Below are 57,671 nucleotides of genomic sequence, written 5' to 3'. Positions count from 1 at the left end.
ATTGGTAACAATGCTACTGCAATGTAAAGAATATACTTTAAAGAAATTTTATCTAATAAAGTTGTTGATGCAATAATGCCTAAAATACTACTAACCGCTATGACCACCCCAGAAAATGATATAGTAGCGGCTGAATTTACGATAATAAAATCCTTGTTTTGAGAAATAGTAGATACGATTAATGGAGTGGTAATTGAGAATAGTCCATTAATACAAGAGATAACAATTAAGAATTCTGCTAAACTTGGGATACTTTTGATTTCTGTAACAGCTTCTCTGATAGCTGTTAGTAAATTTTGATTGGGATTTATTTCAGTGTAGTCAGAAGCTTTAATAATGGATTCTAGTTGTGATTTTATAAATAACATAAATAAAACACAGGCTAAAAATGTCAATGAATTAACAAATGCTAATGTTTGATAGCTAATCCAAGTTACTAGCGCTGCTCCACTGAGTTTGAATATGATATTTAGAGTTGAAGAAATACTTTGTGTTGAAGCAAAGACTTTTTCCCTATCACTTTCATCAATTAACTGCATTTCAATAGGAAGATACAAACTATTCTCTAACTGTCCAGCTAAGTCAGATAATATATTTAAAAAAGAGACAATAATGATAATCCAGAGTGCAGGCTTAAAAGAAACAACTATTCCGACTATAATATATAAGAAGAATCGAAAGACTTGTGTAAGGATAATAATATTGATTTTTCTAGCAGTTTTATCAGCAAAATGCCCCATAACTATTTTAAATAGAATAGGAATTGTTTCCGATAGGGTGACAATTGACAAAGCAATATTATTATCTGGTAGCAAGAGAATATAGTTCATTAGTGCCAAATAATAGAGAGTGTCTCCAAAGTCAGACAATAAATCATTGAAAAAAAGAGAATAGAAGATTCGTTTGGGAGTATTTATCATTTTTACCAACTCAAATTCCCCTCGATGCTTCGTGTCTTATACTCTTTTGAGGGTGGTTTAATTGTTGATTTATGATTATAATCTGATTGTAAATTTTTGTTTGGTAAAGTTGAAGAGCTATTAAATATCATAATTGCTAATACTAGTGAAGTCATGAATTTTTTCATTTGTTTTCTCCATTATTTATTTATTTTCAAAAAATATGATAAACTATTTTTAGTAAGATTTAAAAAAAGTTACTTAAATGTAATACAAGGTGATTGTAATGGGGAAATATGGAAAAGTTTTTAAAATTATTCGAGAATCGAAAAATATGTCTCTCAAAGAGGTAGCAGGTGATTTTGTTACTCCTGCCCAATTATCACGATTTGAAAATGGGAAAAGTAACCTATCAGTAGATATTTTTTTTTATTGTTTAGGAAGAATGGATATTCTACAGGGAGAGTTTTCAACTTTTTATAGTTCTTACTTTCAAGATGAAGATGTACGCCTTTCATTAGAGTTGCGCCATGCTTTAGAGAACCGTAATATTAGCTATCTTCAAAGGAAAATTCAAGAGTATGAGAAGAAAGTTTTAAAACATAACAGTAAGTCCGACCGTGTCTTAATTGCAGTTTTTCATTCAATGATTAACAAGTGTGATTCAAATATAACTATTCCAGATACTGAAAAACAGATTATAGCTGATTATTTAATGTCAATTAATGAGTGGTGTTTCTATGAGTTATGGATTCTAGGTACCTGCTCTCGGGCTTTAAGTACAAGAGCACTAGAATTATTAGGAACCGAGTTAGTTAGCAGGACACAATTTTATAATGGAATAGAAGAAAATCGTAGAAGAGTGTATCGTATACTTTTAAACTTAGCAAGTGAACTTTTGAATAGAGGAGAAGAAAGAGTAGCGGCTAGTTTCATAAGAAAATTGGATAATTTAAATATATTAGAACAGGATATATTTGAACGATTACAATTAAAATTTTTAAAATCACATTTTAATTATTTACAAGGTAATGCTAGAGGTTTAAAAGAAATGAAAGAATGCCAGAGAATAGCAGAATTTTTAGATTGCTATGATATTTCAAGACAAATAGAAGCGACCATATCAAAATTTACAGATATGTAATAAATTCAAAGGTTGTCAATATTTCCTGTAGGATAGTACATGTAAGTCTTACAACAACTACAACACAATTATCTATATATTGGAGGAAATTATAATGACTACATTTGTTAAAGATTTGAACCGCAAACCTGAACTGGTAAAAGCAGCTCGTGGTAAAACAGTCAACACATTTATTTGTTTTGGTAAATTCTAAAAACAAATTAAAATTAGGGGAATGCTTTTACGAGAAGTATTCCCTAATTTTTTATAAGAAGAAAAGAATGAGGTACATAAAATGAAAAAAATGGTTATTATAGGTTCGCTTGCACTTTTGGGTACTTTGGGACTAGTATTTGGTGGTGAAATAACAAAAAAAGTAGCAAGTACGAGTGAGAAAAATAAGTTTGTTATTTTTGGGAAAGTTGATTTTTCAGATGATGACGATGTCGAAGATGTAGTATCAAAAAATTCGAATAATCAAAAAGATGATGTTGATGATGAAGAAAACGGGCTTGAAAGATTTATCAAAACACATAAAACTCCCTTTTCAAAAACAATCCATAAATAGATGACACCGTCCTATACATATCGAAATATAGAACATTTACCTTCTATTATCTTTGGATTTAAAATTCATGTTTCAGCGACATTTCAAAATTATCACACTATTTTGGATATTGTATGCCCCTATTTGGATATGAATAACATTACCTATAAGTTCATTGATAAAAAAGAAGACGTTTATAGAGTTTTTTCTACAAGTGAATTAGCTGCAGAATCAGGTAAATTAATAACTATTTATCCTTCTCCCTCTATTCTTATAAAAACTCTGGAAGATTTATTTAGTTTATTGCCTCAAAAAGAGGAAGCTATCTATATTTTAAGTGATCGTCCTTACAAAGGTTCAAGCCTATTGTTCTATAGATTTGGTTTAATTCAAGATTCAGCCAATGTTTATCAAGATGGTGTTCCAACCATAACAACGCTAGAGGGGGAGGTATGGCAAGATTACCCTAAACCTTATTTTGATTTACCGCCTTGGATTGATGATATTCAAGAACCCTCAAAAGATGAATCAGAGAGTTACTTGGGGAGTACTTATGAAGTAACTTCAATTATTCATCAGGGTGGGGGAGGTAATATTTATCTAGGAGTTGATAAAAAATTCACATCACCAGTAATTTTAAAAGAGGCTCGACCACATATTCTTAGTTTTTATAATGTTGAAAAAAAGGAATTACGTGAAAAAGAATATGAGCTTTCTCTGGAATTAAAAGAAAAGGGTGTAAACCAAGTTATAACTCCTATTGAAGCAGTTGATGAGTGGATAAATTCGTACTATGTCTATCGCTATATTCAAGGGAGTTCTCTGACTGACTTCTGTAAGGATTATGGGATTAATTCTTATTCTCGAATTCATAAGAAAAAAAATTTGAGATTATTCAAAGAATTTCTCAACATTGTCAATTCATTAGTAAAGATACTTATTTATCTTCATTCGAATCAATTGATATTAAACGATATTCATCCAGATAATTTTATACGAGATGAGCATGGGAAACTACATTTTATTGATTTGGAGAATTCATATTTATATGGAGAAAAACCATTTGTAGGTATTGAAAGTAAAATTAGCTTAAAATCTTGGAATTTTCTAGATGGTAAGCAGGCAGATTTTCATAAATTAGGCAATATGCTTCTTTTCCTATTGGCACGTCTGACTGTTTCGGAGCAATCAACAGTAGAGACGGATCTACTAAATCGACTTTTGAATTCTTATGGAATTGACAGTAACTTATCAAAGTTTATTACTTATTTGTTATCTGGTGAGGTTACAAAAGATGGACTGGTAAAATGGCTAGAGTCACTGGATGCCACATCAATCGATATTGACGAGGTTCTACCTCCAAAAACAGACTTAAAAGATAGTTCTATTTCGTTTATAAAAAAAGTTGAGCGTTCATGTCTAGAATTTGATAAATATAAAAAATATTTGATTGATATGGCAGTAACTACTCCTGAAAGTGAAGATGCTATTATTAGGTTGATGAATTTAGAACGAAATCTTGGTCTTGAGGGACTATCAGGAGTGATTGTTTTAGTAGATAATCAAGGTTTAAAAAATATAGCTGAGGCAGGTATTAATATCCTGTTAAATCGTTTGGAAGAGACAGATGATGGGCTGTTGGTTCCAATAGAAGGAGGTTGTTATTCCCCATATATTTGTAACGGCTTATCTGGAGTTATACAGATGCTCTATTATACTGGAAGAGAAAAGCACCGACGACTGATTTTAAAATTGAGAAAAGCTCTCTATGTTGAATTTGCTCAGTATGAAGATTATAGAAAGGGAATGTTAGGAATAGCAGATACATTGCTATTGACAAGCGAATACCGTAATAGTAAAAAACTACATCAATGCATTGAATCATTGCTTTTGAATAGTTATCTCTACCATACTCAACGTCATTTGCCATTGATTGAATTACAAGAGGTATTATCTCATTATCATGATATTTACACTCTTTAAAAATAGATATAGTCAGAATGTAGACAAACCCTCAAAACGGCAGAGTAGCTTAAAATTAGATATCTAATTATTAACAATGCATACCCTTAGTAACGCTGATTTAGTAGCATTTCTAAGAGAATCAAAAAGGTTAGTTCGAGGAGAAAATATGATAGACTATAAAAATGATTTTTATAATACAATTAACCAAGATTGGTTGGCCAGTAAACAATTAATAGATACTCAAACTCACGTGGATAGTTTTTCAGAATTAACAGATAGGATTAGTGATTTTCTATATTGTGAAACAAATCATTGGGTAGAAAAAGGCAGGGTTCCAAAAGATTATGGATTAGAAAACTTTACGATATTTTATCGACAGGCTTCTGATTTTAAAAAGAGAGAATTATTAGGCGTAAGGCCGCTTATTCCCGTTTTAAATCGCTATAAGTCCATGGAGTCATTTGAAGAGTATATTTTGCAATTATCAGAGTTAGAACTACTTGGGCAACCTAATTTATTGCCATTTCATATCGCTCCAGATTTTTTGGATTCTCGTAAAAATATGATTTGGGCTGAAGCTCCAGGCTTAACTTTTCCAGATATGAGTTATTATGAATCTGATAGTGAACAAGGGAGATACTTATTAGATACTTGGCAAAATTGTCAAAGAGAATTATTGGAAGAGGTTGGTTTTTCTAGAGAAGAATCAGATGATATTTTGATAAAGGTTATTGAACTAGATAGACTGTTAGGGCAACATATATCACAGAAGGATGAGAGTTTAACTGAGGAATATATCGTTTACGACTTCAATGATTTTTGTCAATTAGCTCCTGGACTACCATTAAATCGTTTTTTTAAAGATGTAATAGCTGATATACCAAATAAAATAATAGTTTCAGAAGAAAAATTTTGGAAGGAATGTGCCCGAATTTTTTATTCTAAAGAAATGTGGAAACATATTAAAGCGAAACTTATCTACGGTGTTGTAACTATGTATGCTTCCTGTTTAACAAATAAAGTAGATCTATTATCATCCAAGTTTCGATGTATGTTAATGGGGATTGATAACAGTGAGGATAAAAAGCAAAGTGCTTATGAATTGACACAATTTGCTTTGGGTAATAGTTTAAGTTACTGGTATTCTGAACAAATTTTATCTCAAAAAGACAAAAAAAATATTGAAAAACTGGTAGATATGATTATTCAGGAATACAAGAATCAAATTGCAAAATGTTTAGAATTAACCTTAACTACTAGGAAAAAGATAATTAATAAATTAGAGAATATAGTTGTACAAATTGGAGGACCCAAAACACGTCCAGAAAGAATAGATAATTTATTACTTGAAGATACACTAGTGGACAATGTAAATACTATTCTAGCTAATTCAGCTCGTTCAAGTTGGAATAAATGGATGGATGAAGCTAAAAGATATAATTGGGATATTAATTCATTTACTGTAGATGCCTATTATCATGCTCAAATGAATAAGATTATATTGCCTGCAGGAATATTGCAAAAACCATTTTATTCTAAGGAATATTCATGTGTTAAAAATTTATCTAGATTAGGTTTTTTAGTTGCTCATGAAATTTCACATGCTTTTGATATAGATGGAATTCGATTTGATGAGTATGGGAGATACGAAAATTTGCTGTCTCATGATGATGAAGCATATTTTCAATCTATCTCAAAAAAAATAGAAGCTAAGTATGACGGTCAGCAACTAGATGAATGTGTTGTAAATGGGACATTGACACTTTCTGAGAATATAGCTGATATAGCAGGATTCAACTGTTTGGAAGAAATCATTTCAAAATACTACCCTCTCAGATTAGAAGAATTTTATAGGGAGTTTGCCAAGTTATGGCGGATTATCTATCGGCATGAGTACCTAGAGATGATGACTTTGACAGATTCTCATACTCCTAATAAGTTACGAGTTAATAATTTATTATCCAATTCTAAAAAATTTACTAAGTTATATCATATTTCTAAAGGAGATGGTATGTGGGTTGGATCAGAAAATCAAATTGTCATCTGGTAAGAGAGTTTAATATATACGACAATTAGGTACTCTCTTAGAGTAAGTTCAACAAGAAAAAGGGGGAGGGACCCCTTTTTCTTGTTACTGTCTTTGGGGTTAGGTAAAAATTGTTCCGAAAGAGCGTATTTTGCGAGTTTCGGTGAGCAAATATCGGGCGTAGTTCGCCTACAGTCTAAGATTGCGATACCGTGCTATCATAAAGCATTTCAAACTATATAAAAAATCAGATTTTGATGGGTTTTCACTTAATTTTTTAAAACCATGATAGATAAATCAATGTTATTTACTTTACATTATGAATCTCAAAAAGCACTTTACATGTCTAAAATAGTGAAATTGATTATCTATCTTCTCACATCAACGCCCTCACAGGTTCTAACCAAATCTGATAACCCCCCTCAATCCTAGAGTACAGATATTCTCTTGACCGAGGTGGAGTCTCTTCTAGGAGTTCCTGATAAGAGCTTAAGGCAGTAATATCTGAAATCTTGAAATCGAAGTCGGTTTCATATATAATGGATGTAATATCATTCCCCAAACAAAAAACGGAAAACCTTTGTTCCCCTTTAAAAATATTTCTTGTAATTTGACTTTGAAGTAGTCTAATAGCATTGTAAAGATTGTCGATATGGTTATCTAAATTGATCATTATTTTCTCCTTATTAATGTTATAGGCACAAAAAAGTTCACCTTATTCAAGTGAAATTGTTTGAAATTAGTTGAATGATTAATAAAATGAAATCAAAAGAACAGCTGGAAATAAAGGTTATTCGTACAAGTTATAAATAGAATTTGTGAAACCTGGTCTCAAAAAAGCTCGTAAGGCTAGCCAGTTCTCAAAACGTTAAGAACCAGCTACAATACAGCAGAACAATACTTCATGGATTACCATGGAGTATTTTCTTTTCTGAAAGAACTGGTGACGCAATTGACGTAGTCGTTGCGGCTTTAGTCGCTTACGAATACGGCTGCAAAGGAGATGCAGTCTTCGTGCCTCAAAACGTTAATCATTACGATTATATCAACATTTTAAGCACTCGCAGGTTTGCTCTACGGGTGCTTTTTTGAGTACGACGGGCATGTCGTACATCTGAGGTGAAAGTCCTTCGTGGGCACCCGCTACCGGTGAACCCAATAGCGACTCCCAAGCCTGACTATCGTGAGATAGCGGGGAGAGGAAGGGATAGCGAAATCGTGGCTCTACGAACAGAAACGTGATATAAAGGCGTATATAGAGGATGAGGGGGCCAAAAACTCTAAAGTCCAAAAAGGTAGTCGTAACCTATAGGCGTAAATCACGAGAGTAAACGAGGAAAGATGTACGACTTATCCCGTGAGGTCTCATGAGCGTCAAAAAGATGTAGTAACAACGACTCATGAGAAGTCAGCCGAGGTCATAGTAGTGATGAAGTTTCTGGAATGGAAACGCAGCGAAGGACCGAACGATTAACCGAAGTATACCTACTTCACTTGTGTCTGTAAAGAACGGTCTGATAGAACGGAATGCGGTCACGTATTGACTAGAGGAAAGTTCGCTAATATAAGATGTCTCACAGGCACCGAAATAAGAAAGGAATACGCACATGTCACAGTTACTAGATAATATCCTATCTCGTTCAAACATGTTGGAAGCCTACAATCAAGTTAAGACCAATAAGGGCTCAGCTGGAATTGACGGCGTAACAATTGACGAAATAGATGACTATCTCCACCAACACTGGCGTTCAACGAAAGAACTCATAAAGCAGAGGAAGTATAAGCCTCAGCCAGTCTTACGAGTTGACATTCCCAAACCTAACGGAGGAGTCCGTCAGCTTGGTATCCCCACAGTTATGGATAGGATGATACAACAAGCTATTGTCCAAGTCATCAGTCCTATTTGTGAACCTCATTTCTCTGAGACGAGCTATGGCTTCCGACCAAATCGCTCATGTGAAAAAGCCATTGTCAAACTATTAGAATACCTTAATGCTGGCTACGAGTGGATAGTAGACATAGACCTTGAGAAGTTCTTTGACACCGTTCCTCAAGATAGACTGATGTCACTTGTCCATAACATTATCCAAGATGGCGATACAGAATCACTGATTCGTAAGTACCTTCATTCAGGGGTCGTCATCAACGGACACCGTCAGAAAACACTAGTCGGAACACCGCAGGGAGGCAACTTGTCACCGCTCTTATCCCATATCATGCTTAATGAGTTGGACAAAGAACTTGAAAAACGAGGGCTTCGCTTCGTCCGCTACGCAGATGATTGTGTCATCACAGTTGGAAGTGAAGCAGCTGCCAAACGTGTGATGCACTCTATTAGTCGCTTTATTGAAAAACGATTAGGTTTAAAAGTCAACATGACCAAGACAAAGATTGTGAGACCGAGCAAACTGAAGTATCTAGGGTTTGGGTTGTGGAAATCAGCTGATGGATGGAAAAGTCGTCCGCACCAAGATAGTGTGCAGAGTTTCAAGAGGAAACTCAAGAAGCTAACTACACGCAAATGGAGCAGAGACTTGGACAGTCGTATTGAGAAACTCAACTGGCTGATTCGAGGTTGGATAAACTACTTTTCTATGACGAACATGAAATCAGTCATGGCAAGCATTGATGAACGACTGAGAACTCGAATAAGAGTTATTATCTGGAAACAATGGAAAAAGAAATCTAAGCGACTATGGGGACTTCTCAAACTAGGAGTTCCGAAGTGGATAGCTGATAAGATATCTGGTTGGGGTGACCATTACCAATTAGTGGCTCAGAGGTCTGTACTGAAACGAGCCATATCAAAACCAGTCCTAACTAAACGTGGACTGGTCTCGTGCTTAGATTATTATTTAGAACGACAGGCGTTAACAGTTAGTTGAACCGCCGTGTGCCGAACGGCACGCACGGTGGTGTGAGAGGGACTAGAAATTAGTCCCTACTCGATGTTCTTCTGAAAAATTAGTTGTCTGACAATGTCAGTCACCGTGTTTGGTACGGGGATTTTAGAATTGACCTAAAAACATGATTCTAGGTTTTTGCGAGCTCAGATAGTGTATACACACTATCGCAAAAAATAAAACATCAAGAAAGGGCGAACCGACAATTTTCCTAATGTTTTATATATCTGGGAGACTCCCCAACCCCCTTGAGAAATAGTTCGAGATAGTGTTAGAAAATGGTATAATAGAAATAAAATATACTTCTGATAATTTTTTATTATGTGCAATTGAATGTGAAAGGTTCAATATGGTAGATTTATTAAAGCCTAAACATAAAATGTCTGAAGAAGACATCAAGGCAAACTTTATCACGCCAGCCATTCTGTCAAAAGGCTGGAAAAATGGGGAACATATTGCTTACGAGGAATATTTCACAGATGGTCGAATAGAAGTTCGTGGGGATAAAGCCCGTCGAAAAGAGGGTAAAAAGTCAGACTACGCCCTTTATTACCAATTTGGACAGCGTATTGCTATTATTGAAGCGAAGGATAACAAACATAGTGTTCGAGCTGGCTTACAGCAGGCAATCGAATATGGAGAAATCTTGGATGTGCCTTTTGTTTATGCGTCAAATGGGGACGGCTTTATCGAACACGACCGCATCACGAGACAAGAGCGTGAAATCGCTTTGGATGACTTTCCAACTCGTGAGGAGCTGTTTGAACGGTTAAAGGCTGAGAAGGGATTGACATCGGAAATTGTAGAGGCTATTACGATTCCTTACTATACCGATGCTTTTTCGTCGAAAACGCCTCGCTATTACCAGCAAATTGCTATTAATCGTACGGTTGAGGCGGTTGCTCGTGGGCAAAAGCGGGTCATGTTTGTCATGGCGACAGGAACTGGGAAGACCTTTATGGCCTTTCAGATTATCCATCGCTTGCGAAAGGCAGGGCTGGCTAAGCGAGTATTGTTTTTAGCTGACCGAAATATCTTGGTTGACCAGACCATGGCTGAAGATTTTAAGCCCTTTGAAAAGGTCATGACCAAAATCACGGAAAAGCTGCTCAATGCCCCAGAAAAACTCAATTCCTTTGAGATTTATCTAGGACTTTACCAGCAATTAACAGGTGAAGCCGGAGAGGAAACTCATTACCAAAAGTTTGATAAGGATTTCTTTGACTTGATTGTCATTGATGAGGCCCACCGTGGTTCAGCTAAAGAAGATAGCAACTGGCGAAAGGTGATTGACTATTTCTCATCGGCGACACAAATAGGCATGACGGCAACGCCAAAGGAGACTAAAGAGATTTCCAATATGGATTATTTTGGCGAACCTGTTTACACTTATAGCTTAAAGCAAGGGATTGAGGACGGTTTTTTGGCTCCCTATCGGGTCATGCGAGTAAATCTTGATATCGATGTGGATGGCTATCGTCCAGAAAATGGTCAAGTTGATACTAAAGGTCAACTCATTGAAGATAGATACTACGGTCGCAAGGATTTTGACAAGACCATTGTAATTGATGACCGGACGCAGATGGTGGCAAAGTTTGTTTCAGATTACATGAAGCAAAACAATGCACGCTTCGATAAAACTATCGTTTTCTGTGTTGATATTGACCATGCTGAACGAATGCGAGCAGCCTTTGTTAAGGAAAATCCCGACCTAGTACAAGAAGATTATCGCTATGTGATGCAGGTGACTGGAGATAACGCAGAAGGTAAGGCTCAGCTGGATAACTTTATGGATGTCAATTCTAAATTTCCAGCTGTTGTGACTACTTCAAAACTCTTGACGACTGGGGTCAACGCCAAGACCTGTCGCTTGATTGTGCTGGACTCCAATATCCAGTCTATGACGGAGTTTAAGCAAATCATCGGTCGAGGGACACGGCTGTATCCCGACAAGGGCAAGGAGTTTTTCACCATCATTGACTTTAGAAACGTAACTAATCTCTTTGCTGACCCAGATTTTGATGGCGATCCTGTCAAGGTATTGGTCGTCGGTGGTCAGACAGACCTGAAAAGTCCGCCTAAATTTACAACTGAGGTGAATGAACCCACGGAAAAATACCGTGTGACGGATAAAAAGGTGACGATTTTGAACTCAACGGTTCAAGTCTTGGATGAAAATGGCAAATTAGTCACGGAGAGTCTGACTGATTACACTCGGAAAAATGTTTTGGGGGCTTATGCGACCTTGACCGACTTTATCACGGCATGGCAGGCGGCGGACAAGAAAAAGGTTATCTTGGAAGAACTTTATCAAAAAGGCGTTTACTTTGATGCTATTAGAGAGGCGGAAGGAATTTCAGAACAGGAGATTGATGATTTTGATTTGCTCCTGAAACTGGCTTATGGGCAAAAGAGTCTGACCAAGACCGAGCGGATAAGCCAGGTCAAGCAAAGTGGTTATCTCTATAAGTACAGCGAGGAGGCGCGTGCCGTGCTGGAGATTTTGCTGGACAAGTATATGGATAAGGGCATTGGGGAACTGGAAAGTCTTGAAACCCTGAAGTTGCCAGAGTTTCAGGTCTTTGGTGGTACCTTTAAGATTATCAACACGCATTTTGGAGATAAGAAACGCTATTTAGAGGCGATAAAAGAATTGGAAGAAAGGCTTTTTACCGTAGCTTAAGGAAAGGAAATCATGTCAATTACAGCATTTGTCAAACGCATTCAAGACATTACACGAAATGACGCTGGGGTCAATGGCGATGCCCAGCGGATCGAGCAGATGTCTTGGTTACTCTTTTTGAAGATTTACGATAGCCGTGAGATGGTCTGGGAATTGGAAGAGGATGACTATGAGTCCATCATCCCAGAGGACCTCAAATGGCGAAACTGGGCTCACGCTGAAAAGGGTGAGCAGGTCTTGACAGGGGACGACCTGCTGGACTTTGTCAACAACCGGCTCTTTAAGGAATTAAAAGATCTTGAAGTCACGCTAAATATGCCTCTTCGCAAAAGCATCGTCAAGTCAGCCTTTGAAGATGCCAACAACTACATGAAAAACGGTATTCTTTTGCGACAGGTCATTAACGTCATTGACGAGGTGGACTTTAACAGCCCTGAAGACCGTCATTCCTTTAATGACATTTATGAAAAAATCCTCAAGGACATCCAAAGTGCGGGAAATTCTGGGGAGTTTTACACCCCTCGGGCGGCGACGGATTTTATCGCTGAGATGCTTGATCCAAAACTGGGGGAGTCGATGGCTGACCTTGCCTGTGGGACAGGTGGTTTCTTGACCTCGACCTTGAACCACCTCAGTAAACAGCGAAAGACCAGTGAAGATATTCAAAAATACAACAGGGCTGTCTTTGGGATTGAGAAAAAGGCCTTTCCACATCTCTTGGCGGTGACCAATCTCTTTCTTCATGAAATTGACGACCCTAAAATCATCCACGGCAATACCTTGGAGAAAAATGTCCGTGACTATACGGAGGACGAGAAGTTTGACATCATCATGATGAACCCACCTTTTGGTGGGTCGGAACTGGAGACCATTAAAAACAACTTTCCAGCAGAATTGCGGAGCTCGGAGACGGCAGACCTCTTTATGGCAGTTATCATGTATCGCTTGAAAGAAAAGGGTCGGGTTGGGGTGATTTTGCCTGATGGTTTTCTCTTTGGAGAGGGGGCTAAGACCCGCCTCAAGCAGAAACTGGTGGAGGAGTTTAACCTCCATACCATTATCCGCCTGCCGCATAGTGTCTTTGCGCCCTATACCTCCATCCATACCAATATCCTTTTCTTTGATAAGACCAAGAAGACGGAGGAAACTTGGTTTTACCGTTTGGACATGCCAGAGGGTTATAAAAACTTTTCTAAGACCAAGCCGATGAAAGCTGAGCATTTTGACCCTGTCCGTGACTGGTGGGCTAATCGTGAGGAGATTTTAGAGGGGAATTTTTACAAGGCGAAAGCTTTTTCACCAAGTGAGCTAGCGGATTTGAGCTACAACTTTGACCAGTGTGGTTTTCCAAAGGAGGAGGAAGAAATCCTAGAACCTTTGGAGCTTATCCAAAACTACCAGCAGGAACGAGCGGTCCTTAATCAGAAGATTGATGCGGTCTTGGCAGATATTTTAGAGCTTTTGGAGGATAAGGGATGACACCAGAGCAACTCAAATCCAGCATCCTCCAGCGAGCCATGGAGGGAAAACTAGTCCCACAAGACCCAGCAGACGAGCCAGCCAGCGAACTCCTCAAACGCATCAAGGCGGAAAAGGAAAAACTCATCGCAGAGGGAAAAATCAGGCGAGATAAAAAGGAAACTGAACTCTTTCGAGGTGAGGATGGGAAACCTTATGAGAAGTTGGCAGATGGGACGGTGCAGGAAGTTGATGTGCCTTATGATATTCCAGAGAGCTGGGAGTGGGTGAGGTTAAGAAATTTAGGACTACAAATAGGCGACTTTAAACCGAGTGAAGTTCAAGAAACAGGAATACCTGTCTATAAGGCTAATAATATTAAAAACGGGAAAACAGCACATAAATTGTTTGTACTTCTTCAAAAACACTCACGAACTAGGATTACAAAAATCCTCAACACAAATAATTTCTAACATTCTGTTGAATTTAGTAAGCAGCTCGTCGAGGCACATTAATATTGTTAATGATGACTTCACTACAAATCAAGGATGTAAGTCAGTTACACCAACATTAGTCAATTTAGATTTTCTGTATTGGTTACTACAATTTTAGAACTAAAGATATTATTCTACGTTCATCAGGGACAACATTCAAGAAATTTCTGCATCTGGCTTTGGAGAAACGCTCCTCCCTCTCCCACCCCTCGCTGAACAAAAGCGGATTGTTGTCCAAATCGAACGAGCTTTAGAAAAAGTTGAAGCATACGCTGACAGTTACACCAAACTCCAAGAGTTGGAGAAGGCTTTTCCAGATAAATTGAAAAAATCTATCCTCCAAAACGCGATGCAGGGGAAATTGGTTGCCCAAAATCCTGACGACGAACCTGTTGAAGTTTTGCTTGAGAAAATCAAAGCTGAAAAGCAAAAACTCTTTGAGAAGGCAAGCTCAAGAAGAAAGATTTACAGGACGTGGTGGTCACAAGAGGAGATGATAACTCTCCTTATGGGAAGAACGAAGAAAATAGTACTTTCAGTAGTTCGACTATACCAGATATTCCTAATACTTGCGTTACGTTAGATTTGGTAGCTTAGTTCTATTTAATATTGGAAAGACACCACCAAGGAGTGAACCGACTTTTTGGGAAATGATATTTCTTGGGTATCAATTTCAGATATGCCAAACAGTGGTCTAGTCGCAAAAACAAAGGAATATTTATCAGATATTGCTATAAAAAATAAAAATATAAAGATAGCTCCAGCAGGCACTTTGCTGATGAGTTTTAAGTTATCTATTGGTAAAGTTGCAATACTAGATATACCAGCTAGTCATAATGAGGCAATTATCTCAATATTTCCATATTGCGACGAGGAAAATATTATAAGAGATTATTTAATGCGATTTTTACCACTTATTTCTACAGCAGGCAATTCAAAGGATGCCATTAAAGGAAAAACGTTAAATAGCACCAGTATTTCTGAGTTATTGATACCTGTCTCAAATTTTAGAGAGATGAAAGATATTATCACTAAAGTTGATTTACTTTTTGAAAAAGTTGCTCAACTTTTGCACTAATACGCTCTTGTTCTTGTTTGGGAACGAGAGGGATTATAATATTTCCTAAATTTTTTAGGCTAACTCCTCCTATAATGCCTGATTTATTGTCTTGAAAAGCATTTTGGAATTGCGGGCTTTGTAGGAAATAATATAAAAAGGTGTTGTTTCCTGCATAAAACGACAGGTTGCAGAGTTTATTTCCAAAGCAGACAATCTGGTTTAATAAGCCAATTTTACGCCCAGCACTTCCACCTTCTAAACAAAGTAAGATAGAATGAGGCTGGCTTAACTTAAAGCCATCTAAATAAGCATCTGGGATTTTAATACCATTATCGTAGCTGATACTGCCATCGAGCGCAACATCTTTTGTTGCAATATAGTTCGTCCCAATACCCGTTGAAAAGTGTAATTGCTTTTGACTTGCATTGATACTGTTACCAGTGTAAAGATTAGCGACTTGACCTAATGTTGAGGCCCTCCAAGTTGTCATCTTCCCATAAGGAGAGCTTCTAGTACAAAAATAGCAGAAAGTCCATTTGACTTTCTGCTATTTTGCTACCAATTTACCACTTTATCAATAATAGCTTGTTGTTCGGTAGCTGTTTTTCTGAGATAGATGCGTGTTGTCTCAATGCTTTCGTGTCCCATCAAGTCCGCTAAAAGTGCGATGTCGTTGTACTTGGCGAGAAAGTTTTTCGCAAAGAGATGTCTGAAAGAATGAGGGTAAACCACTTTTGTATTGAGCTGATATTTGACGGCGTAGTTTTTCAACTGCTGGGCGATACCCCTAGCCGTAATGGGCTGACCAAATTTGTTTAGAAAAAGATAGCCGCTCCGACGATTTTCAGCTTCAAGCCATTTTTGACAACTGTTCCGTAATCTTTTGGGGATATACAGCCTTCGCATCTTCCCTCCTTTTGAGTAAATGTCAAAATATCCTACCTCTACATGTTCTATTTTCAGCTTTATCAGCTCGCTAACACGGGCACCAGTCGCCCCTAAGAACCAAACCACAAAATGCCATTTGAGATTGTCGTCCTTTTTCAAGCTCCGCTTCAGAAAGAGGTAGTCTGCATGGCTGATAACATCCTCTAAAAAGGGCTTTTGCTGGATTTTGATAAATTTCAGGGTCAAGTCCTTTTGACCAATAAAGATGAGGTATTTGTTAATGCCCTGAAGTCGCAGGTTGACCGTCTTGGGCTTGAAATTATCCAATAAATAACTCTTATACTCCAGTAAATCCTCCATACTCAGCTCATAATGGGCCAAGAAAAAGCGAACACCGTACAGGTAAGATCGTACGGTATTTTCAGCTAAACCAGCTTTTTTCAAATATAATTCAAAGTCTTTCACCTAAAACTCCTATCTGTTTGTGATAGAAATTCCACCGCACCAAACTATTATACTAAAGTTTCGATAACTGCAAAGACCTGGGAAATTTTCGCAACAATCCGCTTTTGCTCGGCAAGGGGTGGGAGGGGGAATAGAGTATTGATAATTTTTTCTTTAGAAATATTAGGCTGAGCACCACCCTCGGCACGAGATGTAAAATTCTTTCTTTCCGACATCAAAAAGTAGAACAAAAAGAGTTTCTCAACTTGAAATAGGGTATTGCAAGCACAACAAGCTTGATTGGTTGTAGCAGGAAAAGTGAGTATTCCTAATTTACCAATCGTAGCACCATACATTGCAATGAGTACAGAGCCTGCAGGGTTGAGTTTGACTGATGTTTTTTCAAGAGCTAAGTCGGAAATTTTATTTGGGATATGGGTTATATATCCGTCGGTCAAATCACCTGTCAATAACCAAGGAATAGATTGAGGTTCATAATATTTTAGATTAGATTTAGAGGGTGTCGCTCCTGAACCCCAGTTTCCAATATTACCCAATCTCACCCACTCCCAAGTTTCTGGTATCTCATACGGCACATCCTGATAGGGAGAGTTATCATCTCCTCCTGTGACCACCACATCCTGCAAATCTTTCTTCTTGAGCTTACCAGCCTCAAAGAGTTTTTGCTTTTCAGCTTTGATGTTCGCAAGCAAAACTTCAACAGGTTCGTCGTCAGGATTTTGGGCAACCAGTTTCCCCTGCATCGCGTTTTGGAGGATAGATTTTTTCAATTTATCTGGAAAAGCCTTCTCCAACTCTTGAAGTTTGGTGTAACTGTCAGCGTATGCTTCAACTTTTTCTAAAGCTCGTTCGATTTGGACAACAATCCGCTTTTGTTCAGCGAGGGGTGGGAGAGGGAGGAGCGTTTCTTCAAAGCAGATGCAGAAATTTAGTTGTGTTTGATCGTCCTGATGAACGTAGAAAATATCTTTAGTTCTAAATTGTAGTAACAATACAGAAAATCTAAATTGACTAATGTTGTGTAACTGACTTACATCTTGATTTGTAGTGAAGTCATCATTAACAATATTAATGTGCCCGATTGGAGCTCGACTAGAATAAACAATAGAATGTTTAGAAATTAGTTGTGCTGAGATTTTTGTAATCCTAGTTCGGTGAGTGTTTTTGAAGAAGTAGCAAACAATTTATGTTTTTGCTGTTTTCCCATATCAGCTAGTTATCCAAATAATATCACCACCATAATAACTAGGTTCAGTGGATTTTGGCGTTCCGCCTGATGTGATTGTTCCAAATTTCTTAACCTCACCCACTCCCAGCTCTCTGGTATCTCATAAGGTACATCAACTTCCTGCACCGTCCCATCTGCCAACTTCTCATAAGGTTTCTTAGCACAATAAATTTGAAGTCAGATAAAATCAGGGAGTATGTTATAATAAAGTTATAATACGCAGGAGCAACACATGAATCAAAAACTATCCCACTACCAATTCTCGCCAGAAAGCCAATACTTGGATAGAAAATCAGCACGCAAGAAGCCGCAGGAGTTGCTTAAGCACCTGATTGCTTTTGCCAATGCGGACGGAGGTCAGTTGGTTATTGGAATTGAGGACGAGAAACAGGGCAATATTATCACTGGTTTCAATGATGGCAGAGCCTATCCCATAGACGATTTCAAGAAGATTGACCGTGGGATGCGAGAGACACCTCTGGATTTGTCTTTTGAAGAAATCCCTGTGGTGAATCACAAGGGAGAAGATGACCTAATTTTAGTTATCTCAGTGGAATTGTCATCAAATCGAGTGATTGCTGCGCCTAATGATGAAGTTTACCTACGTCAGGGCGATGAAACGGTCAAACTAAGTTATGAACAACGCACTCAACTCAGTTACGACAAGGGTCAACGTTTCTTTGAAGATGAAGTTGTGCCTGATGCGACTTTGGAAGATATTGATGACAGCCTCGTTCAGGACTTCAAAAATCGATTTGATATTTCAGACCGTTCCACAGAGGAGGTTCTCAAAGCTCGGCGCTTTCTTGTAAATAGTAAGTTGACCAAGGCAGCAATTTTACTCTTTGGTAAATACCCGTCAGCCTTCTTCCCGCAATCTCGTGTTCGCTTCCAGAGGTTTGATGGCACGGATATGGGGACGGGCAGTAGCTTTAATGTCATCAAGGAAGTAACTTTTGACGACGCCCTGCCTACCTTGATTATCAAGGTTCGGGATTTTATTCGTACACAGCTTCGAGAATTTCAGTATTTGGATGACAACGGGCAATTCCAAATTTTACCTGAGTATCCTGAATTTGCTTGGTTTGAAGGTGTTATCAATGCGGTGACTCACCGTGATTACTCGGTTTATGGCGATCACATTCGTGTACTCATGTTTGATGATCGACTAGAAATTCATAGTCCAGGGAAATTGCCAAATATCGTCACTGTTGACAATATCAAGCATGAACGTTTTTCAAGAAATCCTCGCATTGCTAGAACTTTAACCGAGTTCGGTTGGGTTCGTGAAATGAATGAAGGAGTTAAGCGTATCTATTCTGAGATGGAATCAGCCTTTCTCCATGAACCTAAATACTCAGAACCTGGAAATAAGGTTGTCCTGACACTTGAAAATAATATTGTCAGCCGACATCTCCGTACACGAGATAGTCTAGAAAAGCAGTTTTCTGATTTTGGGAATTTGAATGCAGATGAACAAGCTATCGTTCACTACATGTATAATTCTGGCGATAAAATGACAACAGCAAAAGCTGTTGAACTGACAGGGAGAAGTCGTTCGTTTGTTGTTAAAATGCTGCATCATCTGCGTGTTTTAGGAATCATTACTTGGTTTGGTTCAAGTAAAAATGACCGCAATCAGTATTATCTTTTAGTTGATAAATGATTGTAGTCGGGTTACTATTAGTAATAAGAATACAGTAGAATACAGTAGAATACAGTAGAATACAGTAGAATACAGTAGAATACAGTAGAATACAGTAGAATACAGTAGAATACAGTAGAATACAGTAGAATACAGTAGAACGCAGTAGGATACAGAAAAAGGGCTCATTGTCAACTGTAGTGGGTGACTTATAACTTATAACTAAGCACGAGAGGAGACAAAGTTTGTCTTCTCTTTTACTATGTTCAAAGCGATAAGAATTCTTGTTTTAAAGTTTTCAAAGTTCCGAAAACCAAAGGCATTGCGCTTAATATCTTTGATCAGTTTGTTTGTCGCCTCAAGTTTGGCGTTCGAATAAGGCAGCTGGATGGCATTAGTGACATATGGTTTGTAGCGAACAAGGGTATGGAGAGCTGTCTTGAAAGCTTGATTGAGGTTGGGGTAATCCTCTGTTATCCGGCCAAAGAAATGGTCAGGGTTTTTCTCTTGCAGGTGAAAAAGCAGGAGCTGATAAAGGTCGTAATAGCCCTTTAATTCAGGTACCAGCTGGAAGATTTTGGTCAGGCATTCTTTTGGCGTGATTGTTTCCCTAAAAGTTCTTGAATAAAAGCGGTGCAGCGAGAGTTTTCGACTATCTTTCAAGACCAATTTCCAGTAGTACTTCAAGGCTCGGTATTCAAGGGATTTCTTGTCAAACAGCTTCATGAGTTGAATGCGGGTTTGGTTTAAAGCCCGATTCAGGTGCTGGACACTATGGAAACGGTCAAGGACAATCTCAGCCTTTGGGAATAGGATTTTGATGAGGGGAATGTAAGAACCAGACATATCAACAGTAACGATTTTAACGCTGTTTCTAGCCTTTTTAGAGTACCTAAAGAAATGATTGCGAAGGGTTGTTTGCGTCCGATTATCAAGGATGGTGATGATTTTCTTGGTTTCAAAATCCTGAGCGATGAAGGCGAGTCTCCCCTTTCGATAAGCAAATTCGCCAATGGAGAGCACCTCAGGCAGTTGCGAGAAGTCTTCCTTGAAGGAGAACTGCTTGAGTTTTCGATGGACGGTTGATGGAGAAACCGCTAGGTTTTGAGCGATGTGTGTCAGCGCTTGACGGTTGAGCAGACCTTGAGCGACCTTTTGCCTAAGAGGCTCAGAGATTTGGCAGTTCTTTCGCACCAAGTTAGTCTCAGAAACAGTAACCTTACGGCAGCTTTTGCATTGAAACCGACGCTTTTTAAGCCTGATCAGACTAGGAAAGCCATTGATGTCAAGAAATGGGATTTTCGCCGGCTTTTGGAAGTCGTATTTTATCTGTTTTCCACCACAAGTCGGACACTCTTTAGGCTCATAATCCAGCCTTGCATAGAGTTCAATGTGCGTCTTATGTTGAAAAACGTTGTCTAAAGCTATATTTTTGTCTTTAATTCCGATTAATTCTGTGGTATTCTTAAGGTGTTCCATATGATGCTTTCTAATGTGAGTTTAGTCGCTTTTCATTATAAGTCATATGGGACTTTTTGTCTGCATGAAAAAGGCTCATCATCTCCAGAGTGGATTTACCCACTACAGATATTATAGAGCCGGAATTTTCATGGCAGCTCACTCTTTTGAAAGTGAGCTGCTGTTATCTTTTAGGCTTTCCTAAGACTCATTTAAGAAATAATTTATAGTTACCTTATAGTTGCTTTAAGTCTGCTTGTTATACTGTAGTCAACAAAGAAAGAAAAGAGGATTTTCCTATGAATAGAGCTCAGACATCAAAAACCTTAACTCAGAAACTGACTAAACTTGGTGTTGCTTCTGCGCTTGTCGCTGGTGGAGCAATCGCTGTGCTAGATCATACGGCAACAGCTTCAGCTGAATCCCATGGCAGCTCAGTTTATGGCAAAGTCTCCCAAAATTTGAGTATTAAATACCCTTCGGGGCTTATAAATCCAGCTTTAAGAACAAGAAAAGTGGCAAGCTACGGCAGCTCCGTCTATGGCAAGGTTTCTGAAAACCTCAGTGTTAAATACCCATCAGGTGTAGAAAGCGCAGCACCAACAGCTTCGTCTACCGAGTCCTTTGGCAGCTCCGTCTATGGCAAATTAGCCCAAAACCTCAGTGTTAAATACCCATCAGGTGTAGAAAGTACAACGCCAGCAGCTTCGTCTACCGAGTCTTTTGGCAGCTCCGTCTATGGCAAATTAGCCCAAAACTTAAGCATTAAATACCCAGTATAATTTTTTTCTGCCAGATGAGAAACCTTTTTCCTCAACAAACTTGGAAGTCAACAACGTTAGTGTTATACTTGAAAAAGGTAACACTAACGTTTTTAGTTAAGGAGACAGCATGAATCACAAGATTTTATTGGTCGATGATGAGCCAGAAATCACAGACATCAACCAGCGCTACCTCGAACAGGCCGGCCACTCCGTAACCGTGGCAAGCGACGGGGCACAAGCACTTGCGTGTTTTGACAAGACCTCCTATGATTTGATTATCACTGATATTATGATGCCGCATATGGATGGCTATGATTTTATTAGCCAGGTTTTGTTGGAAAAGCCCGAGCAGCCCTTTTTGTTTATCACGGCAAGAATATCAGAACCCGATAAAATATATTCTTTGAGTCTGGGCGCGGACGATTTTATTTCCAAACCATTTAGCCCGCGAGAATTGGTTTTACGTGTCAAAAATATTCTCAATCGGATTTACGGTAAGAGTCAGCCAGCAGAGCACCTGGTGATTGGTGACTTGACGATGGATCAAAGCACCCGTGTAGTGACGATTGCCGACCACGAGCTGACCTTAACAAACAAGGCGTTTGATTTGCTGTGGCTCTTAGCCAACAATCGCAACCATGTTTTTTCAAAGACAGAGCTTTATGAGCGTGTTTGGGGTGAAGAATTCTTAGATGATACCAATACACTGAATGTCCACATTCATTCGTTGCGAAATGATTTAGCGCATTATTGCACAGATCGTACCCCAACAATTAAGACTGTCTGGGGGCTTGGCTATAAATTAGAGGAATAACATGAGATTACGAACCTACATTGTAATTGGCTATTTAGTGTCTGTCTTGATGACCATTGCGGGTTTGATCATTGGCTTGAACCGGATGTTGATTGAAAGTAAGGATATTTCCTATATTCTCTTAATCACGCTGGTGGCCTCTGTCGCGGGAGGTGTGGTGAATATGCTTTTGCTGAGTAACGTCTTTACTTCCTTAAAGAAATTAAAGCACAAGATGTATGCCATTTCCCAAAAGCGTTTCGACCAGGAGCAGCTTATCCACTCGCCCCAAGAATTTACAGCACTAGAAACTACTCTTAACCAAATGTCAGCTGAACTAGAAGCCAGTTTTGAATCCTTAAATGAGAGTGAACGGGAAAAATCAATGATGATTGCCCAGCTGTCACATGATATTAAGACACCACTGACCTCCATTCAAGCTACCGTTGAAGGAATTTTGGATGGCATTATTGACAAACAAGAAGAACGCCGCTACCTCAATACGATTTCGCGGCAAACCTACCGCCTTAATCAGTTAGTTGAAGAGCTACACTTGGTCAGCTTGAATGATGAAAAGCAGGTGAAAACAGACAGTGATGAGGTTATCTATTTTGAAAAGTTGCTGATTGATATTCTCTCGGAATTCCAATTCCAGTTGGAGCAAGAAAAGCGTCCGGTAGAGATCGAAGTGGATCCCGATGTTGTTAAAATCCATGGACAATATGATATACTGTCACGCATTTTGCTCAATTTAATCAGCAATGCCATCAAATACTCTAAACCTCACACACCATTGATTATCAAGGCCTATCAGACCAAAAACCAGCTGCGCATTGATGTGATTGATAAGGGCCAAGGCATCCGAGAAGAAGATCTCGAACATATTTTTAAACGCCTCTACCGTGTTGAGTCTTCCCGTAATATGCAGACTGGTGGCCATGGTTTAGGCCTGTCTATTGCTCGGCAATTAGCCCATCAAATTAATGGAGACATCATTGTTCAGAGTACATTTGGTGAAGGCAGTTGTTTTTCCTTGGTCATTCCGGCTTAAGAGCTATCCCTCTTATAGCTTAAAGTAGATGATAGAAAGCTAAATACCTCTGTACCTTTGGGTAGGAGGTGTTTTTTTGTGCTTAAATGGTAAATCGCTGCGCAAAGCACAAGTGAACTGTGTAGAATTGTCCACAAAAAGCATAGGATTGTGCATTTTTAAACCGCTTACATTTGCTAAAATGAAGCTATGAGCTCACTGATACTAAAACTATTCCAATCAAAAGACGTCAAAGGAGAACACTAATGAAACGTAAACTCTTGGTAGCCAGCCATGGTCGATTAGCCAGTGGTATTCAAAGTTCCATTGAGATTTTAGCAGGCTGTGGCCAATCACTCACTGTGGTGGATGCCTATATTGATGAGCATGATCATCTTCAGCAAATTAAGGATTTTGTTGCAGACGTTGCTGACTCAGAGCAAGGTATTATCTTCTCAGATTTATTAGGAGGCAGTGTCAATCAACAAGCTGCTACAGCGGTTATGAGTAGCGGCAAAGATAATATTTTCTTGGTCACTAATGCTAATTTGGCAACGGTTCTGGCTACGATTTTCTGTAAGCCTAATGAACCTCTCTTAGAAAGTGATTTACAAACTGTTATTGAGGAATCGCGCGTGCAACTTGTTAATCTAAGTCAGCCGGCTGCACAAGAAGATGATTTTTTTGAATAAGGAATAAGGAGATACTAAGATGATAACGCAAATTCGAGTGGATGATCGCTTAATCCATGGGCAAGTCGCTGTTGTTTGGACTAAAGAACTCAATGCCCCTCTATTAGTAGTAGCTAATGATGAGGCCGCTAAAAATGAGATTACCCAAATGACGCTTAAAATGGCTGTGCCTAATGGCATGAAGCTCTTAATTCGTTCCGTTGAGGATGCTATCAAACTTTTTAATGATCCAAGAGCAACTGATAAACGCTTGTTTGTTATTGTTAATTCGGTGACAGATGCTTGCCAAATTGCCAAAAATGTCGAGCATTTAGAGGCTGTCAATGTGGCTAATGTAGGTCGATTTGATAAATCAGATCCAGCTAGCAAAGTGAAATTAGCACCTAGTCTGCTCTTAAATCCAGCAGAAATGGCAGCCGCTAAAGAATTAACAACCTTGCCAAATCTAGAGGTTTATAATCAAGTGTTGCCAACTAATAGCAAGCTTATGCTTGATCAATTAATGGACTAAGGAAAGGAAATGTCTATGTTAATGCCAGCAACAATGGCAGCCTTAGCTGTCCTAATCTGTTTTGGGGGAAACTATTTAACCGGCCAAAGTATGATGGAGCGACCACTTGTGGTTGGTCTAGTAACCGGACTCTTATTAGGAGATCTCAAGGTGGGAATCTTGATGGGGGCTTCATTAGAAGCACTCTTTTTAGGGAATGTTAATATCGGAGGCGTGATTGCAGCAGAGCCTGTAACAGCAACAGCTATGGCGACTACCTTTACCATCATTTCCCATATTGACCAAAAAGCAGCTATGACTTTAGCTGTGCCTATTGGGATGTTAGCAGCCTTTGTGGTGATGTTTTTAAAGAATGTCTTTATGAATATCTTTGCACCTTGGGTTGATCGAGCAGCTGCTGATAACAAACAAGGCCAACTGGTACTCTTGCATTATGGTACTTGGATTGTTTATTACCTGATTATTGCCTCTATTTCTTTCATTGGTATTCTGGTTGGAAGTGGACCTGTTAATGCTTTTGTTGAACATATTCCACAAAATCTAATGAATGGTTTGAGTGCCGCTGGAGGCCTTTTACCAGCTGTTGGTTTTGCTATGCTGATGAAGCTTTTGTGGACCAACAAATTGGCAGTCTTTTATCTGCTTGGTTTTGTCCTAACAGCTTACTTAAAACTGCCAGCTGTTGCGGTTGCAGTTCTAGGTTGTGTCATTTGTGTGATTAGCTCACAGCGTGATTTAGAATTAGATGCGATGAGGAACGGTCTAGTGAGTTCACAGAATCATTTTGATTCTACAGAATCAGAAGAGGAGGATTTCTTTGCATGAAATCTAAGGAAACATTAACAAAAGCTGAACGTAAGATGCTTCGATCTGTTTTTTGGCGCTCATGGACCATGAATGCCAGCCGGACAGGGGCAACCCAATATCATGCCGTTGGTGTGATCTATACTTTACTACCAGTCATCAATCAATTTTACAAAACCAAAGAAGAAAAAGCGGCAGCCTTAGTACGGCATACAACTTGGTTTAATGCGACCATGCACATTAATAACTTTATCATGGGGCTTGTTGCTTCCATGGAAAAGAAAAATAGTGAAGATCCAGAATTTGATGCCAGCGCCATCACCGCTGTGAAGGCTTCCTTAATGGGGCCGATCTCTGGAATTGGCGACTCCTTCTTTTGGGGTATTTTGCGGGTAATAGCAGCAGGGATTGGTATTTCCTTAGCTAGCACTGGTTCTGCTATGGGAGCTGTAGTCTTCTTGCTCCTATATAATGTTCCTGCCTTCTTAATTCACTACTATAGCTTGTATGGTGGTTACTCTGTTGGGGCTGAGTTTATCAAAAAGCTCTATGAATCAGGTGGTATCAAAATTGTTACCAAAACCTCTTCTATGCTTGGTTTGATGATGGTCGGTTCGATGACCGCTTCAAATGTGAAGTTTAAAACAATTTTGACGGTTGCAGCCAAAGGAGCTAAAGAAGTGGCTTCCATCCAGACTTATCTTGATCAGTTGTTTATTGGCATTGTGCCTTTAATGGTTACCTTGGCAGCCTTTTGGCTCTTAAAACGTAAAGTCAACATCAACTGGATTATGTTTGGCATCATGCTCCTTGGCATTTTGCTAGGTCTATTTGGTATTTGTTAGTCATAATAAAAAGATTGGTAAAACAGACGACTTGTCTATGTTTTGCTAATCTTTTTTGATATGGTGCAAGCTTAACGAGGCACTAGCCTTAAGCCGTTGCTTTTTGTTATAATAACCTTAGTAAAAAATGAAAGGAGATCAGGTGGAAGAACAGTTTAAACGTCATCTTCAAGAAGATATTTCGCGGCATTTTTCTAAGCAATCTTTGATTGTTTCTTTAATTTTGATCTTCTTTTTTATTATTTTTTCATTTGCTCCCCAAGAGATCGGGCTCTACCAAGACTTTCAAACGGTTAAAAGGAATTTTCAAACCAGCATTCGGCATCATTATGGCTTATTAAATCATGTCAGTCAATCCCTAGTTCCTAAATACCTAAGGGGGCAATTATCCTCATCAGAGCTGAACCAGCTTTATTATCAGTTACGGCAGAATGAACAAACTCAGGCTGAGCTTGTCGTGTATAATCAGCAGCAAAGTTTGGTTTTTGCCAGTAACCCGCATTTGGGAAATGTTTTTAACCAATCAGTGCATCTCAGAGAAATTTTGCAACACCTTCAGCTAGATGCCCAAAAAAGAGTTCTGAAGGTAACGATGGAAAATGATAACAGTCATTTCTTGCTGTTTATTAAACCTATTGTGATAGGCCACAGGGCCCAAGGCTATACTTTATTGGTTCTTAATGGGACCACATTTTTGACACCCGTACAAGTCTTAAACTCCAATGTGATTATTGCTGATAAATGGGACAATAGTTTGGTTTTTACTAGTCGCGAATTTGTCGAGTCAAGTCTTGATAAAGTCCGAAGTGCCGCCTTGCAACATCCGATAGTGTTTCGAAATCATCAAGCCTACACCGTTCGCTCACAAGCCTTAACAGATGAGCTGACCTTGTGGCTCTATCGTCCGCTCTTTCCTCTTAAGATGATTTTGCTCTTTTCACTCCTGTCTTCTTTGACGATCTTTATCATCTTGCGCAAAAAATCGGCTATCCTAGCTAATCAAATTGCTGTGGCCAATTCTCAGACGATTTCACAGATGGTGACGGATATGCAGGCTATTTCAAAACAGAAAAAAACCAGAATTCAACTCCACAGCCATGATGAGTTTCAGTATCTTGCTAACCAGATTAACCAAATGGTCAGTCGGCTACAGTCTTTACATAATCAAACTTTAGTTTTAGAAAAAGAGAAATTCCAGTTTGAGCGACGTATGCTTGAAGCACAGTTTAATCCTCATTTTCTCTATAATACTTTGGAAACCATTTTAATCACTAGCCAATGTGATCCCGTATTGACAGAAACCATCGTCTTGCAGTTGACAAAGATTCTTCGCTACAGCGTGGATCAGACTTCTCAGCTTGTCACCCTAGCAGATGACTTGGTCATCATCGAGTCCTTCTTAGCCATCAATGCGATTCGCTTTGCTGAGCTGCGTTATACAATTGATCTTGACCCCAATCTCAAACACATAAAAGTCCCAAAGCTTTTCTTATTGCCTTTGGTAGAAAATGCTATTAAATATGGCTTTAAACAACGCCATGATGTGGCTATTCGCATCACTTGCCAAGTTGATGGAGATCAGTTCCTATTTAAGGTTTCTGATAATGGCCAAGGCATTAGTCCAGCTAAGCAAGAAGTGATTTTAAACCAGCTCCATTCACAAGCCTCTCAACATGGCTTGAGTAACACCTATCGACGCCTAAAGCATTCTTATCAGCGTGTGACACTAGACTTTGAGCAAGCGGATCAGTATTTTTCGGTTATTTTTCATGTAAAGGAGTAGGTATGTATCGAATCGCTATCATCGAAGATGAACATCTTATTCGCCAATGGTTGCATCAAGCCCTTACAGCAAAATCAGAGACGTTTTTGCTTGTTGGGGAAGCAAAAGATGGCCGAGAAGGCAGTCAATTAATCCTTGACACGCAGCCAGATATTGTCTTAACAGACATTAACATGCCAATCATGTCTGCCTTTGATATGTTTGAAGCGACCAAAGAAGTCTCTTATGCCAAGATTATCCTGTCTGGCTTTGCCGATTTTCCAAACGCCCGAAATGCTCTACACTATGGGGTTTTGGAGTTTTTAGAAAAGCCACTCACAAAAGATACACTGTATCAATGCTTAGATCAGGTTCTGGCAAGGTTAGATTGTGATACAAGCCAAGCAGTCAAGATTCCCTATCTAACGTTGCCTCAGTTGTCTCAGGAAATGCCTCATTCTATTTATGAATTGGTGACCTTCATTCAGACGCATTATCATGAGAAGTTATCCATTTCACTTTTGGCTCAGCAATTGGGCTATAGTGATAGTTACCTGTACCAGTTGGCGAAAAAGCACCTGGATATGACGTTGAATGATTATATTAATCAATTTCGGGTGAATCAAGCTATGCGCCTCTTGGTTACGAAACCCAATATGCTTGTTTATCAAGTTGCAGAAGCTGTAGGTATTTTTGACTACCGTTATTTCGATCGCGTCTTTAAAAAATACCTTGGGCAAAATGCCACACAATTCCGTGAAGGTATCTGGCAGGTGCAAGCAAATGGAGGCCAATATGCAAAAACAAAAGATTAAAGGCCAAAGACGCCTTTTGCTGATCCTGATTGGCTTAGCTGGTTTAGGATTCTTGGGCTCTTACTTAATACCGCGGTATTGGACAATACAGCACTCCCATCCCAAGCAGCTAGTCATTATGACTCCAAACAGTCAATCTGTTTTGACGGGAACCGTTCTTGCTTTTGAGGAAAAATATGGTATTTCAGTAAAACTCATTCAAGGTGGAACAGGCGAATTAATGACAAAAGTGGTGAAGCACCGAGCACCGCAAGCAGATCTCTTTTTTGGAGGGAACTACACCCTTTTTAATCGTCATAGTCAGTATTTTACCCCCTATCGCTCTAAAGAATTGCCACAGGTGCTAGCAGATTATCGTCTGCCTAACCATTTTGCCACGCCTTATACTATTAATGGCAGTGTACTGATTGTTAACAATGAACTAGCCAAACACACCCCGATTACTAGTTACCAGGACCTGCTAAATCCGGATCTAAAAGGCAAGATTGCTTTTGGAAATCCAAACACCTCCTCAAGTGCCTTTTCTCAATTGACCAATATTTTGTTAGCTAAAGGTGGCTATAAAAATCCACAAGCCTGGCACTATCTCAGACAATTGCTGCGAAACATTGATCATGTGCAGTATCAGTCCTCAACAGAAGTCTATCAATCCGTAGCCGAAGGCAAGATGACAGTTGGTCTCACATACGAAGACCCCGCCCTTGCTTTACAAAAAAGCGGTGCCAATGTGTCAGTCGTCTATCCCAAAGAAGGTGTTGTTTTTGTGCCATCATCTGTTGCCATCATAAAAGGCAGCTCAGCTCAAACAGAGGCTAAACAGTTTATAGATTACATCCTCTCAAAAGAGGTCCAAGAAGCCTTTGCCCTCTCTGCGACGAACCGTTCCATAAGACAGGATCAGCAGACAAGTAGTGAATTGAAAAAACTAGATGCTATCCCCCTTCTAAAAGAAGACTATAGCTATATCACTAAATCCAAGTCAATCATCCTTAAGCGTTTTAATCAGGCTTGGCTGGAAAATAGCCGAGCTAAGAAATAGGCTTAAAAGGGCCTAGCCAATGCCTTTTTTGATCAGTTTGCCTTTGCAGTGCCGGGTAGCATTTGCTAACTCAGCAAGCAGAGCTGGTAACCTCAAAAATAAGACCTGCTCTGCTTTTAACCACCACCAACCAAGAATTTTTTCTCTAAAATCCTATTAGCAGTGAGTAAGTAGATGACCCAAGCCTTGAGTCTAGGGAAAAGAGAGTATAAAAAAACAAAACAGAAGATTATTTTCTGTTTTGTTTTTTTGTTAAGTGCTGCCGCCGCCCAAACAGAGCAGCTTAGCCAGAAATCGACTCTTGTTTTATTCAACCTTGTCTTTGCGGTAAATGAGCAGTCCCACAACCATTGCACCAATGATAAAGAGAGTTAACATCCCAGCAGGCTTAGCAATATCTCCTGTAAGTGACATTGCTTGACGAAGGCCAGCTACGGAATAGTACATTGGTAAGAAGTGTCCAATCTTCATGAAAATTGGAGGTACAATCTGCAATGGATAAGTCCCAGCACTTGATCCGAGTTGGAAGAGCAAGAAGAAGAGTGAGGCAAAAGAGCCAAAGCGGCGATCCCAGCCTAAGAGGGCGGTTACCACTGCCATCAAGGCCCAAGCTGTCAACAAAATGATGAGGAAGGTTGAAGCCTTGTGACTTGGCTCAAATCCCATCAAGAGGATGGTGACAAAAAGGATGATAGCAGCTAGAGTAGAAATCAACCCATTGATTAAAAGTTTTGATTTAGCCCAGGTAAAGCGATCTTGGTGTTTTTCTCCATTTAACATATCGTAGAAGATAATGTTAGCCGCCATAGCAGCAACCAAGAGGGCGATGGACATCATGTAAGGCGCCATACCAACGGCATTGACCTTAACATTATCTTTATCTTGGTGTGTGAGCTTGATTGGTGCAGCCAAATCTTTGGCATTGGCTTGTTTAAAGTCAATGGTTTTTAGACCGCGACCAGCAGAACCAAGTTTGTCAGCTAAGGTATCAGCCCCATCAGTGAGTGTCACGAGTCCATTGTTTAATTGTTGGCCACCGTCAGCTAGCTTGCTAGCCCCACCAGCTATTTGTCCAGCGCCATTAGCTAATTGATCAGCTCCGCTCATTAATTGGCCAGAGTTGCTGTCTAAGGTTGCTACACCAGTTGCGGCTTTTGTTACCCCCGCATTTAAATCAGCAGATTTACTATTAAGCAGATTAGCGCCATCAGCTAATTGGTTCACACCGTCAGTTAATTTGGCAGAATTACGATTAAGGCGTTCAGCCCCAGCGGCTACCATATTGGCGCCAGCATTTAAACGATCAGATTGACTGTTAAGCATGTTAGCGCCATTTGCTACCTTAGTAACGCCATTTGTATATTGGATAAGGCCAGTCGCTAATTTTTGACTGCCTTGGCTAGCTGTTTGCAATTGATCAACGCCAGCAGCTAACTTGTTACTTCCAGGGACCATTTGGCCTAAAGCCGTGTTGATTTGGTTAAAAGATTGAACGGTTGCTGGAATGGCTTGATCAGCTGCAGAGGCTAGTTGTTGCGTAGATGATTTTAGTTGTGTCAATTGGTTAGCCGCACTAGTCATCGCTTGGGCTGCCTTGGAGAGATCTTGAAGTGATCCTTGGATGGTTTGGACATCTCCTAAGATAGCTTGGGCTGCTGCGGCAGTATTTGGATTGCTGCTTGGAGCAGGCTCACTAGCGGCATTTTGAATAGCCGCGTTGATTTCAGCCTTTTGCTCAGGCGTCATAGTTTGATAAGCCGCGGTACCTTGAACGGCAGCTAAGGCCTTGGCGTTAGCATTAGTTGTACCTGTATTTGCTGATGCAGCTGCTAGCATTTTGGCCTGCGCAGCAATATCACTAAGGGCTGTGGTTAGGTTAGTTGTATCAACTTGGGGAATATCTGTTTGGCTTTGCGATAGGACAGTGTTTAACTTATCAACCCCTGCTTGAAGCTGACCTAGGCCAGTTTTTAGTGTTTGCAAGTCTTGGCTGTTTGTTTTTGCTTGTAAAGCATTCAAACCAGCGTTTAACTGTTTGGTTCCATCGATTAATTGTTGCATGCTAGCAGAACCACCAGCCAGTTGCTTAGCACCGGCCACTAATTGAGGAGTGTTACGATTTAATTGGTTAGCTCCTGCTGAGAGTTCAGCAACGCCACCTGTATACTTATTAAGTCCTGAGGCCAAACTTCCTAAACCATTATGTAATTGAGCGACCCCTCCAGTATATTGGATAACACCAGCTTGAATTGGCGCAATACCATTGGAGAGTTTGGCCACCCCAGCAGTATATTGGTTAACCCCGTTTGACAATTGTCCTAAGCCCCCATTTAATTGAGCGACCCCATTAGTGTATTGGCCAAGGCCATTAGCTAATTTGCCAGCGCCAGCTTGGAAGGTTTGACTAGAAGTGGCTAAAAGATTGAGATTACTTGAGAGTGCCTGACTACCATCGGCTGCTTTTTTAGCGCCATCGGCTAATTGTTGGCTACCATCTGCGGCTTTGCCAACTCCGCCTTGCAGGTTAGATAATTTATCAAATAATAATTGATTGTAGGTCTTGGTTACTGTTTTGGAAATTTTGGATTCCATTTTAATCATCATTGACTGGCTGAGCTTTGAAGCAATGAAGTTGTGACCCTTGGACGTTTCATAGTGAACCACGGCCTTTTGCGGATGATCAGTAAGAATAGTCACTGCCTTTTGCGAAAGGTCTTTTGGAAAAGTGACAATCATAAAGTACTTGCCATCATGAAGCCCTTTTTTGGCTGTTTTTTCTGATACAAAATGAAAGTCTAATTCCTTGCTCTTTTCAAGGGTGTCTACAATTTTGTCACCAGCATTGATGCTTTTATTTTGAAAGCTAGCTTCTTTGTCTTGATTGACAACAGCTACAGGGAATTGATCGAAGTGTCCATAGGGATTCCACATAGACGTAAGGAATACTAAGCTATATAACGCAGGTACCAAGGCGATACCTACGATGGTCACCCATAAATTTGGACGTTTTAATAATGTTTTTAATTCATTAAACATCTTGTCTCCTTTATACATTATGTCCATTTGTAATACATTGTTTATTATACGAATTTTTTGTGAAAACTCAAGTATTAATTACTAAAATTTGGACAAAGTGTTCAAAAATGTACAAATTAATTGACGGAAACGTTTCCAAAAACTTATCTTGACTGGTCCGGTGTTGGTTCTGTGAAAAGAAGATAGAACCGGCAATTCAAAGCCAACCTGTGCTTATTGCATACTTGGGCCGATTTAGGGGAATGGCATCCAAGGTTTTTTAATAGAAGGGATTTATAGAAGTGTTGATCTACGTGCGAGCAATCACTGCCTTGCTATTGCTGCTAGCTGGTAAGAGGGAGGCCGGTGCGCTCACCTGCAATCGTTTAAGACTTAGTCATGACATTCAATGGTGAGGGCGTCAAAAAATTTCCGCAAGGAGACTTTTCCGCCGGACAGTCTGTCTTTTTGAATGGCTTGAATTTCCTTATGGATGTTTTGATAACCAAATAAATGATTGGCATATTGGAGGGTGATAGCATTATCAAAATCATCGATACACAGATGAGCCATGTTAACCATTGCTTTTTTCACGGTCCGTCTGACGCGCTGCATCATGACCTTTTGCTCATGTGAGTCAATCCCCAGTTCTTGCTGTAAATTGAGGTGTTCAAAAGTTATATTTTTTTGGACCATAAGCTGGCAGATGCGCAGAATGTCTGCATAGCCAGATTCTGAAGAAATACTTAAATAGTTAAGGATTGCTTGAGCTTTGGTGAGATAAGGATTATCAGCTTTGACCGGTGTTTTATCGCTCGAGTTAAATGCCAGCAACTGTTGGATAGTCGACAGTTTGTGTTCCATTTCAACACTTTGTGCAACTTTCTTTAAGACGGTCTTTACTTCGACAAGGTTGATTGGCTTACTAATAAAAAACTCAATTCCTGCTCGGTAAGCATTTTGCCTAAGACCCTCATCTTTAACCTGTGAAATCATAATAAATTTAAGTTGCGGCCGCTGTTTGTGAATTTGTTTTACCAGAGAAACACCATCAAGGTTTGGCATCAATAAATCAATCAGGACAATGTCAACATCCCAAATCAGTAAGTCTTTAAAGGCTTCTACTGAAGAATTGCATGTCTTAGAGACAGTGTTGGCAAAGTCATCCTCAATAATATCTGCCAAAATCATAGTAATTGAAGGATCATCATCAATAATATAATAGTTCATTCTTTGACTCCTACTTCTAAACAGCTCTTATCAAAAGTTAAAGTAAAAATAGCACCCTTAGGATAATGGTCGCTTACCTGGATGGTTCCATTATACTGCTCTGCCATAATCATTTTAACATGGGAAAGACCAATCCCCCGGTAAATGTCGCCATTAGCATCAAATTTGGTTGAAAAACCAGGCTGAAAGATACAGTCTTTTAATTTTGCTGAAATGCCAGGCCCATTATCTTTGATTGTAATGGTTAACTGCTCGCTAGTTTCTGTTGTTGAGACTGCAATGGTTCCGTTTCGTTGCTTTCCGATGGCTTCTACAGCATTTAAGAGGACGTTAGAGATGACCGTTAAGAGGAAATAATAATTAGCAACCGTGACATCCAGTGGCCTACTTTCGATAATGATAATGTCTTGTTGATGCGCGTGGATGAGGCTACGCGCGTAGGATAAGACAATCTGAAAAATATCCTTTAAAGCCATAGTTGACTCATTTTTGACACTAAAATAGGTCCCAAGCCCCTTAATGACATTTTGATAGTCTTTTTTGATTTCATGCACATCACGTGCAATATCTAAGGATAAGTGTTGATAATGACTTGGCAAGTGGTGTTTTTCTAATTCTTTATCAAGAAGATAAGCATTTTTCATAATATTTTCAATTTCTTGGATATTCTTTTGCATAAAATAGACTTCACTTTTGACAGCGGCAGAAGACCAGACAAAATAGTAATAACGTTTTTCATGATTTTCTTTTTGCAATAACAAGGTCAGATAATGGTAAGTGTAGGCTAGCGCGCAGCTAATTAGTGCTCGAACAAGAGCCGTTAAAAAAAGTAAGCCAAAAAATTCCAGATGATAATGGGTAAATTTTAGCAGGAGGCTCATTTCAATCACATTGGATAAGTAGTCACAAATAATAATGGCAAAGAAAAAAGTTCCCTTATGACGAGAGGAACGATGCCAATAAATATAGTAGAAAGTGGTACCATAGCAGATATAAAAAATCATGTCGGTGAAGACAAATTCAATAATCCGCATCAATTCGGCATCTCCAACTAAAAATAAGAGTAGCCCACGAAAAATGGGTGAGGCAATCGCAATCCCAAGACAGATGTGAATAGGATTGACATCGTCATTAAAATAGAGAAAGACAGGCAGGATAAATAAGGATAATGTCAAAATAAAACCATCTGTAATAATGGAAATATTCACCTGTGCTGCCAGAGCGATAGTGATAGCAGCAATAAGGATTCTCTGACGTCGCTCCATGTGTTTTTCGGCTAAAATATCAAGCATATTACGCCTTTCTAAAAAATAGTGTGACTATTTTTGAGGTTTTATGAGTTTTTTTGAAAACGCTATCTATAATGTAAGTATAAATAAAAAGGAGGCGATAAGCAATGAAAAATTTACGTCACCGTAATTTTCTAACCTTATTGGATTTTACAAAGCAAGAAGTTGAGTTTTTATTGAATCTTTCTGAAGATTTAAAGAAAGCTAAATACGCTGGCATTGAGCAAAAACGCTTGAATGGTAAAAATATTGCCTTGATTTTCGAAAAAGATTCAACGCGCACACGCTGTGCCTTCGAAGTTGCTGCCTATGACCAAGGCGCTCGTGTAACTTATCTAGGGCCAACAGGCAGTCAAATGGGTAAAAAAGAAACTGCTAAAGATACAGCCCGTGTTCTAGGTGGCATGTATGACGGCATTGAGTACCGCGGTTTTTCTCAAGCGACTGTTGAAACCCTAGCTGAGTTTGCCGGTGTTCCTGTTTGGAATGGTTTAACCGATGCCGATCACCCAACTCAAGTATTAGCTGATTTTTTGACAGCAAAGGAATGTCTCCACAAACCTTATCAAGATATTCGTTTTACTTACGTAGGAGATGGTCGTAATAATGTAGCAAATGCTTTAATGATTGGTGCATCTATTGTTGGAATGACTTTCCACTTGGTTTGTCCTGATGCCTTAAGACCCGAAAAAGCTTTACTTGAAAAATGTCAATCGCTTGCCCAAGCTTCTGGCGCTACTATTGATATTACGAGTGATATTGAAAAGGGTGTGCGGGATTCAGACGTCCTTTACACAGATGTGTGGGTCTCAATGGGAGAACCCGATGACGTTTGGAAAGAAAGAATCAGCTTACTTGAACCGTATCGTGTCACCCAAAAGATGATCGAAATGACCAATAATCCAAATGTTATTTTTGAGCATTGTCTCCCTTCCTTCCATAATATTGATACTAAGATTGGTAAGGAAATTTTTGATAAATATGGTCTCAAGGAAATGGAAGTATCAGATGAAGTCTTTGAAGGACCTCATTCGGTTGTCTTTCAAGAAGCAGAAAATCGCATGCATACCATTAAAGCTGTAATGGTTGCTACCTTAGGGGATTAGGAGGTACCTATGGCCAAAATTGTCGTAGCATTAGGTGGTAATGCACTTGGAAAATCTCCCAAAGAGCAATTACAGCTGGTTAAAAACACAGCGCGATCATTGGTTTCGCTTATTAAAGAAGGTCACGAAGTCGTTATTAGTCATGGCAATGGTCCACAAGTGGGCGCCATTAACTTAGGAATGAACTATGCTGCTGAACATGGTCAGGGCGCAGCCTTTCCCTTCCCAGAATGCGGAGCCATGAGTCAAGGTTATATTGGCTATCATTTACAACAAAGTTTGCTAAATGAATTAAAACAGCAAGGCATTGACAAAGAGGTTGCAACGCTTGTCACCCAAATCGAAGTTGATAAAGATGATTCAGCATTTACAAATCTATCCAAACCAATCGGAGCATTTTATGATCAAGCGACAGCTAAAAAGTTAGCTCAAGCAACAGGCCATACCTTTGTGGAAGATGCTGGCCGTGGTTACCGTCGCGTAGTTGCCTCTCCAGAGCCCATTAATATTTTAGAATTAAAAAGCATTCAAGCACTTATTGAGTCAGGCTCTTTAGTGATTGCTGGCGGAGGCGGTGGTGTCCCAGTGATTAAGACATCAGCTGGTTATGAAGGTGTTGCTGCTGTTATTGATAAAGATAAATCAAGTGCCCTTCTAGCTGGGAAGCTTGATGCAGATCAACTTATTATTTTAACGGCCGTTGACCATGTCTATATCCATTATGGTAAACCTGATCAAAAAGCTCTTAAAAATGTTACTGTTAAAGAAATAATTGATGATGTCAACCGTGGTGAATTTGCAAAAGGGAGTATGTTACCAAAAGTTGTTGCCTGTATGAGTTTCTTAGATAGAAATCCTAAAGGGATGGCTCTTATTACTTCTTTAGAAGGATTAGAGCAGGCCCTGCAAGGAAACATTGGAACACGTATTACTAAATAAAAACAGCTAAGGTACAAAGAAAGCTAGGCAGTCGGTTTTCTTATGTACCTTTTTTTGCAAAAGGCCTCTTAAAATACATATAACAGGAGAAATACTCATGCAGGAAGTTGAAAATGTTAAAAGTGTAAACAAAAATACCAGACGATTCCGGATGCCAGGTGCTTTTACCATTTTGTTTATCTTAACGATTGTGTCTGTATTAGCAACTTGGTTTATTCCCGCAGGATCTTACTCAAAACTACAGTATGATCCAGCAAGTGCCAAATTGATTCAAACCAGTCCACAGGGAAAGACGACCCATTTACCAGCTACCCAAGCGCAGTTGGATAAGATTCATGTCAAAATCAAAATTGAAGAGTTTACGTCGGGGGCCATTAGTAAACCCGTTTCTGTCCCAAATACCTATCAAAGCTTGAAGCAAAACCCGGCAAAACTCAGTGATATTACGACCAGTATGGTAAATGGAACAATTGAGGCTGTTGACATCATGGTTTTTATCATGGTCCTAGGAGGAATGATTGGTGTTGTTAGACGAAGCGGTGCATTTGAAACGGGACTTTTAGCCTTAACTAAGAAAACCAAAGGACACGAATTTATGCTTATCTTCCTAGTCGCCCTTTTAATGGTTATTGGGGGTACCCTTTGTGGGATTGAAGAAGAAGCGGTTGCCTTTTACCCTATTTTGGTTCCTGTTTTTCTAGCTATGGGCTATGATTCGATTATCTGTGTGGGGGCAATTTTTCTTGCTAGCTCAGTAGGGACCTCCTTTTCAACGATTAATCCTTTTTCATCCGTAATAGCTTCAAATGCGGCTGGTATTAGCTTTACTGAAGGATTGGGATGGCGTACCTTTGGTTGTATCATGGGGGCAGTTTTTGTCATTAGTTATTTATATTGGTATGCTAAGAAGATTAAAAAAGATCCGACCTTTTCATATTCTTATGAGGACCGCGAGGAATTTAATGCACGGTGGGCAATTGCAACAGACAATTCTGCCGCAGTTTTTACCTTCAAACAAAAAATCATTTTAATCCTTTTTGTAGTGGCCTTTCCACTCATGGTCTGGGGAGTAATGGCCAAAGGCTGGTGGTTCCCAACCATGGCCTCATCATTTTTAGCCATCACAATTATTATTATGTTTCTGACAGCTACAGGCAAACAAGGCATAGGTGAGAAAGAAGTGGTGGATGAATTTGTTAATGGAGCAGCAAGCTTAGTTGGTGTTTCTCTCATCATTGGATTGGCGCGTGGGATTAACATTATTTTGAACCAAGGATATATTTCTGATACCATGCTCTTTGCAGCTTCAAAAATGGCCTCTCATGTCAGTGGTCCCGTTTTTATCATAGTTATGATGCTTATCTACTTCTTCCTTGGCTTTGTAGTGCCGTCTTCGTCTGGTTTGGCTGTTTTATCCATGCCGATCTTAGCTCCATTAGCAGATACTGTTGGCATTCCGCGTTCAGTAGTTGTGATGGCCTATCAATTTGGCCAATACGCCATGCTCTTTCTTGCGCCCACTGGACTAGTCATGGCGACTCTCCAAATGCTTGATATGAAATATTCCCACTGGTTAAAGTTTGTATGGCCAGTCGTGGCTTTCCTATTAATTTTTGGTGGGGCCTTGTTGGTGCTCCAAGTAGCTATCCTTTAGGCGTTCATTTGAATATTTCTACTATATAAAAGGCAAATCATTCTAAAACCACAGTCTTCTAGGAAATACCGCTATCGTTCGCGGGGAAGGGCTCACGCAGATGAAAGGATGTAAATGTTCCTTTAAAAGCTATGCCGTACTTAAAACCAGTCAGATAGTTCAAGTTAGCCAAATTTAAAGAATAGTGATGTGATAGGTAAAGGGGAAATGAGTGAGGCGGACCGTAAATTAGGCGATTTTTACTGTGCTTATCAAAGTAAAAATCGCTCATGCTCCGCCAATTAACCGTAGAGCTGCCGCAGAGAGAATAAAACAAAGGTGGATTCTCAAAATCAGTCCGCCTAGAAATTAATCTGAGAAAGTTGAAAAGCAGCGCAGAATTTTTGCTTACTACAGCAACTAACTCCAATATTGTTTGAGACTTAATCGGCCGCCAAAAACTTCTTAAGCCAATTGATTTCATAAGGTTTTTGCCGTATAATAGTGCTATGAACGGGCGATTCAAAACTGAAGTCCAGCTAAGACGAGTAGCGCGATTACGAAAAATTGTGGACAAACCCTGTCTACGAGGTTTTAGAGCTATGCTGTTTTGAATGGTTCCAAAACCAAAGCTTTCTTGAGAAGAATAATGTTCATTGTTTTAGAGCTATGCTGTTTTGAATGGTTCCAAAACTAATCAATTTGATAAAGTGGCTACTGAGCTGTTTTAGAGCTATGCTGTTTTGAATGGTTCCAAAACGGAACAACAAGAAAAAACGCTTATCAGCATGTTTTAGAGCTATGCTGTTTTGAATGGTTCCAAAACCATCACAGACGATTCTAGCCCGCCTTGGATGTTTTAGAGCTATGCTGTTTTGAATGGTTCCAAAACAATTTTACGTAAGAAACGGTGATATTATATGTTTTAGAGCTATGCTGTTTTGAATGGTTCCAAAACGGACATACGAGTGAAGCACATCGTGTGGCTGTTTTAGAGCTATGCTGTTTTGAATGGTTCCAAAACTGCAAACTTAGCAGAAGTAGCGGGCCAACTGTTTTAGAGCTATGCTGTTTTGAATGGTTCCAAAACCTTAAGCTTGATTATAGTATATCACCATTTGTTTTAGAGCTATGCTGTTTTGAATGGTTCCAAAACTACCAGCGAAATCGCGAGTATTAAAGCGAGGTTTTAGAGCTATGCTGTTTTGAATGGTTCCAAAACCTTAAGCTTGATTATAGTATATCACCATTTGTTTTAGAGCTATGCTGTTTTGAATGGTTCCAAAACGCTTCAACTAAAATTCCGTGAGTCATTTCGGTTTTAGAGCTATGCTGTTTTGAATGGTTCCAAAACAGCAGATTTAACGACAACTTGTCAACAAGCGTTTTAGAGCTATGCTGTTTTGAATGGTTCCAAAACGCGACTGTTGATTATCAGAACTTGCTATCGGTTTTAGAGCTATGCTGTTTTGAATGGTTCCAAAACACAATGCAATGATTACCGCTGAATTCAGGGGTTTTAGAGCTATGCTGTTTTGAATGGTTCCAAAACATACGGTTGGAAACATAATAGGCGCGGTGTGTTTTAGAGCTATGCTGTTTTGAATGGTTCCAAAACCTTGCTAATTCTCAATGGAACGGCTTGGTTGTTTTAGAGCTATGCTGTTTTGAATGGTTCCAAAACTAAAAAACACAGGCAAACTCGTTCAAGCTTTGTTTTAGAGCTATGCTGTTTTGAATGGTCTTGAACGAAGTGTTAGCTCCGCCTTTCCCCTTTTGATTGCTAAAACTAAAAATAAATTTGAAAATGTACCTTTGTCAATGATGTGAGACCAAAACAGGGATTGAAAGAAACTGAATATGCTATTCTCTAGAAGGAGCTAGCTGCTTCTAGTTTTTTTCTTGTTTCGATGGGTGAGAGCCAGTCAAGGGTCTGCATGGGTAGTCGATTGGACTTGTAGAGGTAGCGCTCCATTTGCTTAATGAGATCGTCGTAGGAGTAGAATTGGAGATGTTGGTAGAATCGCATGTTGTCATTGCGATGACTCCTTTCGACTTTTCCAATATGTCTTGGCGTCCTAGGTCTGATACACTTATGTTCACTGCCGATCTACTGACAGAGGATGTCCAGAGGATGACAGAGGATGTCCAGAGGATGAACCTTGTCGGTTTCCCTAAAATGAGTGAATTCAAAGCCGTTGTCAGTTTGAATGATTTCTGGTTGGTATCTAAAGTGTTTGATAGCCATTTTGACAAATTGGACAGTGGAGTGGGAGCTCTGCTCTTTGAAGGGGAAAATGAATCGCTCTCTGGAGGCCTCGTCTATCATCGTGTACTGGTAAAACTTATCAAGTAGAGTCCCAGTATAACAGCCTTTTGGAACGCACTTGACGTCCATCTGCCACTTGATTCCAAGTTGAGTTGGGGTGTTGTAGGGCTTAGGCTTGTAAGAGTTTTTCTTAGTTTTTTTCACTTTGAAGAAACCCAGTTTTCTCAAGATACGAAAGAGAGAACAGGGGTGTCTGTCGTACCCCTTATTGATTTTAAGTTTGTAGTAAATCTCGATGAGGGAGGCCTTGGGATTGCGACGGATGCAGTTTTTAATCCAGGTAAGCTCCTGCTCAGTATGACTGTTGGGATGCAATTTATGAGGTCGATGAGACTTGTCTTTGAGAGAGTCTTTGGTACCGTCAAACCGCTTATTCCAACGCATAAGAGATGCTTTAGAGACTTTGTAACGCCGACAGATGAAATCAACAGAAAGTACCCTTGCGATAGGTTTTTACGGCGTGATAACGTGTATTGAATCATTCCCGTAGTTAGTTATTCCATAGCCATCATAGCTTTTCAAACCCTCAAAAAAGAAAAATCGCCACGTTAAGTAGCGATTTTTCCCTTTTGTGAGCCTCAATGAAACGTCAAAGCGTTATAATAGTTTTAAGCAAAAATCTCTATTAACGAGGTCTCACTATGAAAATTATAACACAGCTTAACCTTTTTGAAGATCAGGAACTGGGTGATTTGGAAAAAATTTTGATGGTATTAGATGGTCTTCCAGAAACGGATTTCTTTGACCAGTTAGAAGCCAAACGAAAACATGGTCGAAAAGATTACACCATCCAGTCCTATTTCATTGCCTATATTGCTAAAATAGTTCTTCAATTGGAAACCGATCAACAGTTGATTCGTCAGCTTAATATGAATAGTCAACTACGTCAAATCTGTGGCTTTGAAACCCACGGGGTTAAATTGAAAAATGGGACGATAAAACTAGTCCATGCCCCCTCTAAATCTGCTTATTCCCGTTTCATCCAGGACTTGGAAGAGGTCTGCCCTGATATTGAGGACTGGGTATTATCTGGCATATCTGAACTATATGACCTTCTTCCTAATTTCGGTGTTAACTTGGCCTTAGATGGTAAATTCATAGATAGCTATGCTAGTCCTTATGGTAAATATAAGAAAAAGAAAGATAAGCGTGCCGATTTAGATGCCGATAGTGGAATCAAACAGTGCCCTCATAAAAATGGGATGGTAACTAAAGAAACCCATTATGGCTATCGTTGTCATCTTATCGTTGATACGACCTATGAATTACCTGTGGCTTGGAGAGTAACACCAGCCTCAAAAGGGGAACCAACGGTTGCGAAAGAGCTCATCAGGAACCTCAGTCCAATGACGCTTGAAAAAGGGAAGTACCTAATGGCAGACAAAGGCTACAGTGGCAGCCCTCTTCAAGCTCTTTTGGAGGAGGCTCATATCGTCACAATCATTGATAACCCACATAAGTGGAAAAAGAATGGCACTAGGCAATATTTGGATACCGATTTGATTTATAACCAATCAGGAGAAGTGTTTTGGGTAGATGATAGAGGCCAAGCGATTCAGCTCATGTACAAGGGCTATGATTCTTCTAGTGATAGTTTACGATATGGTTTTCACCCTAAGTATCAAGATAACTGTATTTTTCGTTTAAAACGATGTGTTGAACCGATTATCTTTAATCAAGTAGCGCGAGATAGTAAGAAGTTCAAGAGGCTATACAGGAAGCGAATAGCTGTGGAGCGAGTGAATGGACGATTAGACAGAGACTTTAGGTTTGAGACCCATACTATTCGAGGGTTAAAGAAGATGAGTTTAGCTGTTGCCATGAGCTTTTTAGTCATGCTCGGCTTTGCCTTAAGGAAAGCCAAGTCAGGGACAAGGACTCACCTTGCGAGCTGGGTAGTTTAACTGGTTCAAAAAAATCACCACATAAACAAGGGGTTATTTCGCCCTTTTTTGCATTTAATTGGAAGAAAGGGCATCAGTGAATATTGTTGAGCAATTGTTAAGACAAGGAAAGTCATTATTATCTCCCTTTGGACTATAACAAATTGGACAACAATATTAACTACGGGAATGATTCAATTTGAAAACCTCTTGACAAAGTGCCAGAAAGTGAGTATACTAAGAAAGTTGTCAGCTGATTAGCGCAAGTATCAATAAAAAGTAAAAAAAGTTATTGACAAAGCCTTAAGAAGCTGATAGAATAAAGAAGTTGCCTCGCAAGAGGGGAAAGACCTTTGAGAACTGAATAAGACGAACCAAAAAGTGAAGAGGGGTTTATAAGCAGTATAGACTCCGTCAAAGCAAAAATAAATCTGTCAGCGGACAGAAAAGAACGAGTAAGTTCAAACTAAATGAGAGTTTGATCCTGGCTCAGGACGAACGCTGGCGGCGTGCCTAATACATGCAAGTAGAACGCTTTGGACTGGTGCTTGCACTAGTTCAAGGAGTTGCGAACGGGTGAGTAACGCGTAGGTAACCTACCTGATAGCGGGGGATAACTATTGGAAACGATAGCTAATACCGCATAATAGAGTAAGACACATGTTTCACTCTTAAAAGGGGCAACAGCTCCACTATGAGATGGACCTGCGTTGTATTAGCTAGTTGGTGAGGTAAAGGCTCACCAAGGCGACGATACATAGCCGACCTGAGAGGGTGAACGGCCACACTGGGACTGAGACACGGCCCAGACTCCTACGGGAGGCAGCAGTAGGGAATCTTCGGCAATGGACGCAAGTCTGACCGAGCAACGCCGCGTGAGTGAAGAAGGTTTTCGGATCGTAAAGCTCTGTTGTTAGAGAAGAATGGTAATGGGAGTGGAAAATCCATTACGTGACGGTAACTAACCAGAAAGGGACGGCTAACTACGTGCCAGCAGCCGCGGTAATACGTAGGTCCCGAGCGTTGTCCGGATTTATTGGGCGTAAAGCGAGCGCAGGCGGTTTTTTAAGTCTGAAGTTAAAGGCAGTGGCTTAACCATTGTATGCTTTGGAAACTGGAGAACTTGAGTGCAGAAGGGGAGAGTGGAATTCCATGTGTAGCGGTGAAATGCGTAGATATATGGAGGAACACCGGTGGCGAAAGCGGCTCTCTGGTCTGTAACTGACGCTGAGGCTCGAAAGCGTGGGGAGCAAACAGGATTAGATACCCTGGTAGTCCACGCCGTAAACGATGAGTGCTAGGTGTTAGGCCCTTTCCGGGGCTTAGTGCCGGAGCTAACGCATTAAGCACTCCGCCTGGGGAGTACGACCGCAAGGTTGAAACTCAAAGGAATTGACGGGGGCCCGCACAAGCGGTGGAGCATGTGGTTTAATTCGAAGCAACGCGAAGAACCTTACCAGGTCTTGACATCCTTCTGACCGGCCTAGAGATAGGCTTTCCCTTTTGGGCAGAAGTGACAGGTGGTGCATGGTTGTCGTCAGCTCGTGTCGTGAGATGTTGGGTTAAGTCCCGCAACGAGCGCAACCCTTATTGTTAGTTGCCATCATTAAGTTGGGCACTCTAGCGAGACTGCCGGTAATAAACCGGAGGAAGGTGGGGATGACGTCAAATCATCATGCCCCTTATGACCTGGGCTACACACGTGCTACAATGGTTGGTACAACGAGTCGCAAGCCGGTGACGGCAAGCTAATCTCTGAAAGCCAATCTCAGTTCGGATTGTAGGCTGCAACTCGCCTACATGAAGTCGGAATCGCTAGTAATCGCGGATCAGCACGCCGCGGTGAATACGTTCCCGGGCCTTGTACACACCGCCCGTCACACCACGAGAGTTTGTAACACCCGAAGTCGGTGAGGTAACCGTTTAGGAGCCAGCCGCCTAAGGTGGGATAGATGATTGGGGTGAAGTCGTAACAAGGTAGCCGTATCGGAAGGTGCGGCTGGATCACCTCCTTTCTAAGGATAAGGAACTTTTTGGGATTTGTCTTATTTAGTTTTGAGAGGTCTTATAATAGAATAGACACACCACTAATAATGAAACCAGCCGTTTATTAGTCGGGGGCCTTAGCTCAGCTGGGAGAGCGCCTGCTTTGCACGCAGGAGGTCAGCGGTTCGATCCCGCTAGGCTCCATTATCTAGGATACAAAGAGATGTTCGGCTTGCCGAAATTTCTGTAGAAAAATAGGAAACAGACGCTGTGTGCTTGCACACAAGGAAGTTTATCTTTTTTCCTAAGAAATTAATCTCGTGTTCCACTAGATAAATGATATTTGAATACGAACCTAAACTTACTAGAAATAAGTCAAAACCATCTGGTGTCTGAAGACACCTCACTGGTTTGTTCCTTATTTTACGCAAGTTTTACGACAAGTCGTAACGGTTCTTAAAATCATAATAGTCCATTGAAAATTGAATATCTATATCAAATTCCACAATTATGAAAATGATTGTAGAAAAGTAACAAGAAAGAAACCGAAAAAAAGATAAACGCGAACCTATTAAAAAAATAAAGAAGGTCGAAAGACTGGAACTAAGGTTAAGTTAATAAGGGCGCACGGTGGATGCCTTGGCACTAGAAGCCGAAGAAGGACGTGACAAACGACGAAATGCTTTGGGGAGCTGTAAGTAAGCGCTGATCCAGAGATGTCCGAATGGGGGAACCCACTAACTAAAGGTTAGTATCCATAACTGTTAAGGTTATGAGAAGGAAGACGCAGTGAACTGAAACATCTAAGTAGCTGCAGGAAGAGAAAGCAAAAGCGATTGCCAAAGTAGCGGCGAGCGAAAGGGCAAGAGGGCAAACCAAGGAGTTTACTCCTTGGGGTTGTAGGACTGCGACGTGGGATCAGATACTATAGACGAATGACCTGGGAAGGTCAGCCAAAGGGAGTAACAGCCTCGTAGTTGAAATAGTAGATGACTCTAGCAGGATCCTGAGTACGGCGAGACACGCGAAATCTCGTTGGAATCTGGGAGGACCATCTCCCAACCCTAAATACTCTCTAGTGACCGATAGTGAACCAGTACCGTGAGGGAAAGGTGAAAAGCACCCCGGGAGGGGAGTGAAAGAGAACCTGAAACCGTGTGCCTACAAGAAGTTCGAGCCCGTTAATGGGTGAGAGCGTGCCTTTTGTAGAATGAACCGGCGAGTTACGTTTACGTGCGAGGTTAAGTTGAAGAGACGGAGCCGTAGGGAAACCGAGTCTTAATAGGGCGAAATAGTACGTAGATGTAGACCCGAAACCATGTGACCTACCCATGAGCAGGTTGAAGGTGCGGTAAAACGCACTGGAGGACCGAACCAGGGCACGTTGAAAAGTGCTTGGATGACTTGTGGGTAGCGGAGAAATTCCAAACGAACTTGGAGATAGCTGGTTCTCTCCGAAATAGCTTTAGGGCTAGCGTCGAAGTAAGTCTCTTGGAGGTAGAGCACTGTTTGGGTGAGGGGTCCATCCCGGATTACCAATCTCAGATAAACTCCGAATGCCAAGACGATATATTCGGCAGTCAGACTGCGAGTGCTAAGATCCGTAGTCGAAAGGGAAACAGCCCAGACCACCAGCTAAGGTCCCCAAATAATTGTTAAGTGGAAAAGGATGTGGGGTTGCACAGACAACTAGGATGTTAGCTTAGAAGCAGCTATTCATTCAAAGAGTGCGTAATAGCTCACTAGTCGAGTGACCCTGCGCCGAAAATGTACCGGGGCTAAAACAATTTACCGAAGCTGTGGATTACCTTTAGAGGTAATGGTAGGAGAGCGTTCTATGTGTGAAGAAGGTATACCGTGAGGAGTGCTGGAACGCATAGAAGTGAGAATGCCGGTATGAGTAGCGAAAGACAGGTGAGAATCCTGTCCACCGTAAGACTAAGGATTCCAGGGGAAGGCTCGTCCGCCCTGGGTTAGTCGGGACCTAAGGAGAGACCGAAAGGTGTATCCGATGGGCAACAGGTTGATATTCCTGTACTAGTATGTATAGTGAAGGAGGGACGCAGCAGGCTAACTAAAGCGTGCGAGTGGAAGAGCACGTCTAAGCAGTGAGGTGTGAGATGAGTTAAATGCTTATCTCTGTAACATTGAGCTGTGATGGGGAGCGAAATGTAAGTAGCGAAGTTAGTGATGTCACACTGCCAAGAAAAGCTTCTAGCGTTTAACTACATACTACCCGTACCGCAAACCGACACAGGTAGTCGAGGCGAGTAGCCTCAGGTGATCGAGAGAACTCTCGTTAAGGAACTCGGCAAAATGACCCCGTAACTTAGGGAGAAGGGGTGCTGATAGTGATATCAGCCGCAGTGAATAGGCCCAAGCAACTGTTTATCAAAAACACAGCTCTCTGCTAAATCGTAAGATGATGTATAGGGGGTGACGCCTGCCCGGTGCTGGAAGGTTAAGAGGAGGGTTTAGCGCAAGCGACGATCTGAATTGAAGCCCCAGTAAACGGCGGCCGTAACTATAACGGTCCTAAGGTAGCGAAATTCCTTGTCGGGTAAGTTCCGACCCGCACGAAAGGCGTAATGATTTGGGCACTGTCTCAACGAGAGACTCGGTGAAATTTTAGTACCTGTGAAGATGCAGGTTACCCGCGACAGGACGGAAAGACCCCATGGAGCTTTACTGCAGTTTGATATTGAGTATCTGTAGGACATGTACAGGATAGGTAGGAGCCATAGAGAACGGGACGCCAGTTTCGTTGGAGGCGTTGTTGGGATACTACCCTTGTGTTATGGCTACTCTAACCCGGATAGGTTAGCCCTATCGGAGACAGTGTCTGACGGGCAGTTTGACTGGGGCGGTCGCCTCCTAAAGAGTAACGGAGGCGCCCAAAGGTTCCCTCAGACTGGTTGGAAATCAGTCGCAGAGTGTAAAGGTATAAGGGAGCTTGACTGCGAGAGCAACACCTCGAGCAGGGACGAAAGTCGGGCTTAGTGATCCGGTGGTACCGCATGGAAGGGCCATCGCTCAACGGATAAAAGCTACCCTGGGGATAACAGGCTTATCTCCCCCAAGAGTTCACATCGACGGGGAGGTTTGGCACCTCGATGTCGGCTCGTCGCATCCTGGGGCTGTAGTCGGTCCCAAGGGTTGGGCTGTTCGCCCATTAAAGCGGCACGCGAGCTGGGTTCAGAACGTCGTGAGACAGTTCGGTCCCTATCCGTCGCGGGCGAAGGAAATTTGAGAGGATCTGCTCCTAGTACGAGAGGACCAGAGTGGACTTACCGCTGGTGTACCAGTTGTCTTGCCAAAGGCATCGCTGGGTAGCTATGTAGGGAAGGGATAAGCGCTGAAAGCATCTAAGTGCGAAGCCCGCCTCAAGATGAGATTTCCCATGATTTTATATCAGTAAGAGCCCTGAGAGAAGATCAGGTAGATAGGTTAGGAGTGGAAGTGTAGTGATACATGAAGCGGACTAAAACTAATAGCTCGAGGACTTATCCGAGGATAATAGAAAAGTTTATTGACATAGAGGTAGAGTTCTTGTTAAGATAGAGGTATTCAATTTTGAGTGGACGATTAGAAGACAGTTCACCCAAGCAGTTAAGTGACGATAGCCTAGGAGATACACCTGTTTCCATGCCGAACACAGCAGTTAAGCCCTAGAACGCCTGAAGTAGTTGGGGGTTGCCCCCTGTTAGATACGGTAGTTGCTTAGCCATGATCCGCCATAGCTCAGTTGGTAGTAGCGCATGACTGTTAATCATGATGTCGTAGGTTCGAGTCCTACTGGCGGAGTTGAGAGAAGAGAGATTAGGAGGGAACCTTATCTTTTCTTTTTATACTTGTTGGCAAAAGAGAAGACGAAAGCAGTCTTCTTTTTTGTTATAGTTAAAAGCGGCTCATTGTCAACTGTAGTGGGTGACTTATAACTTATAGCTAAGCACGAGAGGAGACGAAATTCGTCTTCTCTTTTACTATGTTCAAAGCGATAAGAATTCTTGTTTTAAAGTTTTCAAAGTTCCGAAAACCAAAGGCATTGCGCTTAATATCTTTGATCAGTTTGTTTGTCGCCTCAAGTTTGGCGTTCGAATGGCAGCTGGATGGCATTAGAGACATATGGTTTGTAGCGAACAAGGGTATGGAGAGCTGTCTTGAAAGTTTGATTGAGGTTGGAGGAAGCCTCTGTTATCAGGTCAAAGAAATGGTCAGGTTTTTCTCTTGCAGGTGGAAAAGCAGGAGCTGATAAAGGTCGTAGTAGCCCTTTAATTCAGGTACCAGCTGGAAGATTTTGGTTAGGCATTCTTTTGGCGTGATTGTTTCTCTAAAAGTTCTTGAATAAAAGCGGTGCAGCGAGAGTTTTCGACTATCTTTCAAGACCAATTTCCAGTAGTACTTCAAGGCTCGGTATTCAAGGGATTTCTTGTCAAACAGCTTCATGAGTTGAATGCGGGTTAGGTTTAAAGCCCGATTCAGGTGCTGGACACTATGGAAACGGTCAAGGACAATCTCAGCCTTTGGGAATAGGATTTTGATGAGGGGAATGTAAGAACCAGACATATCAACAGTAACGATTTTAACGCTGTTTCTAGCCTTTTTAGAGTACCTAAAGAAATGATTGCGAAGGGTTGTTTGCGTCCGATTATCAAGGATGGTGATGATTTTCTTGGTTTCAAAATCCTGAGCGATGAAGGCGAGTTTCCCCTTTCGATAAGCAAATTCGTCAATGGAGAGCACCTCAGGCAGTTGCGAGAAGTCTTCCTTGAAGGAGAACTGCTTGAGTTTTCGATGGACGGTTGATGGAGAAACCGCTAGGTTTTGAGCGATGTGTGTCAGCGCTTGACGGTTGAGCAGACCTTGAGCGACCTTTTGCCTAAGAGGCTCAGAGATTTGGCGGTTCTTTCGCACCAAATTGGTTTCAGAAACAGTAACCTTACGACAGCTTTTGCATTGAAACCGACGTTTTTTAAGCCTGATCAGACTAGGAAAGCCATTGATGTCAAGAAATGGGATTTTCGACGGCTTTTGGAAGTCGTATTTTATCTGTTTTCCACCACAAGTCGGACACTCTTTAGGCTCATAATCCAGCCTTGCATAGAGTTCAATGTGCGTCTTATGTTGAAAAACGTTGTCTAAAGTTATATTTTTATCTTTAATTCCGATTAATTCTGTGGTATTCTTAAGGTGTTCCATATGACACTTTCTAATGAGTTGATTTGTTGCTTTTCATTATAAGTCATATGGAACTTTTTATCTGCATGAAAAAGGCCCATAATCTCCAGAGTGGATTTACCCACTACAGATATTATAGAGCCAGAATTGAAAGAAGGTTTGCATTTTAAGCGAAAAAAGGTTACTATAGAGAGGAAGATAAGAGCACCCTTAGCTCAACTGGATAGAGTACCTGACTACGAATCAGGCGGTTAGAGGTTCGACTCCTCTAGGGTGCAAAAAAGAAGAGAACCCAAGCCTCAGGTTCTTAGATTGAAGACAGCGTCTGTTAGGACTGCTTGCTTCAATCTTTTTTATTTGATCGCAGAAGCGTAAGAGCGCCTATCCTGCTGTGCTTTGAAGATTTCTAAGAGATGTCACTTCTTTATCCTCTGTGTTTTAGAGGGATGGTCTGTAGTCTGCATTTCGAACATGACATCCTTGTCATGTTCTTTTTTAGTGGAAGCTTTTATACTTAAGAAAAAGTAAAAGGATAGGAAGGAGTCGGTAATAACAAGAATGGTAGAGAAGTTATTTGAAGAGGTTAAACCTATTATTCTTAAAAGTCGGCGGAAATATTACATTCAACTTTGGGATCAAGAAGATTGGTTACAGGAGGGTCGGATTATCTTATACCAACTCTTAGCTAGTCACCCGACATTATATGAGGATAGGGGGCGGTTATTAGTGTACTTTAAGACGAAGTTTAATAACTACGTCAAGGATGTGATTAGAGGGCAAGAGTCCCTGAAGCGCCGTTTTCATAAGCTGCCATATGAAGAAATCAGTGAGGTTGGGCATCGATTAGCGAGTGGTAGTCTAGACGTTGGGGAGTCGGTATGTATAAGGGAGCAGCTAAGAGTCCTGAGAGAGGAGCTTAGTGAAGAGGAGGGGGCATTATTAGATAAGTTAGTTAGTGGGGAGCGTTTTCCTGGGCGTTGTGCCTTATTGCGGAAATTAAAGCCTTATTTTATTGATTTTTTAGACTAGGTGGACCTGCTTAACTCTTACTGGCACGGGGAGCGGCACTAACTGAAAATTCATGAGAAACGAATTGCTGCATTTCCATTATAATTGACTATTTTTTGAGAATGTCATTACTATATTTCAAAACATATCAGGGAACAAACACTGTTTACAGATCTAGTTAAAGATGGCTGCGCAAGTCTTTTTTGATCAGGCAGGCATCCATTTGTGCTAGAACATTTTAGAATGTTTGGGAAATCAAAAGTCTTTAATACTGTTTTTCTTTACTGACTTGTCGTCAAATGCTACTATGATTTGCATTACTTTTACAGTTGAATATGGTATAATTAGCATAATAATGTTAATTTTGGAGATGTAATGAGCATAGATGATTATAGGCCGACCTTCACGGTTGAGGCAGTTTATGATTTAAGAGCAGATGATTTATTAAGAAAAGGAATTACAGCTGTTTTAGTTGATTTAGATAATACATTGATTGCTTGGGATAATCCAGATGGCACCCCAGAAGTGCGTGCATGGCTGGATGAAATGACTATTGCAGATATTTCAGTAGTGGTTGTATCTAATAATACGGAGGCAAGAGTGGCTCGAGCGGTTTCTAAATTTGGGGTTGATTTTGTCAGCCGTGCGATGAAACCTTTTTCTTTTGGCATTAATACAGCAATTGAGCGCTATGGTTTTAACCGTTCAGAAGTTATTCTGGTTGGTGATCAGTTAATGACCGATATTAGAGCCAGCCATCGGGCAGGAATTCAGTCCGTCTTGGTGAAACCACTTGTATCATCTGATGCTTGGAAAACCAAAATTAATCGTTTTAGAGAAAAGCGTGTTTTAAGGAAACTTGAAGCTAAATATGGAAAACTAATATATCAAAAAGGGATTTAATGGAAGAGCTGATTTGTATAGGTTGTGGGGCGCAAATCCAAACAACTGATAAAGAAAAAATAGGCTATACGCCGCAAAGTGCGGTTGAACAGGGTATAGAGTCAGGAAATTTATATTGTCAACGTTGTTTTCGTTTAAGAAACTATAATGATATTTCTGATGTTCATATTTCAGATGATGAATTTTTACAATTATTGCATGAAGTAGGAAATAGTGATGCTTTAGTAGTTAATGTTGTAGATATTTTTGATTTTAACGGGTCAGTGATTCCTGGACTAAATCGTTTTGTGTCAGGGAATGATGTTCTTTTAGTCGGTAATAAATGCGATATTTTGCCAAAATCTGTCAAGGAGCGAAAAATTGTGCACTGGCTAACCGAACGAGCACAGGAAGAGGGCTTGCGTCCAGTTGATGTTTTACTAACCAGTGCCCAACATAGCTATGCGATTAAAGAGCTTATTGAAAAGATTAATGCCTACCGAAAAGGCCGAGATGTCTATGTGGTTGGTGTGACCAATGTAGGAAAATCAACTTTAATCAATGCGATTATTCAAGAAATAACGGGGAACAAAAATATCCTTACGACCTCACGTTTTCCAGGTACAACACTTGATAAAATTGAGATTCCACTTGATGATGGTCATTTCATTTTTGATACACCAGGTATTATTCATCGTCATCAGATGGCGCATTATCTGCCGCCTAAAGATTTGAAGTATATTAGCCCGAAAAAAGAAATTAAACCCAAAACCTATCAATTAAATCCTGAGCAAACCTTATTTTTAGGTGGTTTAGCACGTTTTGATTTTATTAGCGGAACACGGCAAGGCTTTACAGCTTATTTTGATAATAATTTGCCTGTCCATCGCACAAAATTGGGTGGCGCTAGCGATTTTTACAAAAAGCATGTGGGACAGTTATTAGCTCCCCCTGAGAAGAAGGACCTTAAGGATTTTCCTAGTCTAGTCAAAAAAGAATTTAGCTTATCTGAGCGGACGGATATTGTCTTTTCAGGACTTGGTTGGATTCGGGTTAATGCTAGCGCTGACAATCGGGTAAGGGTAGCTGGCTGGGTGCCTGAAGGCGTAGCAGTCTTGGCTCGTAAAGCAATTATCTAAACATATAGTTACAATCAAGTGGTCCTAATAGAGGAGTGAGAAGGGAAAACGATGTTAACAAGTAAACAACGCGCTTTTTTGAAATCAGAAGCTCATGGGCTTAAGCCAATTATACAAATTGGTAAGAATGGCTTAAATAATCAGATTAAAACAAGTATTCGCCAGGCCTTGGATGCTAGAGAGTTAATCAAGGTGACCTTGTTACAAAACACGGACGAAGATATTCATGAGGTTGCAGAAATATTAGAGGATGAAATTGGTTGTGACACGGTGTTAAAAATTGGTCGAATCATGATTTTATACAAGGTATCAGCAAAAAAAGAAAATCGAAAGTTATCGGCAAAAGTAAAGGCAATATAAGTCTAACTAGCTTTGTAGATAATGAATTGTTAGTGTTGGAGAAACTATGGCTTTAGAACTGGTAACACCTTTCACCAAGGTGGAATTAGAAACTGAAAAAACAGATAATAATCGAAAACAGGTAGGCATTTTAGGTGGCAATTTCAATCCTGTTCATAATGCTCACCTGGTTGTGGCTGATCAAGTCAGACAACAATTAGGTTTGGATGAGGTTTTGTTAATGCCGGAATACCTGCCGCCGCATGTTGATAAAAAAGAAACAATTGAAGAAGAATATCGATTGCGCATGTTGGAGCTTGCCATTGCAGATGTACCTGGTTTAGGTATTGAGAAAAAGGAATTGGATCGTAAGGGGATAAGTTATACTTATGATACGTTTTCCCTTCTTATTAAAGAACATCCAGATGTTGATTATTATTTTATCATTGGTGGTGATATGGTGGAATATTTGCCCAAATGGTATCGGATTGATGAACTCATTGATATGGTTCAATTTGTGGGTGTACAACGTCCTAGATACAAGGCAGGAACTTCTTATCCGATTATTTGGGTGGATGTTCCATCTCTAGATATTTCATCAAGCATGATACGTGATTTTATTAAGAAAGGGCGAAAGCCTCATTATTTGTTACCATCAAAGGTTCTGGACTATATTGAAAAAGAAGGTTTATATCAATGACGTTTCAACCTTATTTAGAGATTTCTAGAGATAGATTATTAAAAAAAATTGCTTCGCAGATGAGTGAAGAACGATTTAATCATATCCTTAGAGTGGAAGAAGCAGCGCTTGAATTGGCTCAGCGTTATGGCTGTGATGAGACAAAAGCCAGCCTAGCTGCCTTATTACATGATTATGCTAAAGAATGCTCTGACCAAGAATTTTTGGATTTGATTGAAACACATCACCTTGATAAGGACCTACGCCATTGGAATAATAATATTTGGCATGGCAAGGTGGGGATTTATAAGATTATTAAGGACTTTAATCTCAGGGATCCTGAAATTTTGCGAGCTATTGAGATTCATACAGTCGGAGCTCCAGATATGACATTACTGGATAAAGTCTTGTACGTGGCTGATTATATTGAAAAAGGAAGAGACTTTCCAGTAGTGAGCCAAGCAAGGACAATTGCACAAACAGATTTGGACAAGGCTGTCGCTTTTGAAACGGCCCATACCATCATGTATCTTGCTTCCAAAGCTGCTGCGATTTATCCTCAAACGCTTGAAACCTATAATGCCTACTGTCACTATTTAAAGGAAAATGAATCATAAATGAAAAAAGAAGAATTACTTAAACTTGTTGTGCAAGCAGCAGATGAAAAACGGGCTGAAGACCTTGTTGCTTTAGACTTAGAACAGATAAGTAGCTTGACGGATTATTTTGTTATCATGAGTTCAAGCAACAGTCGTCAATTGGAAGCTATTGCCGATAATATCCGTGAAAAAGTTAAGGCTGCTGGATTAGATGCTAGCCATATTGAAGGTGATAGTAAGGCCGGTTGGGTTCTACTTGATTTAAATGACGTTGTGGTACATATCTTTTCGCAAGAACAGCGTTTGCATTACAATATTGAAAAATTATGGCATGAAGCACCGATTATTGCTTTAGAAGATTATTTGAAAGCCTAAGTGGATGAGGTTGAAATAGGGTAGTCAAGTCAACTCTGTCTCAGCCTTCTTTTCAACGTGCTAATGAAAGCAGTTAGGGCTTTTTGGTCGAGCTAAAATGATTACGTTTAATGAAAATACCTCTCATATCCTAGAAAGGATAGTGTTTCATTTGGTTTTAAGTCTGGTAATGCCTATGAAAGTAGCCAAATGAACACTTGAAAATGATGAAATGGCAACTTATGAAACCTTTGCATCGGTTTATGATGCTATTATGGATGACACCCTATACGGCAAGTGGACGGATTTTTCGCTCCGCCATTTTCCCAAGAATAAAAAAAAGCTACTTGAACTGGCTTGTGGGACGGGGATTCAATCAATTCACTTTGCTAAGGCAGGTTTTGAGGTAACAGGACTTGACTTAAGTGCGGAGATGTTGGCAATTGCTAAAAGGCGGGCTTTAGAGGCTCATGAAAATATTTCTTTTATTGAAGGAAATATGCTTGACTTGACTCAAGTAGGTCACTATGATCTAGTTACCTGCTACTCGGATTCCATTTGCTATATGCGAGATGAAGTTGAGGTGGGTGAAGTTTTTACTGAGGTCTTCAATGCTCTGAATGCTGGGGGAACTTTCATTTTTGATGTCCATTCCACTTATCAAATGGATACGATCTTTCCCGAATACTCCTATCATGAAAATGCAGAGGATTTTGCAATGGTGTGGGATAGCTACCCAGATGATGCTCCCCACTCTGTTGTCCATGAGCTGACCTTTTTTATGAAAGAGGCAGACGGGACGTTCTCGCGTCATGATGAGATCCATGAAGAGCGCACTTATGAGATATTGACCTATGATATTTTGCTTGAGCAAGCAGGTTTTGCGGATGTTAAGGTTTATGCAGATTTTGAAGATCATGCGCCAAGGGCAAGCTCAAGACGTTGGTTCTTTGTAGCAAAGAAGTAAGTGTCAATCGGGGCAAATAGCAATTGTAGTGAGTCCGTAAAAACCACATTTGAAAAGGTAACTTGCTGCCCTCTTATCAAAAGTTATAAGCCATCCACTACCCAAATTAGGTTACTATTGCTAGCTATCTTGAAAAAAGAAGTAGTTAGTGAAATCTATGACCTGGGAAACTTAGCGGAATCTTTTGTGAGTATGTTTTGATTTGTAGACAATACAGTCACGACTAAGCATTCGCAAATAATAAAGATACTTAGTGGTAGCTATAACAGAGGCTATTCTCCCCTTAAATGTCCCTCAATTTTGGTAATATGTGCAAGCCTTACTTAATAGTATACGAAAATTTGGAGATATAATGACCGTTACAGGAATTATTGCAGAATTTAATCCCTTTCATAATGGCCACAAATATTTATTAGATCAGGTTGATAGTCTCAAGATTGTGGCGATGTCGGGTAATTTTGTTCAACGAGGTGAGCCAGCTATAGTGGATAAGTGGACTAGGACCCAAATGGCTTTAGCCAGTGGTGCTGATTTAGTCGTTGAATTGCCTTTTCTAGTGGCAGTTCAATCTGCCGATTATTTTGCTGAAGGGGCAATGGCAATCTTACATCAACTGAGTGTAGAACAGTTGGCTTTTGGAACAGAAGAAATCATTGATTACAATCAGATTGGTGCTGATTACCTTAAACAAAAACATCACATGCAGCAGTTCCTTGATAAGCAGCCTGAACACCTCTCTTATCCTCAGAAGGCTCAGTCCATGTGGCAGCAATTTGCCGGGCTTCATTTCTCAGGTGCCACGCCTAATCATATTTTAGGCTTGGCCTATGCTAAGGCTGCTAGTGAATATGGCATCCGCTTACATCCGATTCAACGGCAGGGCGCTAGCTATCATTCCAAAGAAAAAGCAGTTGCTTATGCCTCGGCCACCAGCCTTCGTCTGCACCGAGATGATCATGCTTTTGTGGCAGAATTTATGCCCTCTGCTCAGCTCTTTCAAGAAAGTCCCCAGGTTACTTGGCAGGATTACTTTGCCCTTTTGAAATATCAAATAATGACACATCCAGACTTGACCCAGGTTTATCAAGTTAATCAAGAATTGGCCAACCGCCTTAGGCAACAGATTTCGCGAGTTGAAAGTGTCGAGGAGTTGGTAGAAGCCGTGGCGACCAAGCGCTACACGAAGGCACGCATTCGGCGACTCCTAGCTTATATTTTA

At 40.3% G+C, this 57,671-nt stretch carries 38 protein-coding genes, 3 tRNA genes, 3 rRNA genes, 5 pseudogenes and 1 CRISPR repeat array (2 of these 50 only partly in view); of the genes and pseudogenes, 38 read left to right on the top strand and 11 right to left on the bottom strand.

Annotated features, from left to right (window positions below; genetic code table 11):
• A protein-coding gene (locus K5J94_RS09385; protein WP_231700389.1) for an MFS transporter crosses the window boundary here: on the bottom strand, positions 1-920 show its 5' portion. It extends 322 nt beyond the left edge of the window; 920 of the gene's 1,242 nt are visible here — the first part of the coding sequence; the start codon lies at positions 918-920; its stop codon lies beyond the left edge, outside the window.
• 265 nt (positions 921-1,185) lie between these two features.
• On the opposite strand from K5J94_RS09385, the gene K5J94_RS09380 reads away from it, so the two are divergent.
• The 8 genes and pseudogenes from K5J94_RS09380 to K5J94_RS09705 all read left to right on the top strand — a co-directional run bounded on the left by K5J94_RS09380 (position 1,186) and on the right by K5J94_RS09705 (position 15,176).
• A complete protein-coding gene (locus K5J94_RS09380) occupies positions 1,186-2,043 on the top strand; it encodes an Rgg/GadR/MutR family transcriptional regulator (protein ID WP_221913029.1) in 858 nt (285 codons plus the stop codon).
• Between the two features lie 274 nt (positions 2,044-2,317).
• Positions 2,318-2,590, top strand: coding sequence for a hypothetical protein (locus K5J94_RS09375; RefSeq protein ID WP_221913028.1), 273 nt, complete (start codon positions 2,318-2,320; stop codon positions 2,588-2,590).
• The gene (locus tag K5J94_RS09370) at positions 2,591-4,552 is read left to right on the top strand and encodes a class III lanthionine synthetase LanKC N-terminal domain-containing protein (protein ID WP_456243079.1); all 1,962 of its coding nucleotides are present in this window, start codon (positions 2,591-2,593) and stop codon (positions 4,550-4,552) included.
• 148 nt (positions 4,553-4,700) lie between these two features.
• Entirely contained in the window at positions 4,701-6,584 is a 1,884-nt protein-coding gene (locus tag K5J94_RS09365) for a M13 family metallopeptidase (protein ID WP_221913024.1), read from the top strand.
• Between the two features lie 1,583 nt (positions 6,585-8,167).
• Positions 8,168-9,445 (top strand): group II intron reverse transcriptase/maturase, encoded by a 1,278-nt coding sequence (gene ltrA / locus K5J94_RS09360; RefSeq protein WP_221913022.1) that lies wholly within the window; start codon positions 8,168-8,170, stop codon positions 9,443-9,445.
• 367 nt (positions 9,446-9,812) lie between these two features.
• A complete protein-coding gene (gene hsdR / locus K5J94_RS09355) occupies positions 9,813-12,146 on the top strand; it encodes an EcoAI/FtnUII family type I restriction enzme subunit R (protein WP_221913020.1) in 2,334 nt (777 codons plus the stop codon).
• Between the two features lie 12 nt (positions 12,147-12,158).
• Positions 12,159-13,625: a class I SAM-dependent DNA methyltransferase gene (locus tag K5J94_RS09350; RefSeq protein WP_221913018.1), complete on the top strand. Its 1,467-nt coding sequence runs from the start codon at positions 12,159-12,161 to the stop codon at positions 13,623-13,625.
• A pseudogene (locus K5J94_RS09705) lies at positions 13,622-15,176 on the top strand (restriction endonuclease subunit S). Before K5J94_RS09350 ends, K5J94_RS09705 begins: the two are co-directional and overlap by 4 nt.
• Here K5J94_RS09705 and K5J94_RS09335 read toward each other — a convergent pair.
• The 4 genes and pseudogenes from K5J94_RS09335 to K5J94_RS09700 form a co-directional block, all read right to left on the bottom strand.
• Positions 15,130-15,648 (bottom strand): restriction endonuclease subunit S, encoded by a 519-nt coding sequence (locus tag K5J94_RS09335; RefSeq protein ID WP_159550497.1) that lies wholly within the window; start codon positions 15,646-15,648, stop codon positions 15,130-15,132. The pseudogene K5J94_RS09705 and the gene K5J94_RS09335 overlap by 47 nt on opposite strands.
• Before the next feature lie 65 nt (positions 15,649-15,713).
• Positions 15,714-16,511: a tyrosine-type DNA invertase PsrA gene (psrA, locus tag K5J94_RS09330; protein ID WP_159565243.1), complete on the bottom strand. Its 798-nt coding sequence runs from the start codon at positions 16,509-16,511 to the stop codon at positions 15,714-15,716.
• Between the two features lie 47 nt (positions 16,512-16,558).
• Positions 16,559-17,416, bottom strand: a pseudogene (locus tag K5J94_RS09325) (restriction endonuclease subunit S); the annotation flags it as partial.
• A gap of 3 nt (positions 17,417-17,419) precedes the next feature.
• A pseudogene (locus K5J94_RS09700) lies at positions 17,420-17,617 on the bottom strand (hypothetical protein); the annotation flags it as partial.
• A 354-nt stretch (positions 17,618-17,971) separates the two neighbouring features.
• On the opposite strand from K5J94_RS09700, the gene K5J94_RS09320 reads away from it, so the two are divergent.
• Complete coding sequence (locus K5J94_RS09320; protein ID WP_221913016.1) at positions 17,972-19,405, top strand: ATP-binding protein; 1,434 nt, start codon at positions 17,972-17,974, stop codon at positions 19,403-19,405.
• Between the two features lie 201 nt (positions 19,406-19,606).
• Here K5J94_RS09320 and K5J94_RS09315 read toward each other — a convergent pair whose 3' ends face one another.
• Complete coding sequence (locus K5J94_RS09315) at positions 19,607-20,863, bottom strand: ISL3 family transposase (protein ID WP_221913014.1); 1,257 nt, start codon at positions 20,861-20,863, stop codon at positions 19,607-19,609.
• A gap of 278 nt (positions 20,864-21,141) precedes the next feature.
• On the opposite strand from K5J94_RS09315, the gene K5J94_RS09310 reads away from it, so the two are divergent.
• The 10 genes from K5J94_RS09310 (at position 21,142) to K5J94_RS09265 (ending at position 29,897) form a co-directional block, all read left to right on the top strand.
• Positions 21,142-21,624: a hypothetical protein gene (locus K5J94_RS09310; protein ID WP_221913012.1), complete on the top strand. Its 483-nt coding sequence runs from the start codon at positions 21,142-21,144 to the stop codon at positions 21,622-21,624.
• Positions 21,625-21,733: 109 nt separating this feature from the next.
• Complete coding sequence (locus K5J94_RS09305) at positions 21,734-22,420, top strand: response regulator transcription factor (protein WP_159544789.1); 687 nt, start codon at positions 21,734-21,736, stop codon at positions 22,418-22,420.
• 1 nt (position 22,421) lies between these two features.
• A complete protein-coding gene (locus K5J94_RS09300) occupies positions 22,422-23,450 on the top strand; it encodes a sensor histidine kinase (RefSeq protein ID WP_159544787.1) in 1,029 nt (342 codons plus the stop codon).
• Between the two features lie 245 nt (positions 23,451-23,695).
• A complete protein-coding gene (locus K5J94_RS09295; protein ID WP_159564968.1) occupies positions 23,696-24,121 on the top strand; it encodes a PTS sugar transporter subunit IIA in 426 nt (141 codons plus the stop codon).
• A 19-nt stretch (positions 24,122-24,140) separates the two neighbouring features.
• Positions 24,141-24,632: a PTS system mannose/fructose/N-acetylgalactosamine-transporter subunit IIB gene (locus tag K5J94_RS09290; protein WP_159544783.1), complete on the top strand. Its 492-nt coding sequence runs from the start codon at positions 24,141-24,143 to the stop codon at positions 24,630-24,632.
• A 15-nt stretch (positions 24,633-24,647) separates the two neighbouring features.
• Complete coding sequence (locus K5J94_RS09285) at positions 24,648-25,457, top strand: PTS mannose/fructose/sorbose/N-acetylgalactosamine transporter subunit IIC (protein ID WP_159544817.1); 810 nt, start codon at positions 24,648-24,650, stop codon at positions 25,455-25,457.
• Positions 25,454-26,281 carry a PTS system mannose/fructose/sorbose family transporter subunit IID gene (locus K5J94_RS09280; RefSeq protein WP_159544781.1) on the top strand — a complete coding sequence of 276 codons (828 nt, stop codon included), beginning with the start codon at positions 25,454-25,456 and terminating at the stop codon, positions 26,279-26,281. Before K5J94_RS09285 ends, K5J94_RS09280 begins: the two co-directional genes overlap by 4 nt.
• 127 nt (positions 26,282-26,408) lie before the next feature.
• Positions 26,409-28,064 carry a sensor histidine kinase gene (locus K5J94_RS09275; RefSeq protein WP_221913010.1) on the top strand — a complete coding sequence of 552 codons (1,656 nt, stop codon included), beginning with the start codon at positions 26,409-26,411 and terminating at the stop codon, positions 28,062-28,064.
• A 2-nt stretch (positions 28,065-28,066) separates the two neighbouring features.
• Entirely contained in the window at positions 28,067-28,858 is a 792-nt protein-coding gene (locus tag K5J94_RS09270; protein ID WP_159549891.1) for a response regulator transcription factor, read from the top strand.
• A complete protein-coding gene (locus K5J94_RS09265) occupies positions 28,839-29,897 on the top strand; it encodes an extracellular solute-binding protein (protein ID WP_159564966.1) in 1,059 nt (352 codons plus the stop codon). The genes K5J94_RS09270 and K5J94_RS09265 overlap by 20 nt, the downstream gene beginning before the upstream one ends.
• 306 nt (positions 29,898-30,203) lie before the next feature.
• On the opposite strand, the gene K5J94_RS09260 is transcribed toward K5J94_RS09265, so the two are convergent.
• The 3 genes from K5J94_RS09260 to K5J94_RS09250 all read right to left on the bottom strand — a co-directional run bounded on the left by K5J94_RS09260 (position 30,204) and on the right by K5J94_RS09250 (position 35,434).
• Positions 30,204-32,933: a YhgE/Pip domain-containing protein gene (locus K5J94_RS09260; RefSeq protein WP_221913008.1), complete on the bottom strand. Its 2,730-nt coding sequence runs from the start codon at positions 32,931-32,933 to the stop codon at positions 30,204-30,206.
• A 372-nt stretch (positions 32,934-33,305) separates the two neighbouring features.
• Positions 33,306-34,142, bottom strand: coding sequence for a DNA-binding domain-containing protein (locus K5J94_RS09255; protein ID WP_159564962.1), 837 nt, complete (start codon positions 34,140-34,142; stop codon positions 33,306-33,308).
• Entirely contained in the window at positions 34,139-35,434 is a 1,296-nt protein-coding gene (locus K5J94_RS09250; RefSeq protein ID WP_221913007.1) for a sensor histidine kinase, read from the bottom strand. The genes K5J94_RS09255 and K5J94_RS09250 overlap by 4 nt, the downstream gene beginning before the upstream one ends.
• A 104-nt stretch (positions 35,435-35,538) precedes the next feature.
• Here K5J94_RS09250 and argF point away from each other — a divergent pair, with 104 nt between their 5' ends.
• From argF to K5J94_RS09235, 3 genes are all read left to right on the top strand, one after another.
• Complete coding sequence (argF, locus tag K5J94_RS09245; protein WP_159544767.1) at positions 35,539-36,537, top strand: ornithine carbamoyltransferase; 999 nt, start codon at positions 35,539-35,541, stop codon at positions 36,535-36,537.
• 9 nt (positions 36,538-36,546) lie between these two features.
• Positions 36,547-37,476: a carbamate kinase gene (arcC, locus tag K5J94_RS09240; protein WP_159544765.1), complete on the top strand. Its 930-nt coding sequence runs from the start codon at positions 36,547-36,549 to the stop codon at positions 37,474-37,476.
• A 97-nt stretch (positions 37,477-37,573) separates the two neighbouring features.
• Positions 37,574-39,130 carry a YfcC family protein gene (locus K5J94_RS09235; protein WP_221913005.1) on the top strand — a complete coding sequence of 519 codons (1,557 nt, stop codon included), beginning with the start codon at positions 37,574-37,576 and terminating at the stop codon, positions 39,128-39,130.
• Positions 39,131-39,700: 570 nt separating this feature from the next.
• Positions 39,701-40,860: direct repeats of the CRISPR family, unit length 36 nt; unit sequence GTTTTAGAGCTATGCTGTTTTGAATGGTTCCAAAAC.
• Between the two features lie 119 nt (positions 40,861-40,979).
• Here the strand turns inward: K5J94_RS09235 and K5J94_RS09230 are convergent.
• A pseudogene (locus tag K5J94_RS09230) lies at positions 40,980-41,910 on the bottom strand (DDE-type integrase/transposase/recombinase); the annotation flags it as partial.
• Between the two features lie 169 nt (positions 41,911-42,079).
• Between K5J94_RS09230 and K5J94_RS09225 the strand changes: the two are divergent.
• The 6 genes from K5J94_RS09225 (at position 42,080) to K5J94_RS09200 (ending at position 49,111) form a co-directional block, all read left to right on the top strand.
• Positions 42,080-43,342 (top strand): transposase, encoded by a 1,263-nt coding sequence (locus K5J94_RS09225; RefSeq protein WP_221912573.1) that lies wholly within the window; start codon positions 42,080-42,082, stop codon positions 43,340-43,342.
• A gap of 445 nt (positions 43,343-43,787) precedes the next feature.
• A 16S ribosomal RNA gene (locus K5J94_RS09220) occupies positions 43,788-45,336 on the top strand.
• Positions 45,337-45,438: 102 nt separating this feature from the next.
• A tRNA-Ala gene (locus K5J94_RS09215) sits at positions 45,439-45,511 on the top strand.
• Positions 45,512-45,914: 403 nt separating this feature from the next.
• Positions 45,915-48,818: ribosomal RNA gene (locus K5J94_RS09210) — 23S ribosomal RNA — on the top strand.
• A 98-nt stretch (positions 48,819-48,916) separates the two neighbouring features.
• Positions 48,917-49,032 (top strand): 5S ribosomal RNA (gene rrf, locus K5J94_RS09205).
• The 16S, 23S and 5S rRNA genes sit together here with 2 tRNA genes alongside, the layout of an rRNA operon.
• 5 nt (positions 49,033-49,037) lie before the next feature.
• Positions 49,038-49,111, top strand: a tRNA-Asn gene (locus K5J94_RS09200).
• 141 nt (positions 49,112-49,252) lie between these two features.
• Here the strand turns inward: K5J94_RS09200 and K5J94_RS09195 are convergent.
• Positions 49,253-50,506: pseudogene (locus K5J94_RS09195) on the bottom strand (ISL3 family transposase).
• A 183-nt stretch (positions 50,507-50,689) separates the two neighbouring features.
• On the opposite strand from K5J94_RS09195, the gene K5J94_RS09190 reads away from it, so the two are divergent.
• The 10 genes from K5J94_RS09190 to K5J94_RS09145 all read left to right on the top strand — a co-directional run.
• Positions 50,690-50,763: transfer RNA gene (locus K5J94_RS09190), tRNA-Arg, on the top strand.
• Positions 50,764-51,043: 280 nt separating this feature from the next.
• Complete coding sequence (locus K5J94_RS09185; RefSeq protein WP_167547773.1) at positions 51,044-51,514, top strand: sigma-70 family RNA polymerase sigma factor; 471 nt, start codon at positions 51,044-51,046, stop codon at positions 51,512-51,514.
• Positions 51,515-51,868: 354 nt separating this feature from the next.
• On the top strand, positions 51,869-52,396 hold the full coding sequence (locus K5J94_RS09180; RefSeq protein ID WP_159545664.1) for a YqeG family HAD IIIA-type phosphatase: 528 nt from the start codon (positions 51,869-51,871) through the stop codon (positions 52,394-52,396).
• Complete coding sequence (yqeH, locus tag K5J94_RS09175) at positions 52,396-53,514, top strand: ribosome biogenesis GTPase YqeH (protein WP_221913003.1); 1,119 nt, start codon at positions 52,396-52,398, stop codon at positions 53,512-53,514. The genes K5J94_RS09180 and yqeH overlap by 1 nt, the downstream gene beginning before the upstream one ends.
• Positions 53,515-53,565: 51 nt before the next feature.
• A complete protein-coding gene (yhbY, locus tag K5J94_RS09170) occupies positions 53,566-53,874 on the top strand; it encodes a ribosome assembly RNA-binding protein YhbY (RefSeq protein WP_221913002.1) in 309 nt (102 codons plus the stop codon).
• 46 nt (positions 53,875-53,920) lie between these two features.
• Positions 53,921-54,553 carry a nicotinate-nucleotide adenylyltransferase gene (locus tag K5J94_RS09165; protein ID WP_221913000.1) on the top strand — a complete coding sequence of 211 codons (633 nt, stop codon included), beginning with the start codon at positions 53,921-53,923 and terminating at the stop codon, positions 54,551-54,553.
• Entirely contained in the window at positions 54,550-55,149 is a 600-nt protein-coding gene (gene yqeK / locus K5J94_RS09160) for a bis(5'-nucleosyl)-tetraphosphatase (symmetrical) YqeK (RefSeq protein ID WP_221912997.1), read from the top strand. Before K5J94_RS09165 ends, yqeK begins: the two co-directional genes overlap by 4 nt.
• Positions 55,150-55,506: a ribosome silencing factor gene (gene rsfS / locus K5J94_RS09155; RefSeq protein ID WP_159550075.1), complete on the top strand. Its 357-nt coding sequence runs from the start codon at positions 55,150-55,152 to the stop codon at positions 55,504-55,506.
• Between the two features lie 211 nt (positions 55,507-55,717).
• Entirely contained in the window at positions 55,718-56,452 is a 735-nt protein-coding gene (locus tag K5J94_RS09150) for a class I SAM-dependent DNA methyltransferase (protein WP_159564799.1), read from the top strand.
• Between the two features lie 352 nt (positions 56,453-56,804).
• Positions 56,805-57,671, top strand: the 5' portion of a protein-coding gene (locus K5J94_RS09145; RefSeq protein ID WP_221912995.1) for a nucleotidyltransferase. 225 nt of this gene lie beyond the right edge of the window; only the first 867 of its 1,092 coding nucleotides appear in the window; its start codon is at positions 56,805-56,807; its stop codon lies off the right edge, out of view.

The organism is Streptococcus halichoeri (genome assembly GCF_019774635.1).
Taxonomy (GTDB): Bacteria; Bacillota; Bacilli; order Lactobacillales; family Streptococcaceae; genus Streptococcus; species Streptococcus halichoeri.
Note: the sequence above shows the minus strand (reverse complement) of the source record. Positions and strands in the feature narration are given on the sequence as shown.

Excerpts from the sequence above, each read along its gene's own strand:
- K5J94_RS09380 (WP_221913029.1), top strand. The coding sequence starts at position 1,186 with ATGGGGAAATATGGAAAAGTTTTTAAAATTATTCGAGAATCGAAAAAT.
- K5J94_RS09375 (WP_221913028.1), top strand. The coding sequence starts at position 2,318 with ATGAAAAAAATGGTTATTATAGGTTCGCTTGCACTTTTGGGTACTTTG.
- K5J94_RS09370 (WP_456243079.1), top strand. The coding sequence starts at position 2,591 with ATGACACCGTCCTATACATATCGAAATATAGAACATTTACCTTCTATT.
- K5J94_RS09365 (WP_221913024.1), top strand. The coding sequence starts at position 4,701 with ATGATAGACTATAAAAATGATTTTTATAATACAATTAACCAAGATTGG.
- ltrA (WP_221913022.1), top strand. The coding sequence starts at position 8,168 with ATGTCACAGTTACTAGATAATATCCTATCTCGTTCAAACATGTTGGAA.
- hsdR (WP_221913020.1), top strand. The coding sequence starts at position 9,813 with ATGGTAGATTTATTAAAGCCTAAACATAAAATGTCTGAAGAAGACATC.
- K5J94_RS09350 (WP_221913018.1), top strand. The coding sequence starts at position 12,159 with ATGTCAATTACAGCATTTGTCAAACGCATTCAAGACATTACACGAAAT.
- K5J94_RS09335 (WP_159550497.1), bottom strand. The coding sequence starts at position 15,648 with ATGACAACTTGGAGGGCCTCAACATTAGGTCAAGTCGCTAATCTTTAC.
- K5J94_RS09320 (WP_221913016.1), top strand. The coding sequence starts at position 17,972 with ATGAATCAAAAACTATCCCACTACCAATTCTCGCCAGAAAGCCAATAC.
- K5J94_RS09315 (WP_221913014.1), bottom strand. The coding sequence starts at position 20,863 with ATGGAACACCTTAAGAATACCACAGAATTAATCGGAATTAAAGACAAA.
- K5J94_RS09310 (WP_221913012.1), top strand. The coding sequence starts at position 21,142 with ATGAATAGAGCTCAGACATCAAAAACCTTAACTCAGAAACTGACTAAA.
- K5J94_RS09305 (WP_159544789.1), top strand. The coding sequence starts at position 21,734 with ATGAATCACAAGATTTTATTGGTCGATGATGAGCCAGAAATCACAGAC.
- K5J94_RS09300 (WP_159544787.1), top strand. The coding sequence starts at position 22,422 with ATGAGATTACGAACCTACATTGTAATTGGCTATTTAGTGTCTGTCTTG.
- K5J94_RS09295 (WP_159564968.1), top strand. The coding sequence starts at position 23,696 with ATGAAACGTAAACTCTTGGTAGCCAGCCATGGTCGATTAGCCAGTGGT.
- K5J94_RS09290 (WP_159544783.1), top strand. The coding sequence starts at position 24,141 with ATGATAACGCAAATTCGAGTGGATGATCGCTTAATCCATGGGCAAGTC.
- K5J94_RS09285 (WP_159544817.1), top strand. The coding sequence starts at position 24,648 with ATGTTAATGCCAGCAACAATGGCAGCCTTAGCTGTCCTAATCTGTTTT.
- K5J94_RS09280 (WP_159544781.1), top strand. The coding sequence starts at position 25,454 with ATGAAATCTAAGGAAACATTAACAAAAGCTGAACGTAAGATGCTTCGA.
- K5J94_RS09275 (WP_221913010.1), top strand. The coding sequence starts at position 26,409 with ATGAAAGGAGATCAGGTGGAAGAACAGTTTAAACGTCATCTTCAAGAA.
- K5J94_RS09270 (WP_159549891.1), top strand. The coding sequence starts at position 28,067 with ATGTATCGAATCGCTATCATCGAAGATGAACATCTTATTCGCCAATGG.
- K5J94_RS09265 (WP_159564966.1), top strand. The coding sequence starts at position 28,839 with ATGCAAAAACAAAAGATTAAAGGCCAAAGACGCCTTTTGCTGATCCTG.
- K5J94_RS09260 (WP_221913008.1), bottom strand. The coding sequence starts at position 32,933 with ATGTTTAATGAATTAAAAACATTATTAAAACGTCCAAATTTATGGGTG.
- K5J94_RS09255 (WP_159564962.1), bottom strand. The coding sequence starts at position 34,142 with ATGAACTATTATATTATTGATGATGATCCTTCAATTACTATGATTTTG.
- K5J94_RS09250 (WP_221913007.1), bottom strand. The coding sequence starts at position 35,434 with ATGCTTGATATTTTAGCCGAAAAACACATGGAGCGACGTCAGAGAATC.
- argF (WP_159544767.1), top strand. The coding sequence starts at position 35,539 with ATGAAAAATTTACGTCACCGTAATTTTCTAACCTTATTGGATTTTACA.
- arcC (WP_159544765.1), top strand. The coding sequence starts at position 36,547 with ATGGCCAAAATTGTCGTAGCATTAGGTGGTAATGCACTTGGAAAATCT.
- K5J94_RS09235 (WP_221913005.1), top strand. The coding sequence starts at position 37,574 with ATGCAGGAAGTTGAAAATGTTAAAAGTGTAAACAAAAATACCAGACGA.
- K5J94_RS09225 (WP_221912573.1), top strand. The coding sequence starts at position 42,080 with ATGAAAATTATAACACAGCTTAACCTTTTTGAAGATCAGGAACTGGGT.
- K5J94_RS09185 (WP_167547773.1), top strand. The coding sequence starts at position 51,044 with ATGGTAGAGAAGTTATTTGAAGAGGTTAAACCTATTATTCTTAAAAGT.
- K5J94_RS09180 (WP_159545664.1), top strand. The coding sequence starts at position 51,869 with ATGAGCATAGATGATTATAGGCCGACCTTCACGGTTGAGGCAGTTTAT.
- yqeH (WP_221913003.1), top strand. The coding sequence starts at position 52,396 with ATGGAAGAGCTGATTTGTATAGGTTGTGGGGCGCAAATCCAAACAACT.
- yhbY (WP_221913002.1), top strand. The coding sequence starts at position 53,566 with ATGTTAACAAGTAAACAACGCGCTTTTTTGAAATCAGAAGCTCATGGG.
- K5J94_RS09165 (WP_221913000.1), top strand. The coding sequence starts at position 53,921 with ATGGCTTTAGAACTGGTAACACCTTTCACCAAGGTGGAATTAGAAACT.
- yqeK (WP_221912997.1), top strand. The coding sequence starts at position 54,550 with ATGACGTTTCAACCTTATTTAGAGATTTCTAGAGATAGATTATTAAAA.
- rsfS (WP_159550075.1), top strand. The coding sequence starts at position 55,150 with ATGAAAAAAGAAGAATTACTTAAACTTGTTGTGCAAGCAGCAGATGAA.
- K5J94_RS09150 (WP_159564799.1), top strand. The coding sequence starts at position 55,718 with ATGGCAACTTATGAAACCTTTGCATCGGTTTATGATGCTATTATGGAT.